Annotated in this window: 57 protein-coding genes, 1 pseudogene and 1 other annotated feature (2 of these 59 cut by a window edge); of the genes and pseudogenes, 49 read left to right on the forward strand and 9 right to left on the reverse strand. The window is 40.5% G+C overall.

Annotated elements, in window-relative coordinates:
• Window positions 1-13, forward strand: partial view of an alanyl-tRNA editing protein gene (locus tag QNH28_RS13975; RefSeq protein WP_283911882.1) — the final stretch only. It extends 1,148 nt beyond the left edge of the window; the window shows 13 of its 1,161 coding nt (coding positions 1,149-1,161); the start codon falls outside the window, past its left edge; its stop codon occupies window positions 11-13.
• A 148-nt stretch (window positions 14-161) separates the two neighbouring features.
• Complete coding sequence (locus QNH28_RS13980; RefSeq protein WP_283911883.1) at window positions 162-1,304, forward strand: copper amine oxidase N-terminal domain-containing protein; 1,143 nt, start codon at window positions 162-164, stop codon at window positions 1,302-1,304.
• A 68-nt stretch (window positions 1,305-1,372) separates the two neighbouring features.
• Here QNH28_RS13980 and QNH28_RS13985 read toward each other — a convergent pair whose 3' ends face one another.
• On the reverse strand, window positions 1,373-2,173 hold the full coding sequence (locus QNH28_RS13985) for a polysaccharide deacetylase family protein (protein ID WP_283911884.1): 801 nt from the start codon (window positions 2,171-2,173) through the stop codon (window positions 1,373-1,375).
• Window positions 2,174-2,392: 219 nt separating this feature from the next.
• On the opposite strand from QNH28_RS13985, the gene QNH28_RS13990 reads away from it, so the two are divergent.
• Genes QNH28_RS13990 through QNH28_RS14000 form a run of 3 tightly spaced genes read left to right on the forward strand, consistent with a single transcriptional unit; the run spans window position 2,393 to window position 5,808 of the window.
• Window positions 2,393-3,010, forward strand: coding sequence for a hypothetical protein (locus QNH28_RS13990; RefSeq protein WP_283911885.1), 618 nt, complete (start codon window positions 2,393-2,395; stop codon window positions 3,008-3,010).
• Window positions 3,011-3,013: 3 nt separating this feature from the next.
• Window positions 3,014-4,051, forward strand: coding sequence for an ATP-binding cassette domain-containing protein (locus QNH28_RS13995; protein ID WP_283911886.1), 1,038 nt, complete (start codon window positions 3,014-3,016; stop codon window positions 4,049-4,051).
• Window positions 4,048-5,808, forward strand: coding sequence for an ATP-binding cassette domain-containing protein (locus QNH28_RS14000; protein WP_283911887.1), 1,761 nt, complete (start codon window positions 4,048-4,050; stop codon window positions 5,806-5,808). The genes QNH28_RS13995 and QNH28_RS14000 overlap by 4 nt, the downstream gene beginning before the upstream one ends.
• A gap of 44 nt (window positions 5,809-5,852) precedes the next feature.
• On the opposite strand, the gene QNH28_RS14005 is transcribed toward QNH28_RS14000, so the two are convergent.
• Window positions 5,853-6,749, reverse strand: coding sequence for a LysR family transcriptional regulator (locus QNH28_RS14005; RefSeq protein WP_283911888.1), 897 nt, complete (start codon window positions 6,747-6,749; stop codon window positions 5,853-5,855).
• 178 nt (window positions 6,750-6,927) lie between these two features.
• Here QNH28_RS14005 and QNH28_RS14010 point away from each other — a divergent pair, with 178 nt between their 5' ends.
• From QNH28_RS14010 to QNH28_RS14080, 15 genes are all read left to right on the forward strand, one after another.
• Window positions 6,928-8,106 carry an MFS transporter gene (locus tag QNH28_RS14010; protein WP_283911889.1) on the forward strand — a complete coding sequence of 393 codons (1,179 nt, stop codon included), beginning with the start codon at window positions 6,928-6,930 and terminating at the stop codon, window positions 8,104-8,106.
• 58 nt (window positions 8,107-8,164) lie between these two features.
• Complete coding sequence (locus QNH28_RS14015) at window positions 8,165-8,566, forward strand: NUDIX hydrolase (protein ID WP_283911890.1); 402 nt, start codon at window positions 8,165-8,167, stop codon at window positions 8,564-8,566.
• Window positions 8,567-8,757: 191 nt separating this feature from the next.
• Window positions 8,758-9,183 carry a DMT family transporter gene (locus QNH28_RS14020; RefSeq protein WP_076285787.1) on the forward strand — a complete coding sequence of 142 codons (426 nt, stop codon included), beginning with the start codon at window positions 8,758-8,760 and terminating at the stop codon, window positions 9,181-9,183.
• Between the two features lie 38 nt (window positions 9,184-9,221).
• On the forward strand, window positions 9,222-9,680 hold the full coding sequence (locus QNH28_RS14025) for a DMT family transporter (protein WP_076298986.1): 459 nt from the start codon (window positions 9,222-9,224) through the stop codon (window positions 9,678-9,680).
• 121 nt (window positions 9,681-9,801) lie between these two features.
• Window positions 9,802-10,119 carry an iron-sulfur cluster biosynthesis family protein gene (locus QNH28_RS14030; protein WP_283911891.1) on the forward strand — a complete coding sequence of 106 codons (318 nt, stop codon included), beginning with the start codon at window positions 9,802-9,804 and terminating at the stop codon, window positions 10,117-10,119.
• 163 nt (window positions 10,120-10,282) lie between these two features.
• Window positions 10,283-10,630, forward strand: coding sequence for a PadR family transcriptional regulator (locus QNH28_RS14035; RefSeq protein WP_397361437.1), 348 nt, complete (start codon window positions 10,283-10,285; stop codon window positions 10,628-10,630).
• The gene (locus QNH28_RS14040) at window positions 10,611-11,822 is read left to right on the forward strand and encodes a DUF2812 domain-containing protein (protein WP_283911892.1); all 1,212 of its coding nucleotides are present in this window, start codon (window positions 10,611-10,613) and stop codon (window positions 11,820-11,822) included. The genes QNH28_RS14035 and QNH28_RS14040 overlap by 20 nt, the downstream gene beginning before the upstream one ends.
• Window positions 11,823-11,839: 17 nt before the next feature.
• On the forward strand, window positions 11,840-12,592 hold the full coding sequence (locus QNH28_RS14045; RefSeq protein WP_283912148.1) for a class I SAM-dependent methyltransferase: 753 nt from the start codon (window positions 11,840-11,842) through the stop codon (window positions 12,590-12,592).
• Between the two features lie 13 nt (window positions 12,593-12,605).
• Complete coding sequence (locus QNH28_RS14050) at window positions 12,606-13,406, forward strand: GNAT family N-acetyltransferase (RefSeq protein WP_283911893.1); 801 nt, start codon at window positions 12,606-12,608, stop codon at window positions 13,404-13,406.
• Between the two features lie 169 nt (window positions 13,407-13,575).
• Window positions 13,576-14,259, forward strand: coding sequence for a response regulator transcription factor (locus QNH28_RS14055; protein WP_042188008.1), 684 nt, complete (start codon window positions 13,576-13,578; stop codon window positions 14,257-14,259).
• Window position 14,260: 1 nt separating this feature from the next.
• Window positions 14,261-15,262, forward strand: a complete 1,002-nt coding sequence (locus QNH28_RS14060; RefSeq protein ID WP_283911894.1) for a sensor histidine kinase — start codon at window positions 14,261-14,263, stop codon at window positions 15,260-15,262.
• Window positions 15,263-15,357: 95 nt separating this feature from the next.
• Window positions 15,358-16,041 (forward strand): ABC transporter ATP-binding protein, encoded by a 684-nt coding sequence (locus tag QNH28_RS14065; RefSeq protein ID WP_042127549.1) that lies wholly within the window; start codon window positions 15,358-15,360, stop codon window positions 16,039-16,041.
• On the forward strand, window positions 16,038-18,641 hold the full coding sequence (locus QNH28_RS14070) for an ABC transporter permease (protein WP_283911895.1): 2,604 nt from the start codon (window positions 16,038-16,040) through the stop codon (window positions 18,639-18,641). Before QNH28_RS14065 ends, QNH28_RS14070 begins: the two co-directional genes overlap by 4 nt.
• A 222-nt stretch (window positions 18,642-18,863) precedes the next feature.
• On the forward strand, window positions 18,864-20,258 hold the full coding sequence (locus tag QNH28_RS14075; RefSeq protein WP_283911896.1) for a protoporphyrinogen oxidase: 1,395 nt from the start codon (window positions 18,864-18,866) through the stop codon (window positions 20,256-20,258).
• Window positions 20,259-20,447: 189 nt separating this feature from the next.
• Entirely contained in the window at window positions 20,448-20,714 is a 267-nt protein-coding gene (locus QNH28_RS14080) for a CD3324 family protein (protein WP_283911897.1), read from the forward strand.
• Between the two features lie 120 nt (window positions 20,715-20,834).
• Here QNH28_RS14080 and QNH28_RS14085 read toward each other — a convergent pair whose 3' ends face one another.
• The gene (locus QNH28_RS14085; RefSeq protein ID WP_283910371.1) at window positions 20,835-21,689 is read right to left on the reverse strand and encodes an IS3 family transposase; all 855 of its coding nucleotides are present in this window, start codon (window positions 21,687-21,689) and stop codon (window positions 20,835-20,837) included.
• 20 nt (window positions 21,690-21,709) lie between these two features.
• Window positions 21,710-22,399 (reverse strand): helix-turn-helix domain-containing protein, encoded by a 690-nt coding sequence (locus QNH28_RS14090; protein ID WP_283910372.1) that lies wholly within the window; start codon window positions 22,397-22,399, stop codon window positions 21,710-21,712.
• A 141-nt stretch (window positions 22,400-22,540) separates the two neighbouring features.
• Here QNH28_RS14090 and QNH28_RS14095 point away from each other — a divergent pair, with 141 nt between their 5' ends.
• The 4 genes from QNH28_RS14095 (at window position 22,541) to QNH28_RS14110 (ending at window position 25,522) form a co-directional block, all read left to right on the forward strand.
• On the forward strand, window positions 22,541-23,146 hold the full coding sequence (locus tag QNH28_RS14095) for a TetR/AcrR family transcriptional regulator (RefSeq protein WP_283911898.1): 606 nt from the start codon (window positions 22,541-22,543) through the stop codon (window positions 23,144-23,146).
• 146 nt (window positions 23,147-23,292) lie between these two features.
• Window positions 23,293-24,309, forward strand: coding sequence for a zinc-dependent alcohol dehydrogenase (locus tag QNH28_RS14100; RefSeq protein WP_283911899.1), 1,017 nt, complete (start codon window positions 23,293-23,295; stop codon window positions 24,307-24,309).
• 179 nt (window positions 24,310-24,488) lie between these two features.
• Window positions 24,489-24,992 (forward strand): GNAT family N-acetyltransferase, encoded by a 504-nt coding sequence (locus tag QNH28_RS14105; protein ID WP_283911900.1) that lies wholly within the window; start codon window positions 24,489-24,491, stop codon window positions 24,990-24,992.
• The gene (locus tag QNH28_RS14110; protein ID WP_283911901.1) at window positions 24,989-25,522 is read left to right on the forward strand and encodes a GNAT family N-acetyltransferase; all 534 of its coding nucleotides are present in this window, start codon (window positions 24,989-24,991) and stop codon (window positions 25,520-25,522) included. Before QNH28_RS14105 ends, QNH28_RS14110 begins: the two co-directional genes overlap by 4 nt.
• A gap of 11 nt (window positions 25,523-25,533) precedes the next feature.
• Window positions 25,534-25,774, forward strand: a binding site (T-box leader).
• 104 nt (window positions 25,775-25,878) lie between these two features.
• Here the strand turns inward: QNH28_RS14110 and sleB are convergent.
• Complete coding sequence (gene sleB, locus QNH28_RS14115) at window positions 25,879-26,520, reverse strand: spore cortex-lytic enzyme (protein ID WP_481858370.1); 642 nt, start codon at window positions 26,518-26,520, stop codon at window positions 25,879-25,881.
• Between the two features lie 175 nt (window positions 26,521-26,695).
• Between sleB and QNH28_RS14120 the strand changes: the two are divergent.
• The 4 genes and pseudogenes from QNH28_RS14120 to QNH28_RS14135 all read left to right on the forward strand — a co-directional run bounded on the left by QNH28_RS14120 (window position 26,696) and on the right by QNH28_RS14135 (window position 31,120).
• Window positions 26,696-27,229, forward strand: a pseudogene (locus tag QNH28_RS14120) (YdhK family protein).
• Window positions 27,230-27,433: 204 nt separating this feature from the next.
• Window positions 27,434-28,420: a phosphotransferase enzyme family protein gene (locus tag QNH28_RS14125; RefSeq protein WP_283911902.1), complete on the forward strand. Its 987-nt coding sequence runs from the start codon at window positions 27,434-27,436 to the stop codon at window positions 28,418-28,420.
• A gap of 17 nt (window positions 28,421-28,437) precedes the next feature.
• On the forward strand, window positions 28,438-28,899 hold the full coding sequence (locus QNH28_RS14130; protein ID WP_283911903.1) for an NUDIX hydrolase: 462 nt from the start codon (window positions 28,438-28,440) through the stop codon (window positions 28,897-28,899).
• Between the two features lie 220 nt (window positions 28,900-29,119).
• Complete coding sequence (locus QNH28_RS14135; protein ID WP_283911904.1) at window positions 29,120-31,120, forward strand: acyltransferase family protein; 2,001 nt, start codon at window positions 29,120-29,122, stop codon at window positions 31,118-31,120.
• A 117-nt stretch (window positions 31,121-31,237) separates the two neighbouring features.
• Here the strand turns inward: QNH28_RS14135 and QNH28_RS14140 are convergent, their stop codons facing one another.
• On the reverse strand, window positions 31,238-31,822 hold the full coding sequence (locus QNH28_RS14140; protein ID WP_283912150.1) for a P-loop nucleotide/nucleoside kinase family protein: 585 nt from the start codon (window positions 31,820-31,822) through the stop codon (window positions 31,238-31,240).
• Between the two features lie 231 nt (window positions 31,823-32,053).
• Between QNH28_RS14140 and QNH28_RS14145 the strand changes: the two genes are divergently transcribed.
• The 14 genes from QNH28_RS14145 (at window position 32,054) to QNH28_RS14210 (ending at window position 46,454) form a co-directional block, all read left to right on the forward strand.
• On the forward strand, window positions 32,054-33,610 hold the full coding sequence (locus tag QNH28_RS14145; RefSeq protein WP_283911905.1) for an ABC-F family ATP-binding cassette domain-containing protein: 1,557 nt from the start codon (window positions 32,054-32,056) through the stop codon (window positions 33,608-33,610).
• Window positions 33,611-33,699: 89 nt separating this feature from the next.
• On the forward strand, window positions 33,700-34,788 hold the full coding sequence (locus QNH28_RS14150; RefSeq protein ID WP_283911906.1) for a phosphotransferase: 1,089 nt from the start codon (window positions 33,700-33,702) through the stop codon (window positions 34,786-34,788).
• 140 nt (window positions 34,789-34,928) lie between these two features.
• Window positions 34,929-35,204, forward strand: coding sequence for a hypothetical protein (locus QNH28_RS14155; protein WP_283911907.1), 276 nt, complete (start codon window positions 34,929-34,931; stop codon window positions 35,202-35,204).
• 359 nt (window positions 35,205-35,563) lie between these two features.
• The gene (locus QNH28_RS14160; protein WP_283911908.1) at window positions 35,564-36,559 is read left to right on the forward strand and encodes a serine hydrolase domain-containing protein; all 996 of its coding nucleotides are present in this window, start codon (window positions 35,564-35,566) and stop codon (window positions 36,557-36,559) included.
• Window positions 36,560-36,604: 45 nt separating this feature from the next.
• Entirely contained in the window at window positions 36,605-37,081 is a 477-nt protein-coding gene (locus QNH28_RS14165) for a GNAT family N-acetyltransferase (protein WP_283911909.1), read from the forward strand.
• A 91-nt stretch (window positions 37,082-37,172) separates the two neighbouring features.
• Window positions 37,173-37,706 carry a TetR/AcrR family transcriptional regulator gene (locus tag QNH28_RS14170; RefSeq protein ID WP_283911910.1) on the forward strand — a complete coding sequence of 178 codons (534 nt, stop codon included), beginning with the start codon at window positions 37,173-37,175 and terminating at the stop codon, window positions 37,704-37,706.
• A gap of 13 nt (window positions 37,707-37,719) precedes the next feature.
• Window positions 37,720-38,046 (forward strand): DMT family transporter, encoded by a 327-nt coding sequence (locus QNH28_RS14175; RefSeq protein ID WP_283911911.1) that lies wholly within the window; start codon window positions 37,720-37,722, stop codon window positions 38,044-38,046.
• 17 nt (window positions 38,047-38,063) lie between these two features.
• Window positions 38,064-38,411, forward strand: a complete 348-nt coding sequence (locus tag QNH28_RS14180) for a DMT family transporter (RefSeq protein WP_283911912.1) — start codon at window positions 38,064-38,066, stop codon at window positions 38,409-38,411.
• 272 nt (window positions 38,412-38,683) lie between these two features.
• Window positions 38,684-42,613: a discoidin domain-containing protein gene (locus QNH28_RS14185; RefSeq protein ID WP_283911913.1), complete on the forward strand. Its 3,930-nt coding sequence runs from the start codon at window positions 38,684-38,686 to the stop codon at window positions 42,611-42,613.
• 237 nt (window positions 42,614-42,850) lie between these two features.
• A complete protein-coding gene (locus tag QNH28_RS14190; RefSeq protein ID WP_283911914.1) occupies window positions 42,851-43,660 on the forward strand; it encodes an alpha/beta fold hydrolase in 810 nt (269 codons plus the stop codon).
• A 20-nt stretch (window positions 43,661-43,680) separates the two neighbouring features.
• Window positions 43,681-44,115 carry a YciI family protein gene (locus QNH28_RS14195; protein WP_283911915.1) on the forward strand — a complete coding sequence of 145 codons (435 nt, stop codon included), beginning with the start codon at window positions 43,681-43,683 and terminating at the stop codon, window positions 44,113-44,115.
• Complete coding sequence (locus QNH28_RS14200; RefSeq protein ID WP_283911916.1) at window positions 44,112-45,374, forward strand: RNA polymerase sigma factor; 1,263 nt, start codon at window positions 44,112-44,114, stop codon at window positions 45,372-45,374. Before QNH28_RS14195 ends, QNH28_RS14200 begins: the two co-directional genes overlap by 4 nt.
• A gap of 50 nt (window positions 45,375-45,424) precedes the next feature.
• Entirely contained in the window at window positions 45,425-45,766 is a 342-nt protein-coding gene (locus QNH28_RS14205; RefSeq protein ID WP_283911917.1) for a DUF1801 domain-containing protein, read from the forward strand.
• Between the two features lie 151 nt (window positions 45,767-45,917).
• On the forward strand, window positions 45,918-46,454 hold the full coding sequence (locus tag QNH28_RS14210; RefSeq protein ID WP_283911918.1) for a hypothetical protein: 537 nt from the start codon (window positions 45,918-45,920) through the stop codon (window positions 46,452-46,454).
• Between the two features lie 84 nt (window positions 46,455-46,538).
• Here QNH28_RS14210 and QNH28_RS14215 read toward each other — a convergent pair whose 3' ends face one another.
• Window positions 46,539-46,973, reverse strand: coding sequence for a MarR family winged helix-turn-helix transcriptional regulator (locus tag QNH28_RS14215; protein ID WP_283912151.1), 435 nt, complete (start codon window positions 46,971-46,973; stop codon window positions 46,539-46,541).
• Between the two features lie 275 nt (window positions 46,974-47,248).
• Between QNH28_RS14215 and QNH28_RS14220 the strand changes: the two genes are divergently transcribed.
• Window positions 47,249-48,784 (forward strand): MDR family MFS transporter, encoded by a 1,536-nt coding sequence (locus QNH28_RS14220; protein WP_283911919.1) that lies wholly within the window; start codon window positions 47,249-47,251, stop codon window positions 48,782-48,784.
• An 86-nt stretch (window positions 48,785-48,870) separates the two neighbouring features.
• Here the strand turns inward: QNH28_RS14220 and QNH28_RS14225 are convergent, their stop codons facing one another.
• Window positions 48,871-49,956 (reverse strand): helix-turn-helix transcriptional regulator, encoded by a 1,086-nt coding sequence (locus QNH28_RS14225; RefSeq protein WP_283911920.1) that lies wholly within the window; start codon window positions 49,954-49,956, stop codon window positions 48,871-48,873.
• 128 nt (window positions 49,957-50,084) lie between these two features.
• On the opposite strand from QNH28_RS14225, the gene QNH28_RS14230 reads away from it, so the two are divergent.
• From QNH28_RS14230 to QNH28_RS14250, 5 genes are all read left to right on the forward strand, one after another.
• A complete protein-coding gene (locus QNH28_RS14230) occupies window positions 50,085-51,179 on the forward strand; it encodes a saccharopine dehydrogenase family protein (RefSeq protein ID WP_283911921.1) in 1,095 nt (364 codons plus the stop codon).
• Window positions 51,180-51,355: 176 nt separating this feature from the next.
• Window positions 51,356-53,740 carry a polyprenyl synthetase family protein gene (locus QNH28_RS14235; protein WP_283911922.1) on the forward strand — a complete coding sequence of 795 codons (2,385 nt, stop codon included), beginning with the start codon at window positions 51,356-51,358 and terminating at the stop codon, window positions 53,738-53,740.
• Between the two features lie 146 nt (window positions 53,741-53,886).
• Window positions 53,887-54,702 carry a sugar phosphate isomerase/epimerase family protein gene (locus QNH28_RS14240; RefSeq protein WP_283911923.1) on the forward strand — a complete coding sequence of 272 codons (816 nt, stop codon included), beginning with the start codon at window positions 53,887-53,889 and terminating at the stop codon, window positions 54,700-54,702.
• Window positions 54,703-54,719: 17 nt separating this feature from the next.
• Window positions 54,720-55,793, forward strand: a complete 1,074-nt coding sequence (locus QNH28_RS14245) for a Gfo/Idh/MocA family protein (RefSeq protein ID WP_283911924.1) — start codon at window positions 54,720-54,722, stop codon at window positions 55,791-55,793.
• A 13-nt stretch (window positions 55,794-55,806) separates the two neighbouring features.
• Window positions 55,807-56,613, forward strand: coding sequence for an alpha/beta fold hydrolase (locus QNH28_RS14250; protein WP_283911925.1), 807 nt, complete (start codon window positions 55,807-55,809; stop codon window positions 56,611-56,613).
• Window positions 56,614-56,664: 51 nt separating this feature from the next.
• Here QNH28_RS14250 and QNH28_RS14255 read toward each other — a convergent pair whose 3' ends face one another.
• The gene (locus tag QNH28_RS14255) at window positions 56,665-57,420 is read right to left on the reverse strand and encodes a DeoR/GlpR family DNA-binding transcription regulator (protein WP_283911926.1); all 756 of its coding nucleotides are present in this window, start codon (window positions 57,418-57,420) and stop codon (window positions 56,665-56,667) included.
• A 184-nt stretch (window positions 57,421-57,604) separates the two neighbouring features.
• Here QNH28_RS14255 and QNH28_RS14260 point away from each other — a divergent pair, with 184 nt between their 5' ends.
• Window positions 57,605-57,671: the beginning of an RNA polymerase sigma factor gene (locus QNH28_RS14260; protein WP_283911927.1), read on the forward strand. It continues 428 nt past the right edge of the window; the window shows 67 of its 495 coding nt (coding positions 1-67); the start codon lies at window positions 57,605-57,607; its stop codon lies off the right edge, out of view.

A 57,671-nucleotide genomic window follows, 5' to 3' on the forward strand; every position in this document is an offset into this window, starting at 1 on the left:
TGCTAGAAGTTAAGATTACTTTGTAAAAGACAAAAGACCTGACTACGGTAGTCTCCCGTGGATCAGGTCTTTTTGTATGCTTAAAGCGGGAAACAAGAAACTTTTTCCAAAACCTGCCGTCTAATTACATATGACTATAGAGTCGAGGGAGACGAATAGAAATGAATAAATGGAAGGTAACGCTAGGAATCTTAGCTGCTTTGACTTTAAGTGCGGGGTATGGATCGGTATCTGCTCAAGCAGAAAGCCAAATTCAATTCAACTATAAAGAAATCGGGATCAGCAGTAAGCAAGTCATCACAGAGAATACAACTTTTGTACCTCTGAAATCACTCGCAGATGCTATGGGGTATACATTATCGTGGGATCAAAAGTCCCAAATAGCTAAGCTTGTTCGTCCTGAGCGTGAGGTTATCTTCACAGTTGGTACTGTAAAGTCAAAAATGAATGAGGCCGTGGTGCCCTTAGCAAAGTCCCCACGTATTATAAAAGGCTCGGTGTACGTGCCATTGGTCTCAGCGGTCAGTGCACTTGGAGGTAAAGCGAGGCTTAATAAAACGGATGGGGTTATCCAAATTATAGATGAAGCTAGATTGGTTTCTGCTTCTGTAGATGGAAGATCCTATTGGATATCTCAAAAAAACGGCGATTTGTATTACCGTGCAACGGCAACTGGGAAACCAGTAATTATTGGTCAACTACCGTTCAAGGAATCAGCCTACAACTACGCTTTTGAGATTAAAAAAATGGGCAATGGTACGGACTTACTCCATTTAACGGACAATCATTATGCCATGTTCACCGATTTCAATAGCAGCTATCAAGTATTGGTCAAAGCGGGCACTATTCTCAAGCAAATGGACTATCATTACAACAACTCGGCTTATATCCATGCACCACAAGTGCCTTCCACTCAGGTGTATATGACCGATGGGAAGAACGTGCAATATATTACTAAGGATGGGGGTTTGGACAAGTTATTTGAGATGGAAAAGTTAACAGGAGCAACTGGAGATTTCATAGTGGAGTATGCTGCGGAAGACGTTGTGCTTGTACGCTTATTAGATACGACACACTTATATTTGGTTTATAGCAGCAGTGGAGAAATCATCAATCTTAGCGAACAACTGATTACCAGTGAGGATCGTAAGGAATGGGATAGAGTGAATGATGGCAGAGATCCAAATGTTTTGACCAGAATGTTAGTGTTGAAGAGTCGCAAAGGGAATGTACTGACATTAACCTATACTCCAATCCTTGAGGAAAAAGCAAAAACAGTGACATTTACACTACAATCCAAATAATTGCACTCACTTTTATGTAACTAGCAAAAAGAGCGATGTTTAAAATCGCTCTTTTTTTGCATTTGGGACTATTGCATCATCATCGTGCTGCCACCCTTAATTTGAACAGGTTGATCATTTACGGATACCCAAACATCAATAGCCGAGTTGTTACGGATGATCGTTTTGTCAGCACTAATTTTCAGTGAATATAGCGCAGCGACATAATCATAAATCTCTATATTGGTTGCGTACCAAATATCCGAATGTCCACCTGCTTGTTGGCAAAAGGACTCGATAAGCTCCCAATTATTCTGCTGTGCGAATTCATAACTATGACCCCAAACATAACAGAGTCTCAGTTTTTGGGATGGCCCCTCCGTTGTAAATCGCTCCCAAACATGATGCAGATCTTCTATATGATGACATGTTGGATGCCACTCCATGAAGTTTAGAGGCATATCAAACTGTTTAGTAGAGTGGACTGTACGGCTGTATTCAATCCCAACAGACTGTAATGGCGCTATGATTTCTTGAGAGTATGTACCGTAAGGATAGGACATACCTCGTACCGGATAATCCACTAGTTTTTCCAGTCGCTTGCGGTCTTCAAACAGTTCATCGATCACCATAGGTAAAGGAAGACGTTCAAGATGTGGATGGGTAACAGAATGGGCAGATACCTCATGTTTTCTGAGCGAATGTTTAACATCAGCAGAAGATAAGAATCCAGGTGCGTTAATCATTGCGCTATTTAAATGGAAGGTGCCTTTAATCCCATATTGATCAAAAATCTCCGCCAAGCGAATATCGTGTTTCTGTCCGTCATCATAACTCATGGTGAGCGCCTTGGGCAATCCGCCCGGGAATAAATTAAATTGAAGTTTCATGAATGTACACTCCTGTTCATTTGGTCATTTCGAAAATCACCTCTTCCAATTATAAACATTAAACGTTATAATCGGATTCCACGTCTAAACAATGAAAGTGTTTACAGGAAGAAATAGACGTATAAGGAGAGATGCTGCCTGCCTGACTTTCTCTATGTTGTAAAACTATTATATGTGAAAGACAGAAGAAACTCACTTTTATATTTTATCACTAACCTATTGAGTGCCCCAATCCTTTTTGCAGAATTGTTCACAACGAAATATGTGGTTGACCTCATTCAGAACTTCAATTCTAACACCTATCAACATATCTTGTTATTAGTAAGTTTGCTTATGGTAATGTTATATCTCGCGGGCCTTAATAGTTCTCTTCGAGCCATTTCTTTAACCAATTTAACATCCACTAGTATATATGAACTAGAGAATAGTATTTTGGAAAAGACATCTAAATTATCTACGGTACTTTTGGAAGACCCTGCTACAAAAACTAAAAGAGAAAAAGCAAAACGACTTTCCTTAATTGATCTATTAGACCAATGGACGGGGGTGACAGTCCACCTAATAACATTAGTTGCACTAATGGTTGTCTTATCTGTTTATGGCTTCTATATGTTGGCGTTGATTATTTTAGGGGTGCAGATTCTACAGCTTTATCTTATGAAGCGAATGTCTCAGAAAGTAGAATCCATTTCAGCGAATCAAACCTCCTCTGTGCGAATGAACAACTATTTGGTTGATTTGTTGGTTAATAGAAATACCATTCCAGAAGTAAGAATGTACAGAATGTCCTCCTATTTGTTTTCCTCAATGAAAGAGAGCTTTACTAGTAACTTCTAACAAATGCACCGTAAGGTTATTTATTCTGAAACCCTCAACTTCTCCCAAAGCTTAATCATGATCTTATTAAATGGGACTACGATTGCCATTCTAGCAATTACGATCAGAAGTAGCGGACAGAGTGCTGGGCTTTTTGTGTTATTACTTCAGATATCCAGTCAATTATTCATCGTTATTCCTGCATTAACAAGAGTTTACGCTGACTTAGCTAAGAGTCGTTTACGGTACGAGGATTATACGTCTTATTTAGATTTGGAAGAGCAAGTGCTTAGGGATCAGGAGGTGAATTCCAATAGGAACACCGATCCGATGAAGGTCCAAGTTCATCAGCTGTTTTTTAGATATCCGACCAACGCTAAGAACACTCTGAGTAATATAAACATGACTATTCATCCAGGTGAACGAATTGCTTTTGTAGGTGAGAATGGCTCGGGTAAATCTACGCTTGTTAAGTTGATCTTAGGGTTGTATCCTGCAACAGCTGGAAGCATCCAGTGGTTTAAAGGTGAGAATGAAGTCTTAGCGCATAACGTGACACAGGATACCAGAGTTGTTTTTCAGGATTTCATTAAGTTACAAAGACCAATTAGAGAAAACATTGCATTAGGTAATATGGCTACAATTCATGACGATTCAAGATTATTAGCCGTGATGAAAAAAGCAGAAGCTGATAATTATGGTGTTGCGTTGGATACCTTAGTAGGTCCTCAGTTTGGAGGGATAGATTTGTCTGGGGGACAGTGGCAAAGACTTGCGATTGCACGAGCCTATCTCAATGACGGCGTTCTTATGATTTTTGATGAGCCGACTGCTGCCCTAGATCCTTATGCGGAACAACAGGCGTTTGAAACTTTTATGAAATTAGGAGAACAGCAGACTTCCATTATAGTGACTCATCGGCTGTATATGTCCAAATTCGTCGATAGAATTTTTCTATTTGAGCATGGAGAAATCGTTGAAAGTGGAACGCATGAAGAATTAATGAGGGTGGATGGTAAATACAAAAAGATGTTTAATCGCCAGTCCTCTTTATATGTATGAGAAAGGAGAAATCCATGCTGAAGTCTGACATCACTAATCTTGTAATGATACTCGTGAGAATGGTTAGAAAAAGTCCGATGATCTCAACAATCACTATCATAGTCCCTATAATCAGTGGATTATTAACTTTTTATTCTTACACTCTCCAAGTGAATATCATTAATGCTGTGGCTGATGGCGTCATGAGCTTTCTCCCTATTTTATGGTTTGTTTTGATTCATACTGTACAGGCTTTTTCATTGAATATAACCAACATGATGAAGAATCGAATGAATGCGGAACTAACCCTCGCTTTTCAATCCGAACTGATAGATATTGCAAACCGGGTTGATTTTGAGGATTTTGATGATGAAGAGTTTGGAAACAAGCTGCAAAGAGCTAAAACCGTAGTTGGAGAAGATCTTGAGGGGATTACAGGTTTTTTGGTATCGAGTGTAGGGATTATCTCAGGACTAATAAGCATCATCTGGTTGTCGGCTACAAGTGGATATTCCTTGGTCACATTCGTGGTTACTCTAATGATCGTGACTACCTTATCCATTCGATTATTTACAGAAATTAAAGTGAGAAGAACAGGAAGAGAGCTTACCTTTGATGGAAGAATGGGGGACTATCTTGCTAACACTTTGGAAGACCCTAATGCGATTCGAGAAATGCGAATTTATAACTCCATCTCTTATTTTACAAATCTCTGGGCAATGATTATGAAGAAGCAGCATGATAAAAGATTTAGCGCCAGAAAATTCGAGATCAAAACAGGGATGGTCGTGGCTATGGTCCAGACGATTGCTATCTTTGTAGTTCTAGTGTACCTGTTAAACAAAATGGGAGAGTCTAATACAGTTACAATTGGAACAATTTCGGTGTTATTTCTGGCGCTGTTATCTAGTGGTGGTAAAATTATGAGTTTGACCTGGCCATTAAGCAAGCTTTACATCAGCAGTAGCAAATTATATGACTTGAATGAAGTACTTACATATAAGAACAGGGATTTTCGCAAAAATAACATTAATAATTCGACTGATGCTATGCTCCCAATTACCGTTTCAAATGTCTATTTTAAATACGCAAAATCGAATAAGAATGTCTTATCTAACATCAATATGGCTATAAAGCCGGGTGAGAAAATAGCCATCGTCGGGGAAAATGGAGCAGGGAAATCCACGTTGATTAAAATGTTATTAGGTCAATATAGACCGAGCTCCGGAACGATTTACTGGAAGGATAGTCCAGAACCTAACGGTAAAGTGTCCGTTGTATTTCAGAATGCTGTGAAGTTTGAACTGACACTAAGAGAAAATATCTTTTTGGGTGATGCGCATGCACCTTCAGATGATGCTAAAATACTCAGGGTTTTAGAACAATGTGAACTGATAGATTTACTCCATGAAATAGGTGGATTAGATGTAAAGCTGGGTCAATTAGTAGAAGGAAGCAGGCAGCTATCAGGCGGACAGTGGCAAAAGCTAGCGATTGCGCGAGCGTTATACAATGATGCGGAGCTTATAGTATTCGATGAACCTACTTCAGCTATTGATCCGAATGCCGAGATGGAAATCTATACGAAGTTATTAGAAATCTGCCAAGATAAAGCAGCTATTTTTATTTCACATCGGTTGGGCTGGGCAAAGAATGTCGATACGATCTACGTTATGTATAATGGAGGCATAGCTGAAGTAGGAAACCATCAAGACTTAGTACATCATAAAGGGATTTATGCAAAAATGTACGCTTTACAATCATATTGGTATAAGTAGCTTATTAAATGTGATTGCGGTTGATATAAGATGGAATATTCACCTTAACTATACTCATGAGGTTTACTGAAAAAATCCACAACAAATTTCTGAAAGTGTAAAGCCGCTTGCGATAAAAAGTGTTTTCTGCTCCAGGCGATGCCAAAAGTGCGCTGACAAAACGGATCCGTTATTTTCAATTGAACGATTTCAGTGTTTTTGCTTCTTCTGCTTAAGGCTAAAGGGAGAGTAAAGGTGATACCTAACCCCATCTCGACTAAGGTTTGAACGGCACTTACTTCTTCGAGCTCGAAAGCAATTAGCGGTTCAAATCCAGCTTGACGGCAAAATGCATCTGTAATTTCACGGAAATTAGATCTAGAAGACAAAGAAATGAAATTCTCACCTGCAGCTTCAATTAAAGAAATGCTTTCGCGATTTGCAAAACGATGATTCTTCGGCACACTTAAACATAATTCTTCTTCTGCTAAGGTCAGCCATTCGATGTCTGGTCCGGTAACAGGTGTCGAAGATATGCAAAAATCAATCACTGCACTCTCCAGATCGTTTCTCATTTCTAATGCTGAGCCAAGCTGACGCTGAATGATCCGAACGTGTGGGTAAAGGGTAAGAAACTCTTTTAGTAAAGTGGGCAATACATACGGTAGAGTAACTGCCATTGATATGACTCCATGTTCAAGTCCAGCCATATCGGTAAGCTCGCGCTGGCCTTCCTTCAGTTCCATAAAAGCTTGCTGGACACGCTGCAGATAGGTTTTACCAAATTCGTTTAGTTTAATATTTCTGCCTTGTCGTTCGAATAAGGGAACACCTAAGCTTTTCTCTAAACGTTGTATGGAATTACTAAGAGATGGCTGAGATACATTTAATTCTTTTGCGGCTTTAGTCATATGTTCATGACGGGCAACCGCTTGGAAATATTGAAGCTGAAGGAATTCCATAACATTGACCTCTCTTTATTCATAACTCTAATGTGATATATCCATCATATAATATGTATTTTACTTAATTAATTTTCAGTCCTATACTATTGTAACATATAAAAAGATATAGGTAGGATGGAGAGAGTTTGCTGTGATTAGAGAGAAAATATGGACCCGGAATTTTATTGTTGTTTGTTTGAGTAGTTTTTTTATGTTTCTAACCTTTTACATTTTGGCGACGGCATTCCCGTTATACGTGAAGGAAAGCTTGCACGGGAATCAGCAGCAAATGGGGTTAGCGATTACGATCTATGTCCTCGGAGGTGTATTGATCCGTCCTTTTTCAGGACAATGGGTCGATAAATTCGGTAAAAAGAAAATGGCGGTTATTGGGCTGGTATTATTCTTACTTGCCTGTATAGGTTATTTCGGATCTAATGGGATTGTATTGTTCCTGGTGATTCGTTTCATTCACGGTATGAGTTATGCGGTCGCCTCAACAGCGACAAGTACAATTGCTTCCACGTTAATCCCTTTCTCACGCCAAGGAGAAGGCATCGGTTATTTCAGTATGTTTATGAGCATTGCGATGGTCATTGGACCAGCTTTAGGTCTTTTTCTTTGGAAAGATGAGAACATTAATGTATTGCTGTTAGGTGTATGTGTGATTGCTGGGCTTTCGCTGTTATTCACGTTAGGCGTTCGTATGCCCAAAGAAGAGAAGGATACGGTTAAAGAAGTTGTTAAGGAACCTGTGAAGAAACGAAAAGGTCTTCGCTGGAGTGACGTCATTGAACCCAAAGCACTGCCCATCTCGCTTGTCGGATTTACGCTTGCGTTCTCCTATAGTTCTTTATCTGGTTTCATCGCTTCTTTTACAAAAGAAATTAATCAATCACAGCTTACTGGTTATTTTTTTGTCGCCTTTGCGATTATGATTGTGCTGTTTCGTCCTCTGATCGGTAAAGTATTCGATAAATATAATGAGCATATTCTCATTTATCCCGGAATTTTGATTTTTGCTGTAGGATTGCTCAGCTTAAGTCAAGCTAGATCTGGATTCATGCTGATGTTCTCAGGCATCATTATGGGGGTTGGGTATGGTGCACTTATGCCGTGCTTTCAGACACTTGCTCTTAAATTAGCGGATAAAGAACGTAGAGGAAGCGCAAATGGAACCTTTTTCTTATTATTTGATTTGGGGTATGGAGCGGGTTCTTATATTATGGGTGTAGTTGCTTCTTATACAGATTACCGCATGATGTACGAAGTCGCAGGGTTCGTGACACTTATCTCAGTTGCTGTATACTATTTGCTTCATCACCTACCCAAATCTAAGCTTCGCGTTCAAAAAGCTAAAGCTGACGCTGCATAAATGTGTGCGTTCAGTTGTATGATATAATTGTTGAAAAATAAGGCATGGGGAGAACAATATGACTACAATCATTGATAAAATCGCTTGGATTCATATCGAGAATGGACAAGTTCTATGTGCGCGTTCCAAAGGGAAAGATATGTATTATTTACCTGGTGGGAAAAGAGAAGCCGGAGAAACAGACGAAGAGACGCTCGTTCGCGAGATAGAGGAAGAGATCTCTGTTCAGATTAAGGCAGATACCATCTCTTATTTCGGAACGTTTGAAGCAGAAGCTCATGGTAAAGCGGAAGATGTTACAGTCAAAATGACCTGTTATATTGCGGATTATGAAGGGACATTAACGCCAGCGTCCGAAATCGAGGAATTGTCTTGGCTAAGTTATAAGGATCGGAATCGTATGTCTGTTGTTACCCAAATTATTCTTGATCAATTGCGTGAGAAGAATTTGCTCTCATAAATCAACCATATACAGTAGTTGAAGTCCGTTTTAAGCCAGCAAGTTGGCTTGAGACGGTCTTTTTATTTCTACGAGTAACGCTCGTTCATTGGACAATAGCAACGTTTCTTCTCATTAAGGACAGATGTCCTTTTTTAAACCCTTGAATTGCTATTTAATATGTAAGAGATCGAAGTTGAGGAGAGAGAGAAATGAGAGGAATTATATTTGCATTTTTAGCGGGGGCTTGTATTACGCTACAGGGTGTGTCAAATGCTCGAATAAGTCAAGATATTGGGACTTGGCAGGCAGCGACAATTACACAGTTAACAGGGTTCATCATGTCCTTCCTAATTCTTTTGTTCGTTAGAGATGGGAAAAGGGGAGGCTTTAAGCAAGTAAAACCCTTATATTTGATCGGTGGCGCTTTTGCGGCTGTTATTATTTTCAGTGAAGTAACGGCCATTCAGCAAATTGGTGTTACTTTTACAATATCCTCGTTATTGATTGCTCAGCTATGTCTGACGTTCTTAATTGATATTAAAGGCTGGTTTGGAATGGAAAAGCGAAAGATGAGACTGCCGCAGTTCATTGGCATCGGACTGATGATTGTTGGCGTAGTGATACTGAAATTCTAACAACCTTGCGTATAGTTGATAAATGGAGGAATTAAATTATGATTATTGGTTTGATATTAGCGCTTATCGCGGGATCACTCGTGAGTCTGCAAAATATATTTAATACAAAAGTTAACGAAAAGGTCGGATCTTGGGCGACGACAACTTTAGTGTTAGGGATGGGATTCTTAGCTTCATTTATCATGAGTCTTATCGTTGAAGGAAACCGTATATTTACTTTGAGAAATATGGAGCCTTGGTATTGGATCAGTGGTTTGATCGGGGTTGGGGTAGTAATATGCCTTGTGCAAGGTACTAAGCGGCTCGGCCCTACGTATGCGATTTCGATCGTATTAATCTCTCAGCTTGGGTTTGCACTGCTCTGGGATTCACTAGGCTGGTTAGGTTTGGAGAAGGTTCCTTTTACTTGGAAGCAGTTGGTCGGAGTGATTGTTATTGTTGGTGGCATTCTCGTGTTTAAGCTAGGTGGCGAACGGGAGACGCAGAAGGCGGCTTAATTTATTCTAAGACTCATGTCTGTCAAAATAGAAGTGATGACAGTCACACGAGGATGGAAGCAAAGCAAATTATACTTTGGGAAAGTAATAGCTCAATTATAAATAAGGAGTAGATCATCCTATGTTCATACAATTGAACTCCCAAACTATTGAAAAGTTAGAGAAATGCCTTGGTGAACGACCAGGATATTTTAAATTATTCTTCGATACAGAGGGCTGTGGTTGTAATGGCGTGATCGTAATTCAGGTCATTAGTGAACCTCATGCTACAGATATTGAAGTTCAGAAAGAGCCCTTTACTTTTTTTGTTGACCGGCAACAGGAGTCTTTATTTGATGAACAGATGCAACTTGAAGCAGATGAGAATTACCCGTCTTTCAAATTAAGTAGTGATTCGAGTCTGTTAGGAAGTAATATTCGAGTAAAGGATATTCGCTAGGCAGGTTGGAGCAGTTGAATGTAGAGTGTGTAGAATGGCTGATGAAGCGATTCTACACACTTTTTTTATTTTTTCGATCAATAATATTGCTGACTATGTCACGACGTGATATAGTCACGTTAAGACATATTTAAATGCGACGTATAAATAAAGGGAGCTGGGCATGTTGAACCCTGAGAAAGTATTGAAGAAATACGTACCCATGACTGAAACAGCATTCTATATTCTTTTATCCTTAGATGAACCACGTCATGGTTATGGAATAGTGAAGCATGTGGAGAAAATCACGAAAGCGCGTCTTTTGTTAGGTTCAGGTACAGTTTATGGCACGTTAACAAAGATGCAAAAAGATGGGATGATTACTGTTTTTGCTGATGAAGAGAGAAAAACGGTTTACGAAAGAACAGACATAGGGATGCTAATTCTTGCTACGGAGATTAATAGGCTTAAAGAGCTGCATGAGAATGCTATAAAATATGGAGGTGATGTAGATGATCATCAAAATATCTAGACCCTTTTGGAGTTATGATGTTCAGAAAACCGAAGAATGGTTAGCTTCTATGGCCCAAAAAGGCTACGAACTTATCCGAATCAACCGTTTAACTAGATATTTTTACTTTCAGCAAGGTGAATCGAACGTAGCTAACTATCGGATCGTATTCGATAAAGTTCCCAATCAATCCCTCTCTAAGGGTCTATTAAATTTCGGATGGACGAAGGTGTTACAGAGCGGCAAATGGTACGTGACGATGAATAAGCTGCCTTTAGAACAGATTAGAACTTTCCCTGATCGAGAGGGGATCGTAAAGCATAACAAGAAGATCATGTATATTTTTATGGGAATATTGATTTATTTAATGGTTGCATTACTCAATGTAATTTTAATAAGTACGATAGCAATGAGTGTTTCCAAGGTTGGTCATTTTAATGTCTTCAATGGGCCGTATGGTTTTATTCCCGCTACTGCATTAGGGCTTAGCATTATCTTATGTATTTTCACCGTATACTCGCTAATCACATTAAACAAGACGAACCAACGATTAACAGGAGAATTCATACAACCAAACAAGCAAAATGGTCAGGGGACATCCCCTCTGAAAGACAGGCTAAGTAAGAATGAAAAGAAACGCTTGAAAAGCTCAGGTCAACTTGTTATGAAGTGGAAGCTTGGATGGATGTATGCTCCTGATCGGCTTGAAGCGTGGCTAGAGGGAATGGAAGAAAAGGGATATAATCTGTACAGCGTTGGCAAAACAGGAACTGCCTTTTATTTTAAAAAAGGGAAGCCTCGTAAGATGTGTTATTGTGCGGATTTACAAAATACTGCAGATACCAATTACTTCAACATTCACACGGATTCTGGCTGGGTATGTCTGTATCATTCGAGTTCATGGAGTCAGAAATGGGTCTTATGGGGCCAAGAATATGTGCCAGGCGAAGTAAAACCTCAAATTTATAGCGATAAGTTAAATCAGTTGAAATTAGCTAGACGTATAGCTTTAACGTATTCTGCTATGTTCTTACCTCTCACTATTTTATATATGTATATTATTGGTTTAAATGTAAGATTATCGGATTACGCAGATCTGGATCGATTGGAGATTATAAATTTGATCTTGTACGCCATATTAATTCTAATGTTTGGCTCATATGTTACTCGCACTTGGCTATATTACAACCGGCTTCGTAAACTTCATCAATAATATCGTGGAGGTGTATGATGCAACAGAACATTTATGACAACCCTGAGTTTTTTCAAATGTATAAGAACTTAAGGGAGTCAAGAATTACATACAATGACTTTATTGAACAACCTGCAATAAGAGGGTTACTTCCAGATCTACAGGATTTAAATGTTCTCGACCTTGGCTGCGGTTTTGGAGAACAGGCGAACTATATGATTGATAACCATGCATCACAGGTAACAGGAGTAGATATATCAGAGAAGATGTTAGCTATGGCAAGGAAACGACCTGAGATCCGTTATATACAGGGCTCTATGGAAGAAATCGAATTTAATCGAAATGAATTTGATTTGGTAGTAAGTTCGTTAGCTTTTCATTATATCGAGGATTATAAAACACTCATTAGTAGGATTTCAGAATGGATTAAACCCAATGGGCACCTGGTATTTTCAATAGAGCATCCGGTTGTTTTATCGAATAAGAGCCAAAGTGGGTGGGTTAAAGATCTCGATCATAATATCCTCCATTGGCCTATTGATAATTATGGTGAAGAAGGTCTCAGATCACAGTTTTGGGGAATCGATGGCGTTATTAAATACCATAGAAAACTCTCTACATTAATTAATACTTTGATCCAAAATGGGCTGGCTGTTGAACAAATTGTTGAACCTGAATCTACACCTGAAGGTCTTGAGAAGATGCCCAATTTAATAAATGAAAGAAGGAGACCTTCATTTTTAATAATTAAGGCTAGGAAAACAGTTATACAGCATCTGCAAGGAAAATAAGGGGAGTGTTTGTATGCATGAAATATCTCATGAGGATTATTATAAAGTGAAGCCACTACTTCAAGGAGAGCATATCCATCCCGAAATTCTCTCTGTGATTGAAGTCAATAATCCTGGTTGGATCTTTGTCGATCAACTTACAGCACCAAAGAGTGCGTTAGTATGGAGTCAGGGGATTGAAGGGTTTTATCTTATCGGCGATCACACCAATCAAGCTTTTATCCATGCACTGGACAGTTATGTAACAGATCATATTGTACCTAGAATGAAGGAACTCGGGATGGAACATTTCGAAGTTTCTGGTCAACATGATGAATGGAATCTGGAATTGATGTTTCCTTCTAGGAAGCTATATCCGTTTGAACAGATGGTGTTCAAGTTACTTCACAAGCCGCCTACGACGCTGACTAATGGGATTAGAACTATAAATCTTAAAATGCTGGATTGGGAGAACTCAGATCTAAAGAATATAGAATTTGTACATGAAAATATTGATTTATTCTGGTCATCGAAAGAAGACTTTGCCGAAAAAGGCTACGGATATGCTGCTGTTGAGGGATCTGAAATTATGGGGGTATGTTATTCTAGTTTTGTTACACAGGATACACACGCGATCGGAATTGAAACCCTTCCTAAATATCAGAAACAAGGAGTGGGGACACATTTAGCAACGCTAGTTGTTGAAGATGTACTCGCCAATGGCTTTATTCCTTACTGGGATTGTTCACTAGATAATGAAGCTTCGAAAAAATCGGCACTACGACTAGGGTTTCAACAGATACATCAATATAAGTGTGGTGCTTTTGCAATTTAATCCTTTTAGAGACGTCTATTCCATGGAGTAGACGTTTTTATTATATTTACCATGAAGTTGTAAATACTTTAATATGAATTGTAATTTGGTATAACTCTATAATTATGAGAGAATGATCATCGGAACGAATGGAACGATTGAATATATTATAAGGTTAGGATGATCATCCATGAAAATTTTTCTTGTCGAGGACGATAGAACGATAGCATCAGGACTTGAATATTCATTACAGCAGGATCATTTTGAAACCCTTCTATGTTATGACGCCACCTCAGCCAAAGCGGTGTTATCTGAGCAGTTATCAGAGCTCACTTTATGCATCTTTGATCTCTCACTGCCGGATGGCAGCGGTTATGAATTGTGCAAGATCGTGAAAGCGCAAAGTGATATACCGGTAATTTTTTTAACGGCGATTGATGATGAGGTCAACGTGGTGATGGGACTCGATATGGGGGCAGATGATTACATAACCAAGCCTTTTCGGATTCGGGAGCTGCTATCGCGGATTAAATCCGTCTTAAGGAGATATAACAAGCAGGCTCAGACCCAATCCAATATCGAATTAGAGAATATACGGATTAACACACTTGAAGGAAAGGTTTATAAGAACGGCGATGAAGTGCTATTGACCGCATTAGAATATCGATTATTACTGATCTTTGCTAACCATGTTGGTCAGGTTCTCTCAAGAAATCAATTGTTAGAACGGATTTGGGATGTGGCAGGTGAATTCGTGAACGACAATACATTATCGGTTTACATAAAAAGACTTAGGGAAAAGTTAGAAGATAACCCCCAAGAACCCACCCTGATCAAAACAGTTCGAGGGTTGGGTTACAAGGTTGGTGATTAGGATGCTTCGTAATAGAGAATTTAGATGGTTATTGTTTACGATGTGCGTGATCAGTCTTGTGGCTACAGCGGTGGCGACATTTATATCGTTAGAGGCGGTAGGGCTCATAGCTGGGACTTCAGCTTTGCTTATAGCTTGCAGTGTATTGTTTACCCGCTGGAGATATGGTGAAATTGTAAAGCTTTCAGGGTATCTACGTCAAATCAGTAGTGGGAATTATTCGCTCGATGTTCGTGATAATCAGGAAGGTGAGCTTAGTATCCTGAAGAATGACATTTATAAAGTGACGCTGATGTTATCCGAGCAGAGTGCGCAATTACAAGAAGATAAAATGAAGCTTACCAATGCGATTTCGGATATCTCTCATCAGCTCAAAACCCCGCTTACTTCCATGACTGTGATGGCAGATTTATTAAGTGATCCTGAGCTGCAAACTGAGAAGAGAATGGAGTTTACCAGGAAAATTACGATCCAACTCGAACGAATTGGCTGGCTGGTCTCCTCTTTATTAAAATTCTCCAAGATCGATGCAGGAACCATTCATTTTAAAAAAGATCTTGTTCTGGTGAACAAGCTAGTTCAAAAATCTTTGGAGCCCATGTTAATTCCAATGGATATTAAAGAACAACGGGTCTTGATTGATGGAGATGATAGCACCACATTTACGGGCGATCTCAATTGGACAACTGAGGCGATCATTAATATTCTGAAAAACTGTGTAGAGCACACACCTGCTGGGGGAGAAATTTCGATTTCTTTTGCAGAAAATGCACTGTTTACGGAAATTTTCATTACAGATAACGGAAAAGGAATCCCAAAGGCAGAGCTCCCCTATATCTTCAAACGATTCTATAAAGGTAAGAATGCAAGCGAAGATAGTGTAGGGATTGGACTTGCCTTGGCACAAAGCATTATCACAGGACAAAACGGAACGATCGATGTGAAGAGTGAAGTGGGAAAGGGTTCACAATTTCAGATCAAATTTTATAAGCAAGTCATTTAGCACATATGGCTTAGTGACTAGAATGTCACTTTAGAGTCACTGGATAGTCATTGTAGACAGATATACTGATCTCATCAACAAATGGAGGTCTAACAATGGACATTTTAAAGATTGAACATCTGTCTAAAACATATGGAAAAGGCGAAACAGCGGTAAAGGCACTGGATGATGTATCTTTTTCGATTAAAAAAGGGGAATTCGTAGCGATTATCGGGCCATCTGGCTCCGGGAAATCGACCATTCTGCACTTATTAGGCGGAGTGGATAGACCGACAAGCGGCAAAGTATTCGTAGATAACACGGATATTTATGAATTGAATGAAACACAGCTGGCGATCTTTAGACGCAGACAAATTGGGCTGATTTATCAATTCTATAATCTTATACCGGTCTTAACGGTCGAAGAGAACATCACACTTCCTTTACTCCTTGATCAGCACAAGGTAGATAAGAAACAATTTGCGGATACTGTAAAGGCGTTAAATTTGGAAAATCGCTTAAATCATCTCCCGAATCAGCTCTCAGGTGGGCAACAACAGCGGGTCTCTATTGGCAGAGCGTTAATTAGTAATCCTGCAATCATGCTGGCGGATGAGCCAACCGGTAATCTGGATAGTAAGAACAGTGGTGAAATTATTGACTTACTAAAAATGTTTAATAAAACCTATAATCAAACACTGATTGTCATTACTCATGATGAACGGATTGCATTACAAGCGGATAGAGTGATTACCATTGAAGATGGAAGGATCGCCAAAGATGAGGTGATTCGTCCGTGAATATCGTAAATAAATTAACGCTTAGACATTTGAAGCAGAATAAGCGAAGAACCTTGGTTACTATCATTGGAGTCATCATTTCTGTGGCTATGGTGACGGCTGTGGCAACGCTTGGTTTTTCATTTATGGAATTAATGAAGAAGCAGAGTATCTCGACTAATGGAGAATGGCATGTCCAATATAGAAATGTTACAAAAGCTCAGCTTAAAGCGATAGAGGCGGATGATGCAACGAAAACACTTGTCATCTCAAATGATCGTGGCTATGCCCCTTTAGAGGGGGGACAGAATGAGAACAAGCCCTATTGGTATATCAAGGAATATAATGCAGCTGGTTTTAAACAATTTCCGATTGAACTTCTGGAAGGAAGACTCCCGAAGACTAACTATGAAGTAGTCATTTCTGAGGAAATTGCAAAAAATGCTAAAGTAACATACAAGATTGGTGAAACTATAACTCTCGATGTCGGAGAGCGAGTCACTAGGGATGATAAAAATAGTGGGCAGCCCTTATCTCAGAACGAACGATTACGGACTGAAGAGGATACCCTGAATGAAGAGATCATTCATAAAAAACCAATGAACTACACGATTGTGGGAGTGATAAAGCGTCCCACTTGGGAACCAACATGGTCTCCAGGTTATACTGCCCTAAGTTATGTGGATGAAAGCTTGATTGGAGCAGCCGAAAAAGCTACAGCGACGGTTGTATTAAATAAGGTGGACAGCTCCATATACAAGCATGCAGAGGAATTGGCAAAAGAAAACAATATAGAATCGATTTCTTATAACAATAGTCTGCTGCGCTATTATGGTGTGACGAATAGCGACGGCTTACGTAATACACTTCTTTCATTGTCAGTCATCGTTATGACTGTAATTATCATTGGCTCTGTTTCATTAATCTATAATGCATTCGCGATTTCTGTCTCGGAACGTGCACGCCATTTAGGAATGCTCTCCAGCGTAGGTGCTACAAAGAGGCAGAAGCAGAATTCGGTGTTTTTTGAAGGAATGATCATCGGTTTAATCAGTATACCTATTGGGATCCTTTGCGGAATTGCAGGAATCGGGATCACTTTTATGTTCATCAATACGATGATTCAAGATGTACTAGGGATAACTGAAAAATTAACATTGGTTGTTACACCTCTTTCCCTATTCACCGCTTGTGTAGTTTCGATACTGACGATTTTTATATCCACCTATCTTCCTGCCAGAAAAGCTTCAAAGATTTCGGCGATTGATGCAATCAGACAAACAACCGATATTAAGCTCTCTGGTAAAGCGGTGAAAACTTCCAAGTTCGTTCGCAATTTGTTTGGAATTGAAGCAGAAATTGGTTTGAAGAATTTAAAGAGAAATAAACGCAGGTACCAAGCAACCGTGTTCTCACTTGTCATTAGTATTGTTCTTTTTTTATCCGTATCTTCGTTCACTACTAATATGAGAAAGTCGGTAGAACTCTCACAGGATGGTTTGAACTACGATATCCAAGTTTATATGGGGACTGAGGACGCTCAAAAAGTAGCTCGACTGACGAAATCGATATCTGCCTTACCTAATATAACGGAATATAATGTGGTCAGGGAACTAAGCTTGAGTTCATGGATTGATGAAAAAGATATGGCAAAAGAATTGCAAGAGATCGTGGAGCAGGATAGCAGTATTTTAAAGAATGGGAAATATCCTTACTACATTCAAATCCATGCCCTAAATGAACACAGTTTGAGAGCCTACGCAGAATCGGTTGGTGTAAGTTATGAACAATTAACGGATCTTAATCAGATGTCTGCTATTGTGAATGATATCGTCACCTTTGAGGATGAGAACGCCAAAAAGATTATTGAGACCAAAGCTCTTCATTCGGAAATCGGTCAGAAGCTTGATTTAATTTATACGGATTGGAACACAGAGAAAGAGACGAAATTACCACCAGTAGAAATCGTCGCATTAACTGATAAACGCCCTATGGGTGTTCATTCAGCACTAGTTGGTGGATTAAACATCATTGTCTCTGAACAAGTCTTCGATCAATTAACAAATGATACGATGCGTAACGATATTCAAAGCCGACTAAACCTGAACAGCTCTGATCCATTAGCGACACAACAAGCCATTGAGGAAATGAAAGAGCGGAATGTCTATGTTCAAAATGTGTTTCAAAATAGACAAAATAGTGAGCAGATGATCATGTTAATGTCTATTTTTACCTATGGTTTTATTGCTTTGATTACATTAATATCGATTGCGAATATTTTCAATACGATTTCAACAAGCATATCACTTCGTAAAAGAGAGTTCGCGATGCTGAAGTCTGTAGGGATGACGCCAAATGGTTTTAATAAAATGATTAATTATGAAAGTATCTTCTATGGGATAAAATCATTACTTTACGGGCTACCGATCAGTATAGTCGTGATGTACTTGATCTATAGATCTATGATGAGTAGTTTCTCCTATGGATTTGCACTTCCGTGGATGAGTATCTTGTATGTCATAGTCGCTGTATTTATCATCGTTAGCTCAGCTATGCTGTACTCCAGTTCAAAAGTGAAGAAGGAAAATATTATTGATGCTTTAAAACAGGAGAATATATAAAGATTAGCCGCGATAATCGCGGCTTTTTTGACTTTTCTGAAGGTTTATATTTTTCGGGCCCTCCGCGAAGTACCTGAGTACGCATCGAAGCAAATCCCCACTTTGTGGGGATATTTTGTGTCATATATGACACGAACGGTATGGTATTACATATAAATCCCTATGATATAATGTATTCAATTGAATTTAACAGATTATAAATTTAGAGGCAGGTGTCAACGCTTGAGAACGGTCGTCGTGATTGGCGGGGGAATTACTGGATTGTCTACCGCTTACTATCTACAGAAATCTATACAGCATAATAAGTTGGATGTAAAAATCATTTTGGTTGAAGCCAGCGATAGACTGGGCGGCAAAATTAGAACACTTCAGCATGATGACTTCATCATGGAGTCTGGTGCTGATTCAATTGTCACTCGCAAGACAAATGTAGCACCATTGATTGAAGAATTAGGCATTCAGGATGAGGTTGTATATAACGCGACAGGAATATCATACATCTACACAGAAGGTAAGCTGAAGCAAATTCCTAAAGATGCAGTCTTTGGCATCCCTCTCAGTATTGAATCGCTTGCTACTACAGATTTGATCTCTGCTGAAGGTAAAGTTGAAGCACTTAAAGATTTCTATACTCCGAATGATCGTTTTACGAAAAACGATTCTGTAGGTGATTTTCTGGAAGCTTTCTTTGGAAAAGAACTTGTCGAGAAGCAAATATCACCAGTCCTATCAGGTGTATATTCCGGGAAATTGAGTGAACTTACCATTGCCTCGACCCTTCCTTATTTGATTGATTATAAAAATGAATATGGAAGTATTATTCAGGGATTGTCCGCGAATAAGGCTAAATTCCAGGGAAACGGCGATAAGAAGTTTATGTCTTTTAAGGGTGGCGTATCTGCTCTGATTGATGCCATGGAAGAACAGCTGTCCGATGTAGAGATCATCAAAGGGATTAGGGCCGAGCGCATTGCAAAGGATGGAGAACGATACCGTGTAACACTGGCAGATGGACGAATCTTGGACAGCGACTTTGTCGTACTAGGAACGATGCATTCTACTGCACAAGCATTACTACAAGACGAAGCGCTGAATGAAGATTTCATTCAGTTGTTTAACAGCTCTATGATTAGTGTGTATCTAGGATTTGATATCCCTGACAGTCAGCTGCCAGCGAATGGTACAGGGTTCATAACAGCGAACAGTGACGATGTTCTTTGTAATGCTTGTACGTGGACAAGTCGCAAGTGGGAGCACACGTCTGGTCAACAACGTCTGCTTGTCAGACTCTTTTATAAAAGCTCAGGACCGCATTATGAGTCCTTGATTAAGCTTTCAGAAGAGGAATTATTAAAGGTGGCGTTGAATGATATACAGACCAGTCTTGGAATTACTGGACATCCAGTTACCCACGATGTGACCAAATGGCATGATGTTATGCCAAATTACCACAAACGCCATCACGAGATTGTAGTATCCTTAGAGAAGAAGATTGCAGATCATTATCCGAATGTAATCCTTGCTGGATGTTCTTATTATGGTGTGGGTATTCCCGATTGTATTGCAAATGGAGAGAAGACAGCGGATCGCATTTTGGAACAAGTAATTACACATTAAACAAAGGAGGGCGGACAATAGTGAGAAAATTAGCGATAAGCTCTATGCAAAGTCTAGACTATAAACAACGGCGGTTGTTTGTATAGAGCGAATAAAAATTGATTTACCGCCAGTGCACTGTGCAGGGTTGTTTTTAGAATAGACTTTGCTACCTTCAAACTCAAAAAAAGTTTAAGGAGCAGAGCGACTATGAAATATGTAAATGCAGATACGATTTTTCCAAAAGAATTAATAGAGGAAATTCAGAAATATATTAACGGTGGTATGGTGTATATCCCTAAGCCTGAAGAAGCACATGTAAAATGGGGCGAGAAGTCAGGGAGCAGAAAATACTTAAGATCTAGAAATATTGAGATTTGTCTAAGGTTTGCCGTTGGAGCAACGGTTGACCAGCTTTCGGATGAATACTGCCTATCAAGGGATAGTATTAAGAAGATTGTTTACACAAAAAAATAGCCATAAGTCAAAAGCCACGTTGGAGGATGAAGTGCACCCTGTCAAGTAGACAGTCTAAAAAACAAAAAAAGAGTTAGTTTAGATACCTCAACTCGTATTACCAGAGCTGAGGTATCTTCGTTATGCAGCACGTCGGTATTCGTTAGGTGACAAGCCATCCAAACATTCTACGTAGCGGTAATTATTATAGTAGTAAATATATTGGCTAACCTCTGTGAGGACATCTTCATAGGTATCATACTTTGTAAGATAATAGCTTTCTGACTTGTATGTACCCCAAAAACGCTCAATAGGTTGGTTGTCCAAACATCGGCTTACACGAGACATGCTTTTCTTAAATCCGTATTTCACATGAAGTCGGTTGTACTCATGAGAAGTATACTGGAAGCCTCTGTCGCTTTGTAGAAGAGGACTTACGCCAGGGTTCTTCGCGTAAGCCCTCTTCAACGTATCCATCACGAGTTTATTGTTGTTGGAGGGGCTTAATACCCATGAGACAATGGAATTATCATATACATCAATAATAGCGCTCAAATAGGCTTTGCGCCCATTCCCGTATTTCAGTTCTGTCACATCTGTACACCATTTTGAATTAGGAGAATTGGCATCAAAGTTACGGTTCATTACATTTTCAGCTACATGGATCTCCGTAGCTTTCACATAACTCGCTCGTTTTCTACGAATGACTGCTTTAAGCCCAAGAGCACACATAATTCGGTAATAACGCTTTTTGTTATACGGCTTTTTGAGCTTTCGGTTTAATTGCGTGCGCATTTGACGGTAGCCAAGAATCCCTTTTCGCTTGTCATATCGTAGCTTTACTTCTTTCGCTAACGCACGAGTTTCAAGTTCTATGCAAGAGGGTTTCCATTTTAACCACTTGTAATAGGCAGATCGAGCAACCCCAGCTAACGCACACAACTTCGTAATTGCGTGACCTTTTTCTTTGTTCAGTTCTTGAATCGCTTGATACAAGTTTACTTGTCTAACAAGGGTTAGCGTGTATTTCGTCGCTTGATCTCCGCCAACTTTTTTGCGAAGTCATTCTCCATCTCTAGGTATTCATTTCGCGCTTCTAGCTCTTTAATCCGTAGCTTAAGACGTTCATGGTCCTCTAGTTCTTCTACAGGCTTTTTACGACCTCGATTGTCCTGAAGAGCTTCCTCACGGCCAGCTTGATATTTCCGAACCCATGCGTAAACTTGCTGATAAGATACACCGTACTTTTCAATCGCTTTCTGATAATCCAATTCATTAGCGATGGTATATTGTGCAATTTCAATACGTTCTTCGAAAGTTGTTTTACGCCCTTTGTTCATATGAGATAGTCCTTTTCCTTTATGTGTAGGTTTTAATTCTATCTCATTAGTATACTTGGTAATCCATTTAATCAAAACACTTCTACTTGAAATATGATGCTTGTTTGTCGCCTCTTCAACGGAGAAACGACCAGACAACACTTCGTTAACAGCAGCTAGTTTGAATTCCTTAGAGTATGTTTTCCATGTTCTCGATTCCTTTAACCCGTCCAAACCATCTGCTTTATATTTCCTAATCCATTCTCTAATCGTGTGCGAACTAAGACCTCGCTGTTTTGCCTCATAGTTTGGATTCGACTTGTGCTCAAGGCACAGCCGTACGACATGTAATTTTACTTCTAAAGATGCTGGACTTCTTTTAGACATTAGAAAAACTCCCTTCATTGTAGCAGTAGAAGTTTTTGTTTTTTCTACTGTCTACTATGAAGGGAGCATATCAGGAAGATCTGACGTGGCTTTTTGTATTATAATTGACAGTATGTTCATTAACTACGAGGTGGAAGATACATGGCAGACAAAACATACTTAGATTTACGGATAAGAAAGACAAGAAAAGCGATTCGGAATGCCTTTATAGATTTGTTAGCGGAGAAAGAATTGAATAAGATCTCGATCAACGCTATTACGCAAAAGGCTGAAATCAATCGAGCTACATTTTATTTACATTACAAAGATATTAATGATTTGATTGATACTATTTTGGATGAATTATTAGCAGATTTAAAGAAAATACTCTCAGATAAATTTGAAGAATCCTATAAACCTGGGGATGAACTTACTTCGCTGATTTTATTGTTAGAGCATATTGCGGAAAACTCTCATATGTATAAGGTATTGCTTGTAACCAAAAACATCCCTTATTTCACACCGAAATTGATGGATCTGTTATATGAATTGATTTTAACAACAACAGAACAACAATCGATTCAAAAAACAGAAGATTTCTTAACTGTTGATACTCCAGCTGATATTGCAGCTTGGTATGGAACATCAGCGATCGTTGGTACAATTTCCATGTGGCTAGGGAATGATATGCCTTATACACCTAAATATTTAGCAGAACGAATCATACAGTTAAATCCATTTATACCTGCAAATAATAAAAAGAAATAGTGAAACACTTCACTATTCAAATTTTAATTAACACATATTTATCAACTGTTGCTTTATTAACGCTTTCAGTATTATTGTAGATTGCTTAGCACCTTAATAACTACTACCATGAAAGCAATAGATAGTAACAAGGAGTGTGTTGAAAAATGATGAAGGTCGGTATTTATCACGGTCAAAATAGTGTAGGAATAGAAGAGCGTCCAATACCTCAAGTAGGGCCAAAGGATGCTTTGGTTCGCATTTTAGCGGGTGGAATCTGTGGTACAGATATTAATATAGTCAAAGGAGGCTCAGAAATGGGTATCCGTTTCGGCTCAGAATTTGGACATGAAATGTTTGGTGAAATTGCCCTGTTAGGATCTGATGCTGAAACAAATTTGAAAGTTGGCATGCGTGTAGGTGTGAATCCAATTACTGCCAAACGTGCAGGTCGTCGTTATTCTTTGGAAGTAGGAGCTTTTTCGCAATATGTCTTAATTGAAGACGCAGCATTAAATTATAATCTATATGAGTTTAATGATTCAGTTTCGGCAACAGAAGCGGTATTAATGGAACCCATGAGTGTGGGTTTCCATGGCGCTTTTAGCGTACAACCCAAACATGGTGACAAAATCGTAGTTCTTGGTGCTGGTCCTATTGGTTTATCAGCAGCTGCAGGATTAATTGGCGAAGGCATTAAAGATGTTTGCGTAGTGGATATTGATCACTGGCGTTTGGATAAAGCAAAAGAGTTAGGTGCATTAACAGTTAATACTTCGACTGAATCATTGGCTGAGGGTTTAATTAAACACTTCGGGGAAGTTAACGTATACGGTGTGAGTGTACCCAATGTAGATGCTTTTGTGGACGCAGCGGGCGCTCCGATATTATTTGAACAAGTGATGCAGATTGTAAAGCCACAAGCACGAATTGCAATCATTGCCGTTTATAAAAATGAAGTACCTTTAAGCCTTGCTCAAGTGATGAGTAAAGAAGTTAACATAGTTGGAGCTAGTGGATACACACATGAAGATATTGTAAAGGTAATTGAACATATAAACGACAAGAAAACGAATATCTCTACAATGGTGACACAGACTTATAAATTAGAGGATATTCAAGCCGCCTTCGATAAAGCCATTGCAGCAAAAGAAACGATCAAGGTTATTGTAGATCTAACTTAATCATCAGGTAATTATATTGGAGTTCATTTGAGTGTAAAACTCAGGGGAACTCTTTTTATTTTATATGAATAAGCCTTTATATAAAATTCAATTCAAATTAAATATGGCATATAACTAGAGTGAAGTCGTAATTATACTGAGTAATAGAAGTGAAATTAGAGAAAAAACGTGGAGGTACGATGGAAATTAATCTGGTTCCAGTAACATTTGAAAATAAAGAGATATTGTCTAATCTATATCAATTTTATAATTATGATTTCAGTTTATTTACAGATCAAGACGTGAGCCGGCATGGGGAATTCGAGGTGAATATTGATTATTTTTGGGAAGGCGATCATCGATGGAATCCATATTTGATTGAGGTTTCAGGAAACTTAGCTGGATTTGTGGTTGTTCTTTTTGAAAACTTAGATACAGACCCAGATCCAACTCATTTGATCTATGACTTTATGATTTTGCAGAAATACAGAAGAAATGGAATAGGTACTGCTGCCGCAATAAAAACACTTGATCTATTTAAAGAAGCTAAATGGAAATTAGCTCAAATGGAAAATAATAAACCTGCCATAGCTTTCTGGCGAAAAGTACTTAAGGAGTATACAAAAGATAACTATTCAGAACGATATTTGAGTGATCTCCAAAAATATATTCAAGCATTCGATAGAAGGGAGCCGACGAAATGAACATCACCGTAACATTAACTGACAGCAAAACGAAGTTTATGATTAACAATCTCTATCCACTATACTTACATGATTTATCAGAGATATGGGGGAACCTTCCTAATCCATACGGGATATACGAGGATAATGAAACGCAGACACTGAATGAACAGAATAAAGTCTTCGACATATGGTGGGAGAAGCCGGGGATTTTATATCCTTATTTAATAAAAGAGGATGGAATTCCCGCTGGCTTTGCATTAGTTGCGACACCGCCCTATACACCAGCAGGTTGTGAATTTTATTTAAATGAATTCTTTATTTTGCGGCCCTTCCGAGGTACGGGAATCGCTGAATTTGCGGCTAATGAGGTGTTTAATCTTCATATTGGAAAATGGGAGCTACAAACCAATCCCACAGCTACAAATAGGAGAGCCCAGCATTTTTGGAGAAAGACACTAAAAGAATATACTGGTAATAGCTTTCAAGAAGAATGTAAGAAGTCTTTTGATGATGAATTAAAGATGATTTTTAATTTTTGTAATGGATAAAGCTAATCAAAACAAATGCTTTGATGGAGAAAAGTAGTTCAATACCTCTTTACAGGGAGGAAACGCCGGAGATTGAGAGCGTTTCTAGAGAAAAGGGTTGATCGAAGTTCACTCCGGAGCAGTCCCTTGAAACCATTGTTGGCAAGTAGAGGTGTACCGGTTTTAACCGTTAAATATTTAAGTGAGAACATTTCTGTTTGTTGTACAGAATAGTTTTAATTTAGGGTGGTACCGCGGCTCCTCGTCCCTTTTCGGATGAGGGGTCTTTTTGTTTTCATTTAGAAGAAATATTTTTTATTGCAAAAAATAGCGGGTCAACCTTAATGGTTGACCCGCTATTACATTTATTTGAAGCGTTAACTCGCAAATATATGCTTACCAATTTTTAAATTCTGAGGACGAGTCCAAATCCATGCACTAGTAGCTGTATCTGGATTGAAATAATAGATTGAATTGTTTGTTGGGTCCCAACCTCGGACAGCATCAAGAGCAGCTAAATAGGCAGTCCGGTTTGGAGTAAGCCAATACTGGCCGTCAGATACGGCTGTAAATGCGCCTTTTTGAAATACAACGTCTTTTATGTTGTTTGGAAATTGACTAGATTGTATGCGATTCATAACAACAGCACCAACTGCGACTTGACCTTTATAAGGCTCACCGCGCGATTCACTGTAGATTACTTTCGCCAAAATATCCATTTCCTCAATATTAAGCGTGTATTTTTTTAAAGCATTCCAAGTTTTTGTACCAGTAACTCCATCGGCACTTAATCCATAGGTCTTTTGAAATTTAGCAACGGCTGCTTTCGTTTGTGATCCATATACACCATCTAAAGGCTGAGTATAGTAATCCAGAGTTTTTAATCGATACTGAAGATCCCACACATCTCCAGAAGAACTCCCTACGGTTAATACAGGAGCAGCACTAGCAGAGCCGATCATAGTAGCCATACTTACCAGACCCAAAAGAAGCAACAAAGTGAATATTTTAGTCTTCATTGTAGTAGCCTCCTTTCAGAAAACATTATAAATAACCTTCAATAACTGAGACAACACTCATTTATTGGTAATCAGATTATCATTTTACATTTTCGAAAAGATTTCATTCGGTTTGTGATCTTATGAATTGGGTAAATTAATAGTCATAGGCATATAAACTCCGGAGGTTTTATATATGAAAAAGCAATTATATCTATTCATAATCGCAGCCGCACTCACTCTAACCGCATGTGGTAATGATAATAGCTATGGTAATAAGATAATGGAAAATACCTCACACTCTAGTTCAAGCAATGTACCCGAAAATTTGAAGGTGGCAGAGAATCCTACTTTTAAAATAGGAAGTAAAGCCCTTATCCAAGCAGATCATATGGAAGGTATGAAGGGGGCTACAGCAACGATCGTTGGAGCTTTTGATACCACAGCGTATATCGTTTCTTATAGACCTACAACAGGTGGATTTCCAGTTACAAATCATAAGTGGATTATTCATGAAGAAATCAAAAAAGCAGCCGATAAGCCCTATGAATCCGGCTCGGAAGTCGTGATGGAAGCTGACCATATGAAAGATATGAAAGGTGCAACGGCTCAAATTAACGCAGCGGAACAAACTACGGTATATATGATTGATTAAACACCTACTACGGGTGGAGATAAAGTGAAAAATCATAAATGGGTAACGGAAGATGAGCTTTCAGCAATAAAGTAGCCAATAGAAATATTAGCTCAAAAGTAATGAAAAATGATTAAGGTAGGGGCAGTCATGGACTTTGTTAAAGTTCTAGGCTGCTCCTACCTTTTTTGATTGCTTCTTTTATTGGTAGAGAAGTGTTAAGATATCTTTATAAAGCACCGATATACAAAATATACCATTTTTATTGATATTTTCTTAGAAGGTAGGAGCGTGATTGAAATGCCTAACTGGCAGGTGAAATTCGATGAAGAGATGCTTAAGCAAGCTGCACAACAGATTCAAGTCGATTGGACAACGATAAAGTATATTGGTGGTTTTGAAAATGTTGTCTATAGCTTTCCAAAAGATGATCATGAATTTATTTTACGTGTAACTCATCAGTCTCATCAGGATCTGGAGATGGTTATCTCTGAACTTGACTTTATGGACCATCTTGCAAAGCATGGAGTGCAACTGGCTCCCCCCATTCCCTTTCAGGATGGCAGTTTGGTACAAACGCTAGTCAAAGATGAGGAAAAATTCATGATCTGTGTGATGAAGAAAGCACCAGGTGGTCATGTTAATGCTTCCGATCCTTTTTGGGGAACGGAGCTTTTTGAGCAATGGGGTGAGGTAACAGGAAGAATGCATGCTTTAACTCTGAAATACGAGCGTCCGGAGACTGTTCTGGCAAGACCACATCAGGGTAAGCTAGAGTTTGACTTTGCTAACTTTGGCACTGTTGAACAACAGCTTTTTGAAAAGTTGCTTCAAATAAATGATCGGATTAACCAGTTGCCGCGGAATCGAGAAGGCTATGGACTATGTCACCGTGATTTGCATTCGGGTAATTTTTTCGTTAATGAGGGGCAGATCACTGTGTTTGATTTTGATGATTGCGGATACGACTATATGGTGCATGATATTGCAATTGCCGTTTATTACTCAACCATCTTTGGAGATCGGCGAAAACCGGAGGTAGAGCAGAGTAGAACTTCTAGTCTTGCGGCAACCATGCTGAGGTCATTTATGAAGGGGTATAATCGAGAGTATGCACTCGACAATAAGTGGCTAGAAGAGCTCCCACTCTTTATCGAGAAACGCCGACTGGAATTAGTGCTTTTGTTATTTCAAGATTTTTCGGAGTCACAGCGTGAGGAAAATAGAGTGTGGCTTGCCCGCAATATTCACGATGCTCTAAATGACAAAGCTTGTTTAGAGCTTTAATGACGAAGGTAACCGATATGACACCCCCAAAACATATTCTTTCCGCCGCTACCGTTGTTTTTAATGATCGGGGAGAGGTTTTATTAATAAAAGGCCCTCGCAGAGGATGGGAGATGCCAGGCGGTCAGGTCGAAGAAGGGGAGTCTCTTAAAGAGGCGGCGGTCAGGGAGGCCAAAGAAGAATCTGGCTTTGATATAGAGATTAACAAGTTCTGCGGCGTTTTTCAAAATGTGGATCGATCTATTTGCACTACGTTATTTTTGGGTAAAGCTATCGGTGGTGAGCCTGCTACTAGTGCTGAAAGCTTGGAAGTGGGGTTTTTCCCGATAAAACAAGCATTGGATATGGTTAAATGGAAAAACCTCAGATTAAGGCTAGAGTATTGTCTAAATGATGCTATGCAACCTTTTTATGTAGAATTACGGGGCACCGAAGTTGAAGAAATTATTTTTAAATTAGAAAATCAGCAAACTTATTAGAGGTCCCCCTGCGTCGTAGCAAATGAAATATCTGAGTTAATGTAGGGAGCACAATGGACAAATGTTACGATCAACAAAGATTCATACTTTTTTTATTTTATAACATTTTCACTTGATTACAGAACTTTTCATACGTTTACAGCGTCTTACTTATGAACGATAAATCGACGGTAAGGACTGAAACATTATGAAAGACAACACGAAGCTTTTCAGAAATAATATGAGGAGCCAGTCTTCTATACAATCTGTAGGCGGCAGGCGTTATGTGCCAGGAATTGATGGTCTAAGGGCTTTATCAGTACTTGCAGTGATCGCATATCATTTGAATCTGAATTGGGCTGAGGGTGGACTTCTCGGCGTTGGAATATTTTTTGTAATCTCCGGATATCTCATTACTGACCAAATCATTGGCCAGTGGGAGCGGCACCGAAGACTGAACCTTGTAGACTTTTGGGTTCGTAGGGCGCGGAGGCTGTTGCCTGCGATGGTTGTCATGCTTTTTGTGGTTGCCATATGGCTTTTAATTATAGAACCATCAAGATTGTTTGGGCTCAAGGGTGACTTTATGTCTTCCTTATTATATTTCAATAACTGGTGGCTAATATTTCATAATGTTTCCTACTTTGAAAGCTTTGGCCCAGCATCTCCTATCGGACATTTATGGTCGCTTTCTATTGAAGGACAGTTTTATATTCTATGGCCAATAGTTCTCATCATCGTGATGAAAATCGCTCGTCGGCGAGGTAAGCTTATTGCATGGATTATGGCTTGCGCAGCAGTCTCGGCTTTAGCCATGGCATTGATCTACGTACCGGGGACTGACCCAAGTAGAGTGTATTATGGAACGGATACCCGCTTATTTGCGCTTCTCATTGGAGCAGCACTTGCAGTTGCTTGGCCAAGTCAGAAACTTAATGATAAGGTCTCAGAACCGGCTCGGCGTGTGCTTGATATTGTAGGGGGATTAGGACTCATTCTATTGTTGGTACTTTTTAATCAGGTTAATGAGTTCGATGATTTGCTTTACCGTGGTGGGTTTTTAGTGATTTCTTTGATTGCAGCTGTAGTTATTGCCGTACTCGCTCATCCTGCTAGCCGTCTGGGATCGTTCGTAGGCTGTAAACCTTTGCGTTGGATCGGGCTGCGATCATATAGCTTGTACATATGGCATTTTCCAGTCATTATTCTTAGCAGTCCGAATGTGAGTACTGAAGAAAGCAGCATGCTTCGGATCATCATTCAGGTAGCAGTAAGTTTTCTTCTAGCTGCATTATCATATAAGTATGTGGAGGAGCCCATTCGTCGAGGTTCATTTAAAGAAACTTGGAAGAACATCAGTGTAAAACGAAGGGGTGGTCTTCGTCCAGGCTTCTTAATGGCTATTATTGCTGTGATCCTTATCCCAATCGCATGCAAAGGTTATTTGTTAAACGCTGGATCGGATACGTCTGCGATCGAATCGGCAGATATGCAGTATGAACAACAACAACTGCAACAGCAAGAACAACGACTGCAGCAGCAAGAACAACAAGATATGGGAAGAAAGAATGATCCCGCAGATCACAAAGCGATAGACAAAAGTGTAACAGATAAATCATCATTACCAGCCTTGGCAACAGCTACAACTGAACCTGAAGTGAAAAAAGCTGATACTAAGGTGGGAACTACAAATACAGAAATGACAAAGCCTGAATCAGAAGTGAAAAAATCTGTTCCTGAAGAAAAGAAACCTGTGGCTGAGAAGAGTCAAGCTGGAACGGATGTTACGGCCATTGGAGATTCTGTCATTTTGGATGCAGCACCATACCTTTCAGAGGAATTACCTGGCATTGTCATCGAGGGAAAGATCGGTCGGCAGATGGCGAAAGCTCAGGACGTAGTGGATCAGCTTAAAACTCAAGGCCGGCTGGGTAAAAAGGTTATAATCGAGCTTGGGACTAACGGATCCTTTAGTTCAAAGCAATTACGTAATTTACTGGATTCATTAAGTGATGCTGAGCAGATTTATTTGGTCAATACACGGGTCCCAAGAAAATGGGAGAATAATGTGAATCACAATATTTCAAAAGTTTCCAGTGAATATAGTAATACGACCGTAGTAGACTGGTACTCTGCAAGTGAAGGAAAAGACGATTATTTCTACCAAGATGGTGTGCATCTTAAACCAGAGGGTTCCAAGTGTTACGCTTCACTTCTTGCGAAAGCTTTGGAAAGTGAGTGAAAAATAATTGAATCTCCAAACTTTTTTGATATTATATTTTAATAGACCGGCAAGAGATTTCTCTCTTTGCCGGTCTTGTTTTTGTAAACGACTGATCTTTGAAAAGCCATCTATTTTCTATCCGTAGATAAAATGCTCTACCGTAGCCACTGTCTTCGTAATGTCAGGATTAGAATTGTCGATCACCTTAACATTGGAACTTGGAAGAGGCCACGTAACACTACGGTTTCCAAATGCTTTACGGAATTCATCCCAATGCTGGAACTTCCATTCATCTAATGGTGATTGTCTATCTAGAATCCGTTTTCGGTACAATTCCTCATTGGCTAGTTCGACTAAAACAACTTTGACCTCAACATCTTGCAGGGAACGTCCGATTCGAGATAACTCACTGCTGATCCAGTCAGGGTTGGCAGCTTCTTTGGTAAATGGTCCAACTACAAATGCATCTACATTCAGGCCAATATTGTCTAGTGCTGCGTCCATCGTAATCCGGTAGCCCAAATCACGGCATAATCTTTTGTAATCTGCGGAGTCTCTGTCAGCCGGGTCCAATCCGTGAAAGGTCATGATGGCGTCTGCCGCTGGTCGTAAGAGAATATCCATATCAAAGAAGGGTACTTTACGCCGGGAAGCGATCGCTTTAGCTAATGTCGTTTTTCCTGCCCCAGCTGGCCCTAGAAAAAATACAAGTTTGTTCATCATTGTCTCTCCTTAGAACCTCATTTCATTGCTACAGTCTATCTCTAAATATTATCATATAAAAGAAGATGAGTAATCGCCAGCGTAAAATCGTCATCTACCGTAGGTTTTGAGAACCTGAGATATTTCGTGTTACGGGCCATAATATGATAATTTTTTTGCTTCTCCATTGAGTTTTTGTGTAATCCTGCTTATAATATAGCGAGAAAAATAAGAAAAAGGTGTCCATAAATGAGCATATTAAATGTAGAAGGATTAAGTCATGGCTTTGGAGATCGTGCGATCTTCAAGGATGTTTCATTCCGTCTTCTAAAAGGCGAGCATATCGGATTATTCGGCGCTAACGGCGAGGGTAAATCCACTTTTATGAATATTGTTACAGGCAAGCTGCAACCAGACGAAGGTAAAGTTGAATGGTCCAAACGGGTGCGTGTCGGTTACCTGGATCAGCATGCAGTGTTGACCAAAGGCATGACCATTCAAGATGTACTCAGAGGCGCTTTTCAATACCTCTTTGATCTTGAGCAAGAGATGAATGATATGTACGGCAGAATGGGTGACGTGTCGCCTGAAGAGCTGGAAAAGCTGCTTGAAGAAGTTGGTACGATCCAAGATACGCTTACGAATCAAGATTTCTACATGATCGATGCGAAGATACAAGAAACCGCGCGCGGTCTTGGCATCACAGATATTGGATTGGATCGTGATGTAGCTGATCTTAGTGGTGGTCAGCGTACCAAAATCTTACTTGCGAAGCTGTTGCTTGAAAAACCAGATATTTTGCTCCTAGATGAGCCTACGAACTATCTGGATGAGCAGCATATTGAATGGCTGAGACGTTATCTTCAAGAGTATGATAATGCATTTATTCTGATCTCACATGATATGCCTTTCTTGAACAGCGTTATCAACCTGATCTACCATATGGAGAATCAAAAGCTGACCCGTTATGTGGGTGATTATGAGCAATTCCAGCAGGTCTACGAAATGAGAAAACAACAGCTTGAATCTGCTTATAACCGTCAAAAACAAGAAATCGCAGAGCTGAAAGACTTCGTTGCGCGGAACAAAGCCAGCGTAGCTACTCGTAACATGGCGATGTCCAGACAGAAGAAGCTCGATAAGATGGAAATCATCGAGATTGCTAAAGAGAAGCCAAAACCACAGTTTAACTTTAAAGAAGGTAAAACTGCGGGCAAGATGATTTTTGAAGCAAAAGAATTGGTGATCGGTTACGACTCTCCGTTGTCCAGACCCCTTAATTTGTTGATGGAGCGTGGACAAAAGATCGCGTTGGTCGGTGCGAACGGGATCGGTAAAACCACCTTGCTACGCAGCATCTTAGGTGAAATCCAAGCATTGTCCGGTTCCGTAGAACGTGGATACCATCAAGAGATTGGATACTTTGAGCAAGAAATGAAAGAAGGCAATTACAAGACTTGTATCGAGGAGATCTGGGATACATTCCCATCCTTGTCACAATTCGAAGTACGTGCTGCCCTTGCCAAATGTGGACTGACCACGAAACATATCGAAAGTAAAATTGCTGTTCTAAGTGGTGGAGAAAAAGCTAAAGTGCGTCTATGTAAGCTCATTAACAGTGAGACCAACATTCTCGTATTGGATGAGCCGACGAACCACTTGGATATCGATGCCAAAGATGAATTGAAACGTGCACTGAAAGCATATAAGGGAAGCATTCTCATGATCTCTCACGAACCGGAGTTCTATCAGGACATCGTGACCGATATCTGGAATTGCGAAGATTGGACAACAAAAGTATTCTAATAAGCAAATCTTTATTGAACAAGCCTATGAGGTGTTAACGAATCTGTTACGCTCCATAGGCTTTTTTATGGATATTGGGGAGGGTCTATGTGTTAGAGAATAAAATGGAACAGCTTAACACCTGTATGCGGCAAATTTTTGAGGAGCCAGAAGTAGAAATAGTCAATTTCATCTGCGAGGATTTAGATTATAAGACACCTAACTTTACAACAGCGGGTATTTTTCATCTTAAGGGTATCGCACTAATTAATCACGAGAGGCTTCCATGGTCAATTATATTAAAAATTATTAAGTCTGATAGTGCAGAAAAAGAGGATCCAGCTCATCACAATTACTGGCGACGAGAAGCTTTAGTCTTTGAATCTAAGATTCTGGATGAGCTTCCTGACTCAATCCGAGCTCCAAAATGTTATCTAGTTGAGGAGCAAGTAGATGGTACCGTATGGTTATGGATGGAACGAATAGAGGGGGAGTATGCGCATACGAAGGAGGAGTTTGATTTTATCGCTGAACGGTTGGGCCGATTCAATGGAGCTTATCTTACAGGAAAGAACATCCCTGATGACCAATGGATATGCAGAAGCTGGCTTAGATCATGGACTACCTCGAGTAAAATGTATGCGCCTAACCCTGAGGATTATATACATCAAATACATAGAGACAATGACCGAAGCCTTTGGGCTTGGTTCCAAGATTTCACAAACCAAATAGATAGACATATGGATGTTTTAAGTCACTTGCCGCGCGTTCTAGCCCATCAGGATCTCAGTCAAATGAATATGCTGTTAACTCAAAACGGCGGGTTAGTGTGGATAGACTGGCAATTTATGAGCATATCAGGTTTAGGGGAAGACCTTGGCAAAATGTTTGGCGTAAATATGAGTCTTGGTGTGATTCCTATCGATCGTTACGAGGAATATAAAGAGTCATTATTCCATTCGTATATTAAAGGTTTAAAGGCTAGCGGATGGCAGGGAGATGAAACCCTTGCAAGATATGGTTATTGTTTAAGCACAGCTTTACGTAGTGTCTGGGAAGTGCCACAATACTTTTCATTATCCACTCAGCTAGCTACTGACTCTGATCACTTAAAGCTTCAGGATCGAGTTGCCCGGCTGGAACAGATAATTAATATTCAACGTGAAATGGCAGAAGAATGTAGCGCGTTGAAGGTATAAATAATATGGTCAAAAGCGATTCTCATCAGAATGTTTATGGATGAGGGAATCGCTTTTTTTTGTATTGGACAAACCATGTAATTCAAATGCCAGTAGTATCTCAAACCGCATAAACAGGCTGGAGTAAATTTAAAAAATACATGATAGCGGATATATCGCAGGATACTCACTCCCGTGATTCTTTTTCACTTGGCCATTGGGAAGTAGATGAGACAACAAGCAATGACAATAAGTCAACGAAAAGGGCAGAAATTCTAATGGTTGATGGTACTTTTCCGACACTGCAAGAATGGTATGGCTATAAATGGCGTGATCATATCAAAGATACTAAATACAAAGTAAATATTAACTTTACCATGAAAAAGCATAGTGACCTAGTGGGACCAGCTGTGGAAGGAGATGAAATGGTAAAATGATCATTCAAGTCATGAAGATTCTGAAGCAAAAAAACTACCGAGGTGCGGTTGGTGCGGCGTTCTAGCGGGTCTCACGTTGTTTTTACCATTAGTCTTTAGTTTGTTGAGGAGCATGTAAAAACATAACTTCACATATCCGAAAATAATAACACTGAAACCGAAATAAAGAGCCTATTATGAGAAGTGTTTTAAGACTACAATCTTATTAAAAGGCTGCGACCAGTATTTTATTAAGGATAAAGGATGTGTTGTTTATGAACCGGTTCTCATCGAAGGTACTACTCGTCTGTCTAATGCTTGTGCTCACGTCATGTACCTCTTCAACTGTAAGTAAAGTAGAGCCTCATCCAGAAGTGAATATGGAAGTGGTTCAGAAAGGACCTGTGGTACAGACTTTAAGCGTTGAACAACAAGTTGATAATATTATGGAAGAAAATAAGTTCTCTGGATCTATTTTGCTCGTCGAGGATAACAAGGTTAAGATTGCGAAAGGATATAATATGGCCAACTCAGAGACCATGCACGTAAACGGACCAGATACAGTATTCCAAATCGGCTCTTTGACAAAAGCTTTTACCGCTGCAGCGATAATGCAATTACAAGAAATGGGGAAACTTAATATTAATGATTCTGTTCAAAAGTATATAGAGAATTATCCTTATAAAAATGTTACGCTCTACCAATTATTAACCCATACCGCAGGAATTCCGAACTTAACAGAATTTCCAGATTTCATAAGCACAATGGACATCCCGGTAAGTGTTTCAGAGAATATCGTTAAATTCTTAAATAAACCACTGGAATTCGAACCTGGAAGCCAATTCGCTTATAGTAATTCAGGATATATATTGCTTGGGGCTGTTATTGAAAATGTAAGCGGCCAAGCTTATAGTCAGTATATCGAGGAGCATATCATGTCGCCATTAGGGATGGGGAGATCTGGATACTTAAAAAAAGATAGAATAACAGATGATATAGCATCAGGATATTGGGTAGCTATCGAAAGGTACCCGGCAATGGATATTGATATGACAGTACCTTATGCAGCAGGTGGAATCTACTCTACGGTGAATGATTTGTATAAATGGATCCAAGGGCTTGAAGAAGGAAAAGTTATTAATGCGGATTCTTGGAGGGCAATGCGTACTCCGGAGAAAAACGGGTATGGATTAGGATGGGGGGTAAATGATGCAGAAGGCTTGATTTACGCACATGGCGGAGCGATCAATGGATTTTCATCGTTTATCTTTAGAGATATTTCTAAGGGCACAGCAGTTATTATACTTAGTAATGTGGAAGGTGTCCAAACAGCCAAGCTATCAGATCTTCTTTTATATATGCTAGAATCAGAATAATGAATAATCAAGAATGAATCAGAATGGCTTGGAGGCAATACAAAGATGAACATCAGAAGAATACATAAGAAAGATAATAGTGCGATTGAACAAATCATTAGGAGCTGCCTGATTGAGTTTGGCGGGAATAGGGCAGGGCTTGCATGGGAAGATGACAGCCTGCATCACTTATATGAATATTACAATCAAAGTGAGAATCGGGCCTATTGGGTTGTAGAAGAAAATGGAGTTATATTGGGTGGCTGCGGAATTGCTCCTTTCGGGAGTGAGGGCAACATATGTGAGTTGCAAAAAATGTACTTATCTTCGTCCGTTAGAGGTAGCGGGATATCGTTCGAACTCTTAAATACCGCTCTGGATTTTGCCAAGCTTCATTACAACAAATGTTATTTGGAGACATTGCAGAACATGCATGCAGCTAATCGTTTTTATACGAAAAATGGTTTCGAGCTTTTAGATGCCCCTTTAGCTGGCTCAGAGCATTTCGCATGTGATGCTTGGTATATTAAAGAGTTACTTTAATTATGGTTTAGTAAGCCTGGATTAGCAGGCTTATTTTTTATTTGACAATAAAACCGTCCAGACGGTATAGTAAATAGCAGGGGTGATCAATGTGAACAGTAATTCTAAACGTAAAACTATTTTATTGGCGGCTTCCACAGTTGTTAAAAATAATGGAGTAGAGAAGCTTACGCTTGAAGCTGTGGCTAAAGAAGCCGGGGTCAGTAAGGGCGGGCTACTGCACCATTTTCCAAATAAAGAAGCTTTGATCATAGGGATGGTCGAAGATCTAACGAACCATTTTTTTACCAATGTTCAAGATAGAGCAATGAGCGAAACGGTTGAAAAAGGGAAGTGGAGTCGTGCTATTACTGAAGCCATGGATGATGATATTAAAGAGGGCAAAGAGATTGGTACCGCACTTCTTGCTGCTCTTTTCACAAATCCAGATATTCTTAACAAATTTCAAAGTCAATATGCAACGTGGCAACAAAACATAGAGAACGATGGCATTGATCCTGTACGCTCCACTATCATTAGGTTGGCAGCAGATGGGTTATGGTATTCCGAAATGTTCGGATTAGGTGTGTTAGATGATGAATTACGCACGAAAGTCATTCAAGAATTGATAAATATGACGAAGTAAGGAGAGGTTATCTTTGAATTCATATGTATTACTTGCAACAGCGATCATCTGTGAGGTATTTGGTAGTTCAATGCTAAAAGTATCTAACGGGTTTAAAAGGATATTCCCTTCCATTGGCGTGATTCTTGGGATGGGCTTAGCATTTTATAGTCTTTCTTTAGCGCTTAAAACAATTCCATTAGGCACGGCCTATGCAATTTGGTCAGGGGTAGGTACAGCTTTGACAGCTATAATTGGCGTAGTTATTTATAAAGAGAACTTTAATCGTAAGAAATTACTAGGTCTACTACTCATCATTGGTGGTGTAATCATTATGAAGCTCTCTGGTGGGGCTCATTAGAATTTGGAGGCTGTAGCATGAAAAGAAATGTAGGATATATTGCTCTAAGTATAGCGATTGCTAGCGAAGTCGTAGGTACTACTATGTTGAAATTGTCAGAAGGATTCACGCAATTACTCCCTTCTATTGGGGTTATTATTGGTTTTATTATTGCTTTTTATAGTTTATCCATAAGCCTTAGAGAATTACCGTTAAGCTTAGCTTATGCGATTTGGTCAGGAGTAGGTACAGTTCTAACAGCATTTGTGGGGATTGTCGTGTGGGGTGATCCATTTGGTATTCTAACTTTTGCCGGAATCGTATTAATAGTAGGAGGGGTTGTGTTATTAAACGCACCCTCTGCAGATAAAGAAAGAGCCCGTTAAATCAGGCTCTCTTTTTTTGTTTAAACGGATGTCATAGATTCCATAAATCGCATAGTTTCGTGATAATGGTATCACTTACCTTTTCCGTAGAATTACATCTTATAGTTTGAGCTGCTATTTATCTATAATGAGTGTGTCTGAAAGTGAAGGGAGGGTGTGGTTCTTTTTAATGTGCTCTGGATGATCTCTATTGAAAACGCTACCATTTGAGCACTCTGATAGGTTCGTGAATTTTTGAGAATCTAACATATTTAAGGAGGATTAAAATTAAAATGCGAAACAAGTATGTTGTATGGTCGCTGGTAGTATCTATGCTGATTTCAAGTTTATTCTTGGCTGCGGGCCCTCTTAATTTTGTTTCAGCCTCCGGAGGACCAAACCTGACACTCGGCAAAAATGTAACAGCGAGCGGTCAATCACAAACTTATAGTCCTGACAATGTTAAAGACAGTAATCAAAGCACGTATTGGGAAAGTACGAATAATGCATTCCCGCAATGGATTCAAGTCGATTTAGGTGCAAAAACAAATATTGATCAAATCGTTCTTAAGCTCCCTTCTGGATGGGAGACGCGGACGCAAACACTGGCTGTTCAAGGTAGCACAAACGGTTCGACATTCACTAACATTGTAGGGTCTGCGAATTATGAATTTAACCCATCAATTGCAGGTAACAGTGTTACCATCGACTTTGCCGCAACCAGTACGCGTTACGTACGTCTGAATGTAACGAGCAACACAGTTTGGCCAGCAGCTCAGCTCTCTGAATTCGAGATTTACGGCGCTAGTGGTCCTATTCCTACTCCAACTCCATCGCCTTCCGGCACATATGAAGCTGAATCTGCTTCACTGTCTGGAGGAGCTAAAGTGAACACGGATCATGCCGGTTACTCCGGCGCGGGCTTCGTGGATGGATATTTGACCCAAGGTGCAACAACGACATTCACGGTTAACGTGCCTGCAGCAGGTAGTCGTGAGGTGACATTGAAATATGCTAATGCAAGTGGCAGCGCAAAGACAATAAGTGTCTATGTCAATGGTGCTAAAATTGGCCAGACCTCACTGCCTAACTTGGCAAATTGGGATTCATGGAGTACTAAAGTTGAAGTTCTTAATCTGAATGCGGGTAATAACACCATCGCATATAAATATGATGCTGGTGATTCTGGCAACGTTAACCTTGACCAAATCACTGTAGCGTCGACAACAACAACCCCTACCTCAACACCAACGCCAACGGTCACACCAACACCAACGCCAACGCCAACGCCAACACCAACTCCTACACCAACACCAACACCAACACCAACACCGACGGTAACACCAACCCCAACGCCAACACCGACGGTCACCCCAACACCGACGGTCACCCCAACACCTGCACCGGGTAGCAATATTGCTGTCGGCAAGACGATTACCGCTTCTTCCAGCACACAAACATTCGTAGCAACAAATGCGAACGATAACGACACAAACACGTACTGGGAAGGCGGCAGCAATCCAAGTTCACTCACGCTTGACTTAGGTGCGAACCACAACATTACGTCAATCGTATTGAAGCTGAATCCAGCCTCTGCATGGAGTACTCGCACACAAACGATTCAAGTGCTCGGTCACAATCAAGACACGACTACCTTCGGTAATTTGGTAGCGGCACAATCGTATACGTTTAATCCAGCTTCTGGCAACACAGTAACCATACCGGTTACGGCAACTGTTAAACGTCTGCAGTTGAATATTACTTCGAATTCTGGTGCTCCAGCTGGGCAAATCGCGGAGTTTCAAGTATTCGGTACACCTGGGGCGAATCCTGATCTAATGATAACAGGTATGTCCTGGTCACCTACTGCTCCGGTCGAGACAAGTGCAATTACATTAAATGCAGTTGTTAAGAACAACGGTAATGCTAGCTCCGCAGCAACAACTGTCAACTTCTACTTAAACAATGAGCTCGTTGGATCAGCTCCAGTAGGTTTGCTAACTGCAGGTGCTTCGACAACAGCCTCAATGACATTAAATGCTGGAGCCAAAACTGCTGCGACCTATGCTCTCAGCGCTAAAGTAGATGAGAACAATGTGATTTTCGAGCAGAACGAAGGGAATAACAGCTATACGAACGGGGCATCGCTTGTTATCGCTCCAGTCTCCAGCTCTGACTTAGTTGGTGTGACTACATGGACACCAAGTAATCCAGTGGCTAATAGTACAGTAGGCTTTACTGTAAATCTCAAGAATCAAGGGACCATTGCTTCTGCAAGTGGTGCTCATGGCATTATTGTAGCTCTAAAGAACTCAGCGGGCTCCACGATTCAAACATTTAATGGATCCTATTCCGGAACCATTGCTGCAGGAGCTTCCATGAACGTCACGATTCCTGGGACATGGACAGCAGTCAACGGTAATTACACTGTAACCACTACCGTTGAAGTGGATGCGAACGAAGTAACAGCCAAGCAATCAAACAATGTAAGTACGACTAACCTGGTGGTGTATGCATTACGTGGTGCAAGCATGCCTTATAGTCGATACGATACCGAAGATGCTACTCTCGGCGGTGGTGCTACGTTGAAGTCTGCACCTACGTTTGATCAAGCACTAATTGCTTCAGAAGCATCTGGTCAGCGTTATGTAGCCCTTCCTTCGAATGGCTCGAACGTAGGATGGACGGTCAGACAGGGGCAAGGCGGCGCGGGTGTAACTATGAGATTTACTATGCCTGACTCTTCGGATGGTATGGGATTGAATGGTTCACTTGACGTGTATGTGAATGGAGTAAAAGTCAAAACGGTATCATTAACATCCTATTACAGCTGGCAGTATTTCTCGGGTGATATGCCTGGTGATGCTCCTAGTGCTGGGCGTCCGCTCTTCCGATTTGATGAAGTTCACTGGAAATTAGATACCCCTCTGCAGCCTGGAGATAACATCCGTATTCAGAAGAGTAATGGAGATAGTCTGGAATATGGTGTTGATTTTCTGGAAATCGAACCTGTTCCTACGGCAGTAGCTCGTCCGGCGAATTCCGTATCAGTGACAGATTATGGTGCTGTAGCAAATGACGGTCAGGATGACCTTGCAGCCTTTAAAGCAACGGTAAATGCAGCTGTTGCAGGCGGTAAGAGCATGTATATTCCTGCCGGAACGTTTAATCTTAGCAGCATGTGGGAAATTGGTTCTGCTAGCAATATGATCAACAATTTCACGGTTACAGGTGCTGGTATTTGGCATACGAACCTCCAGTTTACCAATCCTAATGCGGCAGGAGGCGGTATTTCACTCCGTATTAGCGGCAAGCTAGATTTTAGTAATGTTTACATGAATTCGAATTTGCGATCCCGTTATGGACAAAATGCTATTTACAAAGGATTTATGGATAACTTCGGTACCAATTCAATTATCCATGATGTCTGGGTAGAACATTTTGAATGTGGCATGTGGGTAGGCGACTACGCTCATACACCTGCTATTTATGCCAGTGGGCTTGTGGTTGAAAACAGCCGGATTCGGAACAATCTTGCCGATGGCATCAACTACTCTCAAGGCACTAGTAATTCGATTGTTCGAAACACCAACGTACGAAATAACGGTGACGATGGTCTTGCAGTATGGACTAGTAACACTAATGGTGCTCCAGCGGGTGTAAATAACACCTTCTCCTATAACACGATTGAGAATAACTGGCGTGCAGCAGCCATAGCATTCTTTGGAGGTGGCGGTCATAAGGCTGATCACAACTACATCATCGACACTGTAGGTGGTTCTGGTATTCGTATGAACACCGTATTCCCTGGGTACCATTTCCAGAATAATGCTGGCATTGTTTTTTCAGATACTACGATTATCACAAGCGGCACCAGTAAAGACCTATATGGTGGAGAACGTGGAGCTATCGATTTAGAGGCATCGAATGATGCCATCAAGAACGTAACCTTTAGCAACATCGATATCACCAATACACAACGCGATGCAATCCAGTTCGGTTATGGTGGTGGATTTGAGAATATCGTGTTCAACAACATCAATATTAATGGCACTGGACTTGATGGTATTACAACTTCAAGGTTCTCTGGGCCACATCAGGGTTCGGCAATCTATACCTACACAGGCAATGGTTCAGCAACGTTTAACAATCTGACGACTACGAATATTGCTAACCCCAACCTGAATTATATTCAGAGCGGTTTTAAACTGACGATTCATTAAGCGATAGTGTGAGGGAGGAGTTCTTCGGAACTTTTCCCTTTTTTTCTTGTTTTGTGGATAGTGAAAATTTAAAATTTCGAAGGAGGATATTGACTTGAAGAAAAAGAAATAAATGGTAGGAAATAAAGTTTATCTCATAAAGTAAATTTTATTTGGGGTTGTGTCGATTTCATCATCTTCCGTTCGTTGTTTAAATAGAAGGCTGGATATCCGACGTTACAACAAAGGAGAGATGAAATGTATTTAGTAACCTCAATGGACGGAACTAAGATTGCCTATGACAAAACGGGTCAAGGACCAGCACTCATTCTAGTGACGGGTGCGTTTAGTTACCGGAAATTCCCAGCCCAGGTACAGCTAGCTGATCTGTTGTCTGAGAATTTCACAGTCTTCAATTATGATCGACGCGGTCGTGGCGATAGCGGAGACATTCAGCCTTATATGATAGCCCGCGAGATCGAAGATCTGCAGGCTATCATTAATGTGGCTGGAGGATCGGCATATGTCTGGGGATTGTCTTCTGGAGCAGTTCTTGCTCTACAGGCAGCAGCAGATGGAGCAAATATTACAAAATTAGCGCTGCATGAGCCTCCATTTGTAGTTGATGCTTCGGATCCCAAGCCGCCTCTAGATTTTGTAAAGCACGTTACTAAGCTTATTGCTACAAATCACCGAGCCAAGGCGATCAAGTATTTTATGACCAAAGGTTTGGGGGCGCCTACGTTTGTTGTTAACTTGATGCGCTTAATGCCAAGTGTATGGTCTAACCTAATGGCTGTAGCTCACACCCTTCCCTATGATGCTGTTTTATTGGATGGGTATATGGACGGAAAGCCGCTTCCTGCCACCTTGTGGAGCACAGTTAGCATTCCAACGCTAGTCCTCGAAGGTACGGAGAGTCCAGTTGGCTTACGGCATGGTGCTCAGGCGCTAGCCGAAGTGCTACCAAATGCGAAACTATTAAGTAAAAAGGGACTTGGTCATACGAAGAAACTCAATACAAGGATCATTTCAACTGGGCTTACTGCATTCTTTATGGGAAATTAAAAAATAGGAGGAATACACCTATGAGATTTATGATGATTGTTAAAGCTACAACAGATTCTGAGGCGGGAACTATGCCTAGTCAAGAATTGATTGATGCCATGCAGAAGTATAATGAGGAATTAGTTAAAGCAGGTGTGTTGCTTGCTGGCGATGGATTACAACCGAGTTCCAGTGGAATTCGAATTTCTTATCCGGATGCTGGTGGCAAACCGAAAGTTATGGATGGTCCGTTTACAGAGGCTAAAGAAATGATCGCTGGTTATACGCTGATAGAGGTCAAATCAAGAGAAGAAGCCATTGAATGGGCTTTACGTATGCCGGACCCTCATGGATTTGGCCAAGGAGAGATTGAGCTACGACAGGTATTCGAGCCGGAGGAGTTAATGGACGATCCCGACACATTGGCGAAAGAAGCAGCACTTCGTAAACGGGTTGAGGAGCAGAGGCAAGCGTGAAGTTGTCCCATACTCATAGAACCATTGATACGATATGGCGAATGGAATCGGCAAAGATCATTGCGGGGTTAACGCGTATGGTATGGGACGTGGGTCTCGCAGAGGATCTTGCTCAGGACGCTTTAGTAATTGCCCTTAATCGATGGCCAGAAATCGGTATTCCAGATAATCCGGGTGCTTGGTTGATGACCACCGCGAAGCGGCGTGCGATTGATCTTATTCGCAGGACTAAACTTCGAGATCAGAAATACGTTGAGATTGCACACAGTATGGATTTATCCACAGAGGAAGACATAGATGATTTGTTAGACGAGGAGATCGGTGACGATCTCCTTCGCCTGATCTTTATGACCTGTCATCCGGTTTTATCACAAGATGCCAGAGTAGCCCTGACCCTTCGACTATTATGCGGATTGACGACAGAAGAAATCGCACGTTCTTTCCTGGTCGCCGAATCAACGATTGCTCAGCGAATTGTTCGGGCGAAGAGAACCCTTAGTGCTAACAAGGTTCCTTTTGAAATGCCTGCGAGGGAAGAACTCAAAGACCGTCTGTCTACAGTACTTGAAGTCATCTACCTTATGTTTAATGAAGGATATGCTGCAACCTCTGGCGTGGACTGGATCCGTCCGCTGTTATGCCAGGAGGCGCTGAGACTAGGACGGGTACTTGCTGAGATTGATCCTTATGAACCTGAAGTTCATGGACTGGTCGCCCTTATGGAGATTCAATCCTCTCGCTTTAGGACGAGGGTTAATAGCAAAGGAGAGCCCATTCTTCTTATGGATCAAAACCGTGCACAGTGGGATCAATTACTGATCCGTCGTGGCTTGGCTGCATTAGAACGTAGCCGAAAGCTTGGACGTCCGCTCGGACCTTATTCGCTTCAGGCTGCGATTTCTGCTTGTCATGCGCAGGCAAACACTACAGCCGAGACAGACTGGATCCGTATCTCTGCGCTGTACGAAGCGCTATCAAGAGTTATGCCTTCGCCGATCGTTGAATTAAACCGAGCAGTTGCCATATCTATGGCTTTTGGTCCAACCTTTGGACTGCAAATTGTGGATGAGCTGAATCATGAACCCTCTATGAGGGAATATCACCTGCTGCCTAGCGTTCGTGGCGATCTCTTGCTGAAGCTAGGTCGGTACGATGAAGCCCGTACAGAGTTTGAACGCGCCGCATCCTTAACCGCGAATGAACGTGAAAGAGCCCTTTTACTGAATCGGGCGGCAGACTGTAACTTAGAAACATCGTAGCTAATTCAAATAGATTTTAAACCTGTACGTACATAAAGGAGAGATGAAAAATGAATCAAGAAGTCATCGATTTTATTGAAGCATTAAAAGAACCATGGCAGGGGGAGTTATCTACTAATCTTCGTGAGGTTGTGCACCAAGCGATCCCGGATGTGCAAGAGCGTATTCAATATAAGAAACCCCATTTTTTGAAAAATGGTAAATACGCAGCAGCTATCTCAACATCGAAAGATGCGGTAAGTTTTGTTATTTTTAATACGAATGAGCTCGAGTTTCCAGAAGGGATGTTCGAAGGACCCCCAGAGAGAAAAACGCTGAAACTGCGTAAAGGGGATACAGTGGATATGGCTCAATTAGTGACTTGGGTCAGCCAAGCTTCAGCTTTACTATAAATTATAGATTCTTGATGCAGGACGGTATCGCAAAGTCATTTGACTTCATGGGATATCGTCTTTTTTGGACGAATTTGGCTCCATCAATACATAATCGTTCAACAAATTGTGAAAAATACATCAAGAGCTAGCAACGAAGGGAATGAAACCCATGAAGAAATTAAAACAAACTTGTTTGTTACTGCTTACGGTCCTTGCACTTAGTGCATGCTCAAGACCAGTAGCAGATAAATCCCAGCTACCACCTCCAACGGTTGTGCCAAGTGGAGCTGAGGAAAGATTTAGCCTTGAGGAACTTGCCACTTTGATTGGAAAAGAGGATGCTCAAGTTGTCCAAGCTCTCGGCAAAGGCGCACCTAATCGTAATGAAGGTACGAATTCTACTCTTTTATCCCGCGAATATAACGAGAAGATTGTGAATCACGAGGCAAATCTTCAGGTCTCCTATGATCACACTGGAAAAGTGATTGGAGAGACGATTCATTTTGAAGATGCTACTAAGGAAAAATTAACGCAAGAGATAACGCAACAGCTTGGAGAGCTTACGACTAACAGTGAAGGTAACACAGCAGATATAGAAAAAGAAGGCGAAGGTACAAACTTTCGTAAGGTATGGCAGACGGATAACGCTAAAATTTCTTTAATTGAATCGAATGGGATGCTGTCTATATCCATAGATACAAAGTAACATTCGAATAATGAGCGAAAAAAAGGACGAAACCCATTGTAATTAGGCAATGGGTTTCGTCCTTTTTTGATGATTAATTAAGGCTTAAGTGGAAAGATTATTGATCGTCGTGGAGCTTAAACGATGAATCTGCTCTTCCAGGACCGTACTTGCTTTTCCTAAAAATTGAGTAATAAGTTCTAGCTCTTCATCAGAGTAAGTAGAAGCTAATTTAAGCATCTCGGCATGCAGCGGAAGGTAAGCATTTCCGACCTCATTATTTTCATACAAAGGGACAATAATTACCTTACGACGGTCACTTGGGTCATTTTGTCTGCGAACAAAACCGTTATTTTCAAGTCGATCAACTAAAGCCGTAACACTCCCTGTAGCCAGTCCGGTTAGTTTGGAAAGTTCACCTGCGGTGATGGGACCTCTTTCGTGGAGGATATCTATGGATAGAAAATCATTATTATATAACCCAAGTGAGGCTGCCACATTTTGCTGATATAGTATCGTTCGACTTCCTAGGCCCCGCATACGCAAGGTAAAGTCTTCCTGCTGATTTTTCGCTTGATTGTGTCGATCTCTTGACAAAAGTGAATCCTCCTTTTAAAATATTGATATCTTGATAATCAAGATAATTGTTTAATGAGATACTCGATAAACGTGATATTCCTTGAATTCATTTTATCGGAATTATTAAAGTTTTGCAAAAGGTAATGTATCAAGAGGTTTAGAGAGAGGCTGGTGTGCGATCTTATAACGATACGATTAAATTCGAAATTAAGGAAAAGTGGAGGGAACAAAAGAGAATGGTAAAGAAATTGGAGAAGAAAAATAATGTAGGCATTATTATAGCGGCTCTATTGCTGGCCACACTTATGGCATCAATGGATAACACTATATTAGCAACTGCAATGGGAACAATCGTAGGGGATCTTGGCGGTTTTGACAAACTGATGTGGGTGACCTCTGCTTATATGATAGCTGAGATGGCGGGTATGCCGATTTTCGGAAAATTATCGGATATGTATGGCCGCAAGCGTTTCTTTATTTTCGGAATTATTGTATTTATGATCGGATCTGCTTTATGTGGTACCGCAAACTCTATAGTTCAGCTGAGTATTTATCGTGCAATTCAGGGTATTGGTGGAGGGGCACTCGTTCCAATTGCGTTCACCATCATGTTCGATGTAGTTGCTCCAGAAAAACGGGGCAAGATCGGTGGATTATTTGGAGCAGCCTATGGTATATCAAGTATTTTCGGACCCCTTATTGGCGCTTACATAGCCGATTACATCCATTGGTCTTGGGTCTTTTACATCAACTTACCTATAGGTGTTATTGCCTTCTTTTTGATAGCTTTCTTCTACAAAGAGTCTGTCGAGCATTCCAAGGAAAAGATCGATTACCTAGGTGCTTTTACACTTGTAGCTTCCATCCTGTGTCTTATGTTTGCGATTGAGCTGGGTGGAAAGAAATATGCTTGGGACTCTGCTATGATTTTGGGATTGTTTTTTGCTTTTGTAGTGTTTATCGTGGGGTTTGTTTTTATCGAACGTCGTGCAGAAGAACCCATCATTACTTTCGGTATGTTCAAGAATCGTCTTTATTCTACGAGTAATGTAATGGCTATATTTAGCGGAGCAGCATTTATTACAGCCTCGGTGTACATTCCTATCTACATTCAAGGGGTTCTTGGCGGATCGGCAACAAATTCGGGGCTTGTTCTACTTCCAATGATGGTCGGCTCCGTTATCACTGCTGCAGGCGGCGGATTCTTGCTCTCAAAATTCAATTATCGTACCATTATGATATCAACATTAATACTGCTTGTTTTAGGTATCGCTTTACTAACCACATTAACACCCGATTCTTCACGGTTCATGGTCACCATATTTATGTTTCTAGTGGGTCTTGGAATAGGTTCATCATTCTCTGTGCTAAGCAACGCAGCCATTCATGGATTTAATGCAAGGCAGCGGGGTTCCGCAAGTTCGACACTTAGTTTTACAAGGGAGCTAGGAATGACACTCGGCATAACAGTATTCGGTATTATCCAAAGTCATGTGTTTTCGAATAAATTAGCTTCCATGTTCAGTGGCGGTGGTGCGGCTCCTGAAGGTGTTAACCTAAGCGATCCAAGTACTATTTTGACCCCGGATACTCGTGAGAAAATCCCTACTGAAGTTCTTGATAAGATCACAGAAGGATTATCCTCATCACTTGTTCACACTTTTGCATGGGCGATTATTCCATCTGTTATAGCTCTATTAGCTGCATTTGTGATGAGCAAGGAGAAGTTTGATCCGGCCTCTGAATTGGGAGAGTATACGGCTTCGCATTAAGGTTGCAATGTTTAAACAGACTGAATTCTCTATTTAACGAGATTCAGTCTGTTTTTATTATTGATAATTAAAGGATCGCGTTCAGCTTATGCTTCTATAATATTGTAGCGTGAATGCAAATACCATATAAGTTCTCTACGGCTGCTGACACTTGCTTTGCTAAAAATGGACTTTAAATGATCCTGGACGGTGTATGCGGAAATATGTAGAGCAGAAGCCAATTCTTTAGTGGATAATCCTCGAATTACACCGTGTAATAGCTGTTGCTCACGTTCCGTCAAACCATAAGCTTCAGCAATGATGGGAAGCATGTCAGCAGGACGCGCCGGTTCGAATGAAATGGCAACCTGTTTCTGACCGTTGCTAGCCTGAAGACGACTTGCTCGAACGACTAAATAGGGCCCCTCAGTCATACGAATGCATGCCTTCGCTGTCCCCGCTGATTCGGAAGAGCTGTTTAACGCTTGCGTGCTTACAGCACGGATTGGACGAGGCAGAACATGAGCATCGATCATTTCCAATGAGCGGAGTTTGTCTAACCAGTGATCCGCTGCGGGATTGGAAGAGAGAAGAGCCAAGTGATCAGATAAAACTGCAATGCCGGAACCGTAATGTTCTTCAAGCCAAGTCTCATCTCTCTCTGGAAGCTCAAGACTGAAAGCCCGCATTCTAGCTGCAATCATAGGGATGAGCGAGGTGATCCAATCACATTCCTCTTGTGAGAATTTCAATTGATCTGCATTCCTGTACAGCGTCAAATACCCCCAGCAAGATTCTCCAAGAATTAGGACTGCACGTAGTTCATCCCCAAAACCTGCTGGAGACAAAACCTTTTGATATCGGGCACTCCGTTCGGGTTGCTGTTTGGTTGCTTCATATATTGTAGCGACGAGGAGCTTGCTTTGAACCATTTGCTCATAGGTGTTAACATCATCCTCACCGTATTCGATCTGGAACAAGTGGGGATGAATGGATTCTACGTTGTCTTCAGTAACCGCACCAGTTGATAGCAACGTCTGTGGATCAACATGAGTACAGCAGGCGGCATCAAAAGGAACAGCTTCACGCAAGAAGGACAGTAAGGAAGTACGGTAGTTGTGAGATGAATCAGTAACCATACCTAGCTTAATGATTTGTTTCTTTAGTAGAATGTAACGCTTGTTGGTGGTCATTGGTCAGCCCTCTAGTCATTAATGTATTATTCGATCCCCCACATTTGTGGGATAGTGAACGGAAGCGAAATCCGTATAATTGAGAATGATTCTTAATTAACTCTATTATATAGGATGCGGTGATAAAAATGCAGGGAAAAGAAGATATAGTTGTCGTTGGTGGTTATGGATATGTAGGGCGTACAATATGTGAAATATTAGAGAAGAGGTATCCAGGTAAAGTATTTGCTGCAGGAAGAAGTCTTGAAAAAGCAGAGCGGTTCAGTCAATCTACCCAGGGTAAAATCAAGCCGTTACAGTTAGATACCAATAAGCCGTTACCTCCACATTTACTAGATCAAGTGAAGCTAGTCACCATGTGTTTGGATCAAACGAACACAGATTTTGTAAAAGCCTGCTTTCGTAGCGGTACGCATTATGTGGATATATCAGCGAGCGGTCCTTTTTTATCTCAAATTGAAGCGTTCAATGAAGAGGCTGTACGAGATGGGTCTAGTGCTGTTCTTAGTGTAGGGCTTGCACCCGGTATAACCAATCTAATGGCTCTTGAAGCGGAGAGACTGCTGGAACAGACGGAAGAAATCGATATCGCGATTATGCTCGGACTTGGTGATTCTCATGGTAAGGCAGCGATCGAATGGACAGTGAATAGTTTAGGGGAAAAGTTTGAAGTAAAGCAGAAGGATCGTCAGGTAGAGGTGGAGAGCTTCACAGACAGCAAAACGTATCATTTTGGTGATGAGTTAGGGAGTCGACATGCTTATCGTTTCCCATTCTCAGATCAACAGACGCTTGTTCGAACGCTAAAAGCATCGTCCATTTCGACACGGTTTTGTCTGGATTCAGTCATCATTACAAAAATACTGGCCGTAGCCAAAAAAACTGGGGCTGTTCGTTTGCTGAAGACAGGCTGGGTGAACAGATCGATGGTTCGTGCTATGGAGCGGCTACATTTAGGGAGTGACCAGTTCGCGATCAAGGTTGAGGCCCGTGGAAGAAATCGAGAGGGAAAGCCAATGTATGCTGATTTAATATTGCAAGGAAAGAATCAATCCATTGTCACGGCAAAAGTGACAGCAGCAGTATCAAAGCTACTGTATGATTCTCCATTTCCAGGCGGCGTATATCATATCGAGCAGATAACAGATCTAGCCTATATACAGAAGGAATTAGGATCGACGCTCTCGCTAAAGATTCAAGTAAAGGAGCATAATGCAGATTAATCTAAATAGAATAATTTGTGTATAGTTATTTTGAAAGAAGCTTGATTAGTCAAGCTTCTTTTTCGTAACCCCAAAGAGTTTTGACCGTATTAACTGATGAACATTTCATTCAGGAAGAAATTCTGTTCTTCCCTAATGGGTCATGTTAACAAAAAGAGAAGTTGAGGTCATCACCTATGAATGAAAAATTTACAGATTACGCCGATACAGGATATTCTATCGCAGAGCAGAAGGCGGCTCAGTATTTTGCAGCTCTTCGTGAACAGTTCAAAGAAAAAACTTATGTGTCTACCTTGAAAGAAGATTTTCAGTTGTGGAAGAAAAACCATATTCATCGTCGTTCATGGTTGTCCTTTTTATCAAGAGGGAAAAGGAAACCTGATTCTCAGGATTATCATAGATATCTAGGATGGCTGAATCAAACTGGTAAATTGGATGATTATTTGGATCGAAGTGTTTCTTATCTTTATATGAGAGATCTGGGGCAAGCATTGGATTCACCTAACACACAGGTCCGGATCAAGCGTATGGTTGCCGACATTAGAAATCAGATGATTCATCCAGGCTCGACAAATGCGGGGGATCAATCAGATTTCATGAGTTTCACGGGGATTTATCGTTGGGCTCAGAAGGAAGGCGTTGAAACGGCCACGATTTGGGTGATAGACAAACTGAAGCAGGTATCAGCACATCTCCCGAAGGAAATGAATCCCGAGCAAGCGCAGCGTAAATTGATCAAGATCATAGTTGGAGTGATTCTCCATGTGATGGAAGAGATGGACGATGATGTGCCACGTGTGGAGCGTTCCAATAGAATTGGGGAAGCCATTAGACTTGGTTATTCATATGGCCTAACTTATCCATTCATTGATGATCTCCTTGATTCCAGTGTCTTAACCGACCAAGAGAAAGAACAGTATTCTAAGATGATACGCATCGCGATCCTTAATAGAGTTGTGCCAGAGATGGGAGAATGGTCCGGAGAGAACATGCCGTTCATTCAATTTGTACATTCGGAGCTCAAGGAGGCTTTTGAATACATCCGAGGGTATCAGCGGGAAGAAATGCAGGATGCATTTTTCGAGCAGTCCTTTGTATTTTTTCATTCTCAGGAGTTGGATCGAATCAAGGATCTTTCTAACCCTGATTATAGTAATGAAGAGCTTTTTATACCCATCATTTTAAAATCCTCTTCTTCCCGTTTAATTGTCCGATCCGTAATTAGTGCTCCAGCAGATGACGGATTTGATCAACGTACCTTTTTCTATGGGTTATATAATCAATTGGCTGATGATTTTGCGGATATGTTTGACGATATGAAAGCGGGAGCGGTAACCCCCTATACTTATTATTTGCAATACCGTAGTCAACGTACAGATCTGATCAATCCTTTTGAATTATACTGGACGGTCATTTCCCATTTAATACACACCGTGTATCGCTCTGATCCTAAAACCCGTGAAGTAATATTAGATCGCGCCATTAATGGCCTCAAGCGATGTAAAGAACGTGTAGGAATTGAAAAGTATAAAGAAATCATGGAGATTTTTGCTTCTGGTCAACCAGCATTTAATCGGCTTGTTCAGCAGATGGTGCAAAAAGCGGACGATGTGGATTTTTTCGATAAACTGCTTCGGGATCAGTTGCTTTTGAATCTAAAAAACAGCAAGAAGGAAAAAGCGGAATTTCGAGATACGATCCAAAAGGTCCGCGATCAAATCAATAAACAATTGTTGATAGCCAAGTCAGACGGGACGCCAGAAATGAAAGAGTTGCTTATTGATGCGGCTAATTATAGTCTAGCAGGCGACGGCAAACGAATAAGACCAATATTGACATGGGTCATGGGTGTTAACGAATATAGTCTAGATGCATCGGCAATTGTGCCGCTTCTGAGATCTTTGGAATATATGCATACTGCTTCTCTAATCTTCGATGATCTTCCGTCCCAGGATAATGCCTCTACTCGAAGAGGTCGTGCAACTCTGCACGAAGTGTATAATAGCTCAACGGCGGAATTAACCGGTTTGTTTCTGATTCAGAAGTCGATTGAGGAACAAGCGTCACTTCATTCTTTTGATGCAAAAGCTGTCCTTGCCTTGATGCAATATTCAGCCCAAAAAGCAGAAGATACATGTATGGGTCAGGCGATGGATTTGAATTCTAAGGGGAAAACGTTGACGCTAGAGCAATTAAATATGATTTGTTTTTATAAGACTGGAATTGCATTTGAAGCTTCACTAGTGATGCCAGCGATTCTGGCTCAGGTTAAGGAATCTGAAGTTCTGGCTTTGAAAAAATTTGCCTATCATGCGGGGATTGCCTTTCAGATTAAAGATGATTTGCTTGATTTGGAAGGGGATCATCATTTACTAGGTAAGCCGATAGGGCAGGATGTGGAGAATAACAATTCAACGTTTGTATCGATCCTTGGTCCAGACGGTGCGCGAAAAGAGATGTGGGAGCACTACTGTCTCGCCATGGAAGCGTTGAAGGAGATCCCTCGTAATATTGCTTTTCTGAAACATTTATTGAACTACATGATTAATCGAAATCGATAATTGATTATAGAGAGTGTTGGCATATTGCCAGCACTTTTTTTTATATTTCTTATAATTTCCCTTCCAAATAATTAATTGAATTTTATTGTTCATAATCGAAATTGCGTGTATGATGAAGTTGGAAATAGATAAAGGAGGTGTAACTTGTGAAGCTAGGAATTTTCTCAAAAGTATACTTGAACTATGAACTGGAGATCGCCTTACACAAAATCAAAGCTCAAGGCATGAGCACCGTTCAATTCAATTTTTCTAACGTGGGGTTGGCGAGTTTACCTAAAGAAATTAGTCAGGAGATTATCCTTCAGATCAAAGAAGCCACCATACGTAGTGGAGTTAGCATTGCTGTGATCTCAGGGACGTTTAATACGCTGGAGCTAAATGAGGAGAAGCAAGTTGAGAATCAGCAGTGTTTTAAAAATGTAGTTGAGACTGCTGCAGCATTAGCGGTGCCGTATGTTTCTATTTCTACGGGTAGCTTGAATCAAGAAGATTTTTGGAGTCCTGATCCTGAGAATCATTCCGAAAGGGCATGGTCTATATTGTATGAAAGTCTTGCCTGGATGCTGGAAATTGCAAAAGAAAATCAAGTGACTTTAGTATTTGAACCTGAACAAGCCAATGTAGTGAGTACGACAGAAGATGCTTTGAGACTATTACAAGATCTGAACACACCCTATCTTAAGGTTTTGTATGATGCAGCAAATCTAGTAACCCCACAGGATCATAAGGACCTCTTAGGTAAGATTTCAAAAACGCTAACAGCGCTGAAGGAGCACATTGCCCTTGCACATTGCAAGGATGCTTTTGTAACCGAAGAGAAGATCACTTTTGCATCAGTGGGTAAGGGAAACTTGCCCTTAAAGGAATATATAAATGAATTAAGTAAGGTTTATGACGGTCCTGTTATTATGCATGGGTTAGCTGAGGACGATGTAGCACATGCTTTGAATTATCTTAACTAGAATAGGAGGACATGAATATGAAAAAGGAAAACAAATTGTTGAACATCGGTGTTCTAGGCTGCGGTCAAATATCACAGGCGGCTCACTTTGATTCCATTAGAAGATCACGAAATGCTAACCTATATGCGATCTGTGATGTGGACGAATACTTACTTCAAAGAATGAATGCTATCTATGAACCCGATAAGGTTTATACGGATTATGATCAAATGCTGGCGGACCCGAGCGTACATGCTGTAGTTATTGGGATTGCCGATCAATTTCATGTGGAGGCAGCTAAACAAGCCTTGCGTGCAGGTAAACATGTCTTGGTAGAAAAGCCTCTAGGCGTATCCATCGAAGAAGTGGAAGAATTAAAAGAGCTTGTGGATCGTACCGATCTCAAAGTGCAAGTGGGGAATATGAAGAGATTTGACCCCGGTATAGTAGCAGCTAAAGAGTTTGTAGATCATGAAATGGGTGAGATTATTGGCCTAAAAGCTTGGTATTGTGATTCCACCTATCGATATACTGTCACCGAGAATGTTCAACCAGTGATCCTATCCGGTAAAAATATGAAGAGACCTGCTGGAGATCCAAAAGCAAATAAGGAACGCTATTATATTTTAGGTCATGGAAGCCATTTGTTCGATACTGCAAGATTTCTAGGTGGGAATATTGTAAGTGTGAAAGTATGGAATACGCAAAAGTTCGGTGCTTATTGTTGGTTTATTACTGCGGAGTTTGAAAGCGGCTTTGTAGCCCAATTAGATTTGACCATTGCGGTTCGGATGGATTGGCATGAAGGATTCCAAATTTATGGTGAATTCGGATCCGTAGTAGGGAAGACATACAACCCTTGGACACTAAAATCAAGCGATGTAGAAATTTTCAAAGCTAGTGATAACAGCTACCACAGACCACTCGGAGCAGATGGTCATTTTTATAGATTGCAGATTGAAGGGTTCGCAGATTCTATTCTCCATAATAAGCCAGGTGTAGGTGCAACAATTGAGGATGGGATTGCTACGATGAGAGCGATGCTCGCTGTGGAAGAATCGGTTAAGACCGGAAATACGATTTACCTTAGTGACGTTTCGGGTCCGTTATAAAGGAGGGAATCTTGTGCCTTACTTTACCTACGATCACATTCGATTTTATTATGAAGATGATAGAGGGGATGGAGAGCCTTTTATTTTTCTTCATGGTCTGGGCGGAGACGTTAATCAAACTTTCGGTTTAATGAAGCAAACACATCACATACGAAGGATCTCATTAGATTTTCGTGGTCATGGAAAGACGGTGGCGTTTGGCCATGTGGATGACTTTTCTTTTAAACAATTCGCCGAGGATGTGATGGCTTTAACGAAATACCTGCATATCAGTCAATTCAGTATTGGAGGGATTTCCACAGGTGCTGGGGTGTCGCTACATTTGGCATTGAGATATCCGGATAGCGTTAAGAAGCTTATTCTGTTACGTCCAGCCTGGGAAGATAAACCGCAAGAGAAGTTGGTTCGTGAAGCTTTTGCCAAAATTTATGATGTACTGCAGGATACAGATACCCTAACCGCTCAAAATAGATACGAAAATTCAGAGGTCTATAAAACCATGTCTTCATTATCGTCTTATGCGGGTGAATCCTTATTAGGGCAGTTTAAATATCCTTATGTAAAAGAAACCTCTATGAAGTTTGTGAAGCTGCCAAAGGATTGTCCCAATGATGATCGTGAGGCCTGGAAGAACTTAAAGCTGCCCACATTGATCCTTGCTAGTCAACTTGATCCTATTCATCCATACGCCTACGGACTATTACTCTCAGAATATATCCCAAACGCTCAATTTATTGAGATTACTTCGAAAACGCTCAGCAATGAGCAGCATAATCATGATTCCTATAAGGCTATTGAGAGCTTTTTAAACGAAAGATGAGCACAAGCTTCAGGTGGTGTTCATCTTTTTTTGTACTAATATAAGAACGTATTATACTGTAACGACGTTAACTCCAAGTTTTTTATATGTATCAACAATTTTATTGTCTACTGTACCTTCAGTGATTAAATAGTCTAACGCGGATACCTTGGCTACAAAAAAAGTAGATATTTTCTCCAGCTTTTCTTTCGTAGCTATGGCAATGACCATGGAAGATTGTTCAATTAATTGATTTTTAATAATAGATTCCTCATAAGAAGGAACGGTTATACCCACCTTTGAATCCAGCGTGGATACGCCAAGAATCGTAAGATCCAAATGGATTTGTTGTATCGCTCTAAGCGTTGAGGCTCCGAATAATACTTGATTCTTTTTATCGAGGTCGCCACCTAATAAGGTTATACTAGCTTTGGACAACCGGCATAGTGATAACGCAATAGAGGGGGAGTTGGTAATAATTCTTCCATCAAAATGCTCAGGGATGTTCTCGGCTACTTTTAAATTTGTGGACCCTCCATCAATAAAGATAACCTTTGCATTCTCAATAAGCGTGCAAGCTCGTTTAGCTAAGTCAGCTTTAGTCTGGCTATTAAATTCTACACGTGAATTGAAATCTTTCATGTCATTAATAAGACTATGGGCTCCACCATGAATTCGTTTGAGAAGTCCCAGCTTCGACAGGCTTTGTAAGTCTTTTCGAATGGTATCTTCCGTTACATTTAATTCCTGTGTTAATTCTTGGACAACAACGCGGCCTTCGGTCTCTACTTTTTTTAGGATGTACGCCTGTCTGTCAGCTTTTAGCACCGATCCACCTCTTTTCACAAAATGCTTTAAAGGATGTACTTAACGTTACTATTTTACTACATATGAAATGAATTTGAAAAAAATCAATCGTTTTTACGTTCAACTCCGTCTTACTTATAGATATATGAGGTGGATGCATCTTCCTGATAGAAGATAGAGGGGGTGGTGGAAGGTGGAAAACACAATGGATGAAGTCAGAATGGTAGATTTTGCGCAAATGGATGAAGAAGCTTTTTTTAGTCGATTGTATG

This window comes from Paenibacillus sp. G2S3 (assembly GCF_030123105.1).
Taxonomy (GTDB): domain Bacteria; phylum Bacillota; class Bacilli; order Paenibacillales; family Paenibacillaceae; genus Paenibacillus_AQ.

Excerpts from the sequence above, each read along its gene's own strand:
- QNH28_RS14005 (WP_283911888.1), bottom strand. The coding sequence starts at position 6,749 with ATGGAATTCCTTCAGCTTCAATATTTCCAAGCGGTTGCCCGTCATGAA.
- QNH28_RS14210 (WP_283911918.1), top strand. The coding sequence starts at position 45,918 with ATGAAGAAATTAAAACAAACTTGTTTGTTACTGCTTACGGTCCTTGCA.
- QNH28_RS14160 (WP_283911908.1), top strand. The coding sequence starts at position 35,564 with ATGGAAGTGGTTCAGAAAGGACCTGTGGTACAGACTTTAAGCGTTGAA.
- QNH28_RS14190 (WP_283911914.1), top strand. The coding sequence starts at position 42,851 with ATGTATTTAGTAACCTCAATGGACGGAACTAAGATTGCCTATGACAAA.
- QNH28_RS13995 (WP_283911886.1), top strand. The coding sequence starts at position 3,014 with ATGCACCGTAAGGTTATTTATTCTGAAACCCTCAACTTCTCCCAAAGC.
- QNH28_RS14025 (WP_076298986.1), top strand. The coding sequence starts at position 9,222 with ATGATTATTGGTTTGATATTAGCGCTTATCGCGGGATCACTCGTGAGT.
- QNH28_RS14230 (WP_283911921.1), top strand. The coding sequence starts at position 50,085 with ATGCAGGGAAAAGAAGATATAGTTGTCGTTGGTGGTTATGGATATGTA.
- QNH28_RS14045 (WP_283912148.1), top strand. The coding sequence starts at position 11,840 with ATGCAACAGAACATTTATGACAACCCTGAGTTTTTTCAAATGTATAAG.
- QNH28_RS14205 (WP_283911917.1), top strand. The coding sequence starts at position 45,425 with ATGAATCAAGAAGTCATCGATTTTATTGAAGCATTAAAAGAACCATGG.
- QNH28_RS14225 (WP_283911920.1), bottom strand. The coding sequence starts at position 49,956 with ATGACCACCAACAAGCGTTACATTCTACTAAAGAAACAAATCATTAAG.
- QNH28_RS14035 (WP_397361437.1), top strand. The coding sequence starts at position 10,283 with ATGTTGAACCCTGAGAAAGTATTGAAGAAATACGTACCCATGACTGAA.
- QNH28_RS14145 (WP_283911905.1), top strand. The coding sequence starts at position 32,054 with ATGAGCATATTAAATGTAGAAGGATTAAGTCATGGCTTTGGAGATCGT.
- QNH28_RS14015 (WP_283911890.1), top strand. The coding sequence starts at position 8,165 with ATGACTACAATCATTGATAAAATCGCTTGGATTCATATCGAGAATGGA.
- QNH28_RS14040 (WP_283911892.1), top strand. The coding sequence starts at position 10,611 with ATGATCATCAAAATATCTAGACCCTTTTGGAGTTATGATGTTCAGAAA.
- QNH28_RS14220 (WP_283911919.1), top strand. The coding sequence starts at position 47,249 with ATGGTAAAGAAATTGGAGAAGAAAAATAATGTAGGCATTATTATAGCG.
- QNH28_RS13985 (WP_283911884.1), bottom strand. The coding sequence starts at position 2,173 with ATGAAACTTCAATTTAATTTATTCCCGGGCGGATTGCCCAAGGCGCTC.
- QNH28_RS14215 (WP_283912151.1), bottom strand. The coding sequence starts at position 46,973 with ATGCGGGGCCTAGGAAGTCGAACGATACTATATCAGCAAAATGTGGCA.
- QNH28_RS14125 (WP_283911902.1), top strand. The coding sequence starts at position 27,434 with ATGCCTAACTGGCAGGTGAAATTCGATGAAGAGATGCTTAAGCAAGCT.
- QNH28_RS14065 (WP_042127549.1), top strand. The coding sequence starts at position 15,358 with ATGGACATTTTAAAGATTGAACATCTGTCTAAAACATATGGAAAAGGC.
- QNH28_RS14060 (WP_283911894.1), top strand. The coding sequence starts at position 14,261 with ATGCTTCGTAATAGAGAATTTAGATGGTTATTGTTTACGATGTGCGTG.
- QNH28_RS14110 (WP_283911901.1), top strand. The coding sequence starts at position 24,989 with ATGAACATCACCGTAACATTAACTGACAGCAAAACGAAGTTTATGATT.
- QNH28_RS14030 (WP_283911891.1), top strand. The coding sequence starts at position 9,802 with ATGTTCATACAATTGAACTCCCAAACTATTGAAAAGTTAGAGAAATGC.
- QNH28_RS14080 (WP_283911897.1), top strand. The coding sequence starts at position 20,448 with ATGAAATATGTAAATGCAGATACGATTTTTCCAAAAGAATTAATAGAG.
- QNH28_RS14245 (WP_283911924.1), top strand. The coding sequence starts at position 54,720 with ATGAAAAAGGAAAACAAATTGTTGAACATCGGTGTTCTAGGCTGCGGT.
- QNH28_RS14095 (WP_283911898.1), top strand. The coding sequence starts at position 22,541 with ATGGCAGACAAAACATACTTAGATTTACGGATAAGAAAGACAAGAAAA.
- QNH28_RS14235 (WP_283911922.1), top strand. The coding sequence starts at position 51,356 with ATGAATGAAAAATTTACAGATTACGCCGATACAGGATATTCTATCGCA.
- QNH28_RS14100 (WP_283911899.1), top strand. The coding sequence starts at position 23,293 with ATGATGAAGGTCGGTATTTATCACGGTCAAAATAGTGTAGGAATAGAA.
- QNH28_RS14105 (WP_283911900.1), top strand. The coding sequence starts at position 24,489 with ATGGAAATTAATCTGGTTCCAGTAACATTTGAAAATAAAGAGATATTG.
- QNH28_RS14135 (WP_283911904.1), top strand. The coding sequence starts at position 29,120 with ATGAGGAGCCAGTCTTCTATACAATCTGTAGGCGGCAGGCGTTATGTG.
- QNH28_RS14195 (WP_283911915.1), top strand. The coding sequence starts at position 43,681 with ATGAGATTTATGATGATTGTTAAAGCTACAACAGATTCTGAGGCGGGA.
- QNH28_RS14020 (WP_076285787.1), top strand. The coding sequence starts at position 8,758 with ATGAGAGGAATTATATTTGCATTTTTAGCGGGGGCTTGTATTACGCTA.
- QNH28_RS14090 (WP_283910372.1), bottom strand. The coding sequence starts at position 22,399 with ATGTCTAAAAGAAGTCCAGCATCTTTAGAAGTAAAATTACATGTCGTA.
- QNH28_RS14155 (WP_283911907.1), top strand. The coding sequence starts at position 34,929 with ATGATAGCGGATATATCGCAGGATACTCACTCCCGTGATTCTTTTTCA.
- QNH28_RS14050 (WP_283911893.1), top strand. The coding sequence starts at position 12,606 with ATGCATGAAATATCTCATGAGGATTATTATAAAGTGAAGCCACTACTT.
- sleB (WP_481858370.1), bottom strand. The coding sequence starts at position 26,520 with ATGAAGACTAAAATATTCACTTTGTTGCTTCTTTTGGGTCTGGTAAGT.
- QNH28_RS14000 (WP_283911887.1), top strand. The coding sequence starts at position 4,048 with ATGAGAAAGGAGAAATCCATGCTGAAGTCTGACATCACTAATCTTGTA.
- QNH28_RS14185 (WP_283911913.1), top strand. The coding sequence starts at position 38,684 with ATGCGAAACAAGTATGTTGTATGGTCGCTGGTAGTATCTATGCTGATT.
- QNH28_RS13980 (WP_283911883.1), top strand. The coding sequence starts at position 162 with ATGAATAAATGGAAGGTAACGCTAGGAATCTTAGCTGCTTTGACTTTA.
- QNH28_RS14140 (WP_283912150.1), bottom strand. The coding sequence starts at position 31,822 with ATGAACAAACTTGTATTTTTTCTAGGGCCAGCTGGGGCAGGAAAAACG.
- QNH28_RS14130 (WP_283911903.1), top strand. The coding sequence starts at position 28,438 with ATGACACCCCCAAAACATATTCTTTCCGCCGCTACCGTTGTTTTTAAT.
- QNH28_RS14165 (WP_283911909.1), top strand. The coding sequence starts at position 36,605 with ATGAACATCAGAAGAATACATAAGAAAGATAATAGTGCGATTGAACAA.
- QNH28_RS14055 (WP_042188008.1), top strand. The coding sequence starts at position 13,576 with ATGAAAATTTTTCTTGTCGAGGACGATAGAACGATAGCATCAGGACTT.
- QNH28_RS14180 (WP_283911912.1), top strand. The coding sequence starts at position 38,064 with ATGAAAAGAAATGTAGGATATATTGCTCTAAGTATAGCGATTGCTAGC.